The organism is Streptomyces hygroscopicus subsp. hygroscopicus (assembly GCF_001553455.1).
Lineage (GTDB): Bacteria > Actinomycetota > Actinomycetes > Streptomycetales > Streptomycetaceae > Streptomyces > Streptomyces hygroscopicus.
In genome coordinates this window covers 1-48,036 of record NZ_BBOX01000203.1, presented here as the reverse complement: position 1 = coordinate 48,036, position 48,036 = coordinate 1, and the positions used below count along the sequence as shown (strand labels likewise).

At 71.3% G+C, this 48,036-nt stretch carries 43 protein-coding genes and 2 pseudogenes; 22 read left to right on the top strand and 23 right to left on the bottom strand.

Going from position 1 to position 48,036, the window contains the following annotated elements:
- On the bottom strand, positions 1-934 hold a 934-nt coding region (locus tag AXW62_RS21600), incomplete at its 3' end, for an AfsR/SARP family transcriptional regulator (RefSeq protein ID WP_252368673.1).
- A 284-nt stretch (positions 935-1,218) separates the two neighbouring features.
- Here AXW62_RS21600 and AXW62_RS21595 point away from each other — a divergent pair.
- Positions 1,219-1,413: a hypothetical protein gene (locus tag AXW62_RS21595; RefSeq protein ID WP_030823767.1), complete on the top strand. Its 195-nt coding sequence runs from the start codon at positions 1,219-1,221 to the stop codon at positions 1,411-1,413.
- Between the two features lie 324 nt (positions 1,414-1,737).
- Here AXW62_RS21595 and AXW62_RS21590 read toward each other — a convergent pair whose 3' ends face one another.
- A complete protein-coding gene (locus AXW62_RS21590; RefSeq protein ID WP_060945987.1) occupies positions 1,738-3,177 on the bottom strand; it encodes a cation:dicarboxylate symporter family transporter in 1,440 nt (479 codons plus the stop codon).
- 163 nt (positions 3,178-3,340) lie between these two features.
- Here AXW62_RS21590 and AXW62_RS21585 point away from each other — a divergent pair, with 163 nt between their 5' ends.
- Positions 3,341-4,963, top strand: coding sequence for a sensor histidine kinase (locus AXW62_RS21585; RefSeq protein WP_060945986.1), 1,623 nt, complete (start codon positions 3,341-3,343; stop codon positions 4,961-4,963).
- Between the two features lie 428 nt (positions 4,964-5,391).
- Positions 5,392-6,096, top strand: a complete 705-nt coding sequence (locus AXW62_RS21580) for a response regulator (protein WP_030823773.1) — start codon at positions 5,392-5,394, stop codon at positions 6,094-6,096.
- Here AXW62_RS21580 and dctA read toward each other — a convergent pair.
- Both dctA and AXW62_RS21570 read right to left on the bottom strand, forming a co-directional pair.
- Positions 6,093-7,526 (bottom strand): C4-dicarboxylate transporter DctA, encoded by a 1,434-nt coding sequence (dctA, locus tag AXW62_RS21575; RefSeq protein ID WP_252368672.1) that lies wholly within the window; start codon positions 7,524-7,526, stop codon positions 6,093-6,095. The two genes, AXW62_RS21580 and dctA, sit on opposite strands and share 4 nt — an antisense overlap.
- Positions 7,527-7,708: 182 nt before the next feature.
- Positions 7,709-8,083, bottom strand: a pseudogene (locus AXW62_RS21570) (isocitrate/isopropylmalate family dehydrogenase); the annotation flags it as partial.
- A 568-nt stretch (positions 8,084-8,651) separates the two neighbouring features.
- On the opposite strand from AXW62_RS21570, the gene AXW62_RS21565 reads away from it, so the two are divergent.
- The 3 genes from AXW62_RS21565 to AXW62_RS21555 all read left to right on the top strand — a co-directional run bounded on the left by AXW62_RS21565 (position 8,652) and on the right by AXW62_RS21555 (position 12,607).
- Positions 8,652-10,025: an ABC transporter substrate-binding protein gene (locus AXW62_RS21565; protein ID WP_060945985.1), complete on the top strand. Its 1,374-nt coding sequence runs from the start codon at positions 8,652-8,654 to the stop codon at positions 10,023-10,025.
- Between the two features lie 13 nt (positions 10,026-10,038).
- Positions 10,039-10,956 (top strand): carbohydrate ABC transporter permease, encoded by a 918-nt coding sequence (locus tag AXW62_RS21560; protein ID WP_030823780.1) that lies wholly within the window; start codon positions 10,039-10,041, stop codon positions 10,954-10,956.
- A 190-nt stretch (positions 10,957-11,146) separates the two neighbouring features.
- Complete coding sequence (locus AXW62_RS21555) at positions 11,147-12,607, top strand: FG-GAP and VCBS repeat-containing protein (RefSeq protein WP_060945984.1); 1,461 nt, start codon at positions 11,147-11,149, stop codon at positions 12,605-12,607.
- 83 nt (positions 12,608-12,690) lie between these two features.
- On the opposite strand, the gene AXW62_RS21550 is transcribed toward AXW62_RS21555, so the two are convergent.
- Genes AXW62_RS21550 through AXW62_RS21540 form a run of 3 tightly spaced genes read right to left on the bottom strand, consistent with a single transcriptional unit; the run spans position 12,691 to position 13,950 of the window.
- Positions 12,691-12,879 carry a DUF397 domain-containing protein gene (locus tag AXW62_RS21550; RefSeq protein ID WP_107406324.1) on the bottom strand — a complete coding sequence of 63 codons (189 nt, stop codon included), beginning with the start codon at positions 12,877-12,879 and terminating at the stop codon, positions 12,691-12,693.
- A gap of 3 nt (positions 12,880-12,882) precedes the next feature.
- A complete protein-coding gene (locus AXW62_RS21545; protein WP_060945983.1) occupies positions 12,883-13,065 on the bottom strand; it encodes a DUF397 domain-containing protein in 183 nt (60 codons plus the stop codon).
- 3 nt (positions 13,066-13,068) lie between these two features.
- A complete protein-coding gene (locus tag AXW62_RS21540; protein WP_060945982.1) occupies positions 13,069-13,950 on the bottom strand; it encodes a helix-turn-helix domain-containing protein in 882 nt (293 codons plus the stop codon).
- A gap of 183 nt (positions 13,951-14,133) precedes the next feature.
- On the opposite strand from AXW62_RS21540, the gene AXW62_RS21535 reads away from it, so the two are divergent.
- The 4 genes from AXW62_RS21535 (at position 14,134) to AXW62_RS21515 (ending at position 18,412) form a co-directional block, all read left to right on the top strand.
- Positions 14,134-14,586: an ATP-binding protein gene (locus tag AXW62_RS21535; RefSeq protein ID WP_060945981.1), complete on the top strand. Its 453-nt coding sequence runs from the start codon at positions 14,134-14,136 to the stop codon at positions 14,584-14,586.
- Between the two features lie 65 nt (positions 14,587-14,651).
- Entirely contained in the window at positions 14,652-15,257 is a 606-nt protein-coding gene (locus tag AXW62_RS21530) for an acyl-CoA-like ligand-binding transcription factor (protein ID WP_060945980.1), read from the top strand.
- A gap of 121 nt (positions 15,258-15,378) precedes the next feature.
- Positions 15,379-16,857, top strand: a complete 1,479-nt coding sequence (locus AXW62_RS21525) for an FAD-dependent monooxygenase (protein WP_060945979.1) — start codon at positions 15,379-15,381, stop codon at positions 16,855-16,857.
- A 655-nt stretch (positions 16,858-17,512) separates the two neighbouring features.
- The gene (locus AXW62_RS21515) at positions 17,513-18,412 is read left to right on the top strand and encodes a carbohydrate ABC transporter permease (RefSeq protein ID WP_370682927.1); all 900 of its coding nucleotides are present in this window, start codon (positions 17,513-17,515) and stop codon (positions 18,410-18,412) included.
- 302 nt (positions 18,413-18,714) lie between these two features.
- Here the strand turns inward: AXW62_RS21515 and AXW62_RS21510 are convergent, their stop codons facing one another.
- Positions 18,715-19,740 (bottom strand): ATP-dependent 6-phosphofructokinase, encoded by a 1,026-nt coding sequence (locus AXW62_RS21510; protein WP_060945977.1) that lies wholly within the window; start codon positions 19,738-19,740, stop codon positions 18,715-18,717.
- 210 nt (positions 19,741-19,950) lie between these two features.
- Here AXW62_RS21510 and pta point away from each other — a divergent pair, with 210 nt between their 5' ends.
- The 3 genes from pta to pyk all read left to right on the top strand — a co-directional run bounded on the left by pta (position 19,951) and on the right by pyk (position 24,728).
- Positions 19,951-22,086, top strand: a complete 2,136-nt coding sequence (gene pta / locus AXW62_RS21505) for a phosphate acetyltransferase (protein ID WP_060945976.1) — start codon at positions 19,951-19,953, stop codon at positions 22,084-22,086.
- On the top strand, positions 22,083-23,228 hold the full coding sequence (locus AXW62_RS21500) for an acetate kinase (protein WP_060945975.1): 1,146 nt from the start codon (positions 22,083-22,085) through the stop codon (positions 23,226-23,228). Before pta ends, AXW62_RS21500 begins: the two co-directional genes overlap by 4 nt.
- Positions 23,229-23,300: 72 nt before the next feature.
- Entirely contained in the window at positions 23,301-24,728 is a 1,428-nt protein-coding gene (pyk, locus tag AXW62_RS21495) for a pyruvate kinase (protein WP_030823822.1), read from the top strand.
- A 117-nt stretch (positions 24,729-24,845) separates the two neighbouring features.
- On the opposite strand, the gene AXW62_RS21490 is transcribed toward pyk, so the two are convergent.
- The 4 genes from AXW62_RS21490 to AXW62_RS21475 form a co-directional block, all read right to left on the bottom strand.
- Positions 24,846-26,225: a hydrogenase expression protein HypF gene (locus tag AXW62_RS21490; RefSeq protein WP_422398415.1), complete on the bottom strand. Its 1,380-nt coding sequence runs from the start codon at positions 26,223-26,225 to the stop codon at positions 24,846-24,848.
- Positions 26,226-26,304: 79 nt separating this feature from the next.
- On the bottom strand, positions 26,305-26,835 hold the full coding sequence (locus tag AXW62_RS21485; protein ID WP_060945973.1) for a DUF6114 domain-containing protein: 531 nt from the start codon (positions 26,833-26,835) through the stop codon (positions 26,305-26,307).
- Positions 26,836-26,972: 137 nt separating this feature from the next.
- Complete coding sequence (locus AXW62_RS21480) at positions 26,973-27,590, bottom strand: DUF6230 family protein (protein ID WP_030823827.1); 618 nt, start codon at positions 27,588-27,590, stop codon at positions 26,973-26,975.
- Positions 27,591-28,152: 562 nt separating this feature from the next.
- Positions 28,153-29,115, bottom strand: a complete 963-nt coding sequence (locus AXW62_RS21475) for a tetratricopeptide repeat protein (RefSeq protein WP_060945972.1) — start codon at positions 29,113-29,115, stop codon at positions 28,153-28,155.
- Between the two features lie 137 nt (positions 29,116-29,252).
- Between AXW62_RS21475 and AXW62_RS21470 the strand changes: the two are divergent.
- Positions 29,253-29,870, top strand: a pseudogene (locus tag AXW62_RS21470) (TetR/AcrR family transcriptional regulator); the annotation flags it as partial.
- Between the two features lie 125 nt (positions 29,871-29,995).
- On the opposite strand, the gene icmA reads toward AXW62_RS21470, so the two are convergent.
- From icmA to AXW62_RS21450, 4 genes are all read right to left on the bottom strand, one after another.
- Positions 29,996-31,732 carry a coenzyme B12-dependent isobutyryl-CoA mutase large subunit gene (gene icmA, locus AXW62_RS21465; RefSeq protein WP_060945971.1) on the bottom strand — a complete coding sequence of 579 codons (1,737 nt, stop codon included), beginning with the start codon at positions 31,730-31,732 and terminating at the stop codon, positions 29,996-29,998.
- Positions 31,733-31,870: 138 nt separating this feature from the next.
- The gene (locus AXW62_RS21460) at positions 31,871-32,203 is read right to left on the bottom strand and encodes a DUF3817 domain-containing protein (RefSeq protein ID WP_030823838.1); all 333 of its coding nucleotides are present in this window, start codon (positions 32,201-32,203) and stop codon (positions 31,871-31,873) included.
- Positions 32,204-32,257: 54 nt separating this feature from the next.
- The gene (locus AXW62_RS21455; protein WP_030823841.1) at positions 32,258-32,767 is read right to left on the bottom strand and encodes a MarR family winged helix-turn-helix transcriptional regulator; all 510 of its coding nucleotides are present in this window, start codon (positions 32,765-32,767) and stop codon (positions 32,258-32,260) included.
- Between the two features lie 43 nt (positions 32,768-32,810).
- On the bottom strand, positions 32,811-34,166 hold the full coding sequence (locus AXW62_RS21450; RefSeq protein ID WP_060945970.1) for an MFS transporter: 1,356 nt from the start codon (positions 34,164-34,166) through the stop codon (positions 32,811-32,813).
- A gap of 81 nt (positions 34,167-34,247) precedes the next feature.
- Here AXW62_RS21450 and AXW62_RS21445 point away from each other — a divergent pair, with 81 nt between their 5' ends.
- On the top strand, positions 34,248-35,240 hold the full coding sequence (locus AXW62_RS21445; protein WP_060945969.1) for an ArsR/SmtB family transcription factor: 993 nt from the start codon (positions 34,248-34,250) through the stop codon (positions 35,238-35,240).
- Between the two features lie 348 nt (positions 35,241-35,588).
- Here the strand turns inward: AXW62_RS21445 and AXW62_RS21440 are convergent, their stop codons facing one another.
- On the bottom strand, positions 35,589-35,882 hold the full coding sequence (locus tag AXW62_RS21440; protein ID WP_030823850.1) for an MTH1187 family thiamine-binding protein: 294 nt from the start codon (positions 35,880-35,882) through the stop codon (positions 35,589-35,591).
- Positions 35,879-36,223: a DUF3817 domain-containing protein gene (locus AXW62_RS21435; RefSeq protein ID WP_030823853.1), complete on the bottom strand. Its 345-nt coding sequence runs from the start codon at positions 36,221-36,223 to the stop codon at positions 35,879-35,881. Before AXW62_RS21435 ends, AXW62_RS21440 begins: the two co-directional genes overlap by 4 nt.
- Positions 36,224-36,386: 163 nt before the next feature.
- Between AXW62_RS21435 and AXW62_RS21430 the strand changes: the two genes are divergently transcribed.
- On the top strand, positions 36,387-37,025 hold the full coding sequence (locus AXW62_RS21430; protein WP_079105851.1) for an AIM24 family protein: 639 nt from the start codon (positions 36,387-36,389) through the stop codon (positions 37,023-37,025).
- Between the two features lie 187 nt (positions 37,026-37,212).
- Positions 37,213-37,863, top strand: a complete 651-nt coding sequence (locus tag AXW62_RS21425) for an AIM24 family protein (RefSeq protein ID WP_030823859.1) — start codon at positions 37,213-37,215, stop codon at positions 37,861-37,863.
- Between the two features lie 35 nt (positions 37,864-37,898).
- Here the strand turns inward: AXW62_RS21425 and AXW62_RS21420 are convergent, their stop codons facing one another.
- Complete coding sequence (locus AXW62_RS21420) at positions 37,899-39,146, bottom strand: RNA-guided endonuclease InsQ/TnpB family protein (RefSeq protein ID WP_060945967.1); 1,248 nt, start codon at positions 39,144-39,146, stop codon at positions 37,899-37,901.
- A gap of 137 nt (positions 39,147-39,283) precedes the next feature.
- On the opposite strand from AXW62_RS21420, the gene AXW62_RS21415 reads away from it, so the two are divergent.
- Both AXW62_RS21415 and AXW62_RS21410 read left to right on the top strand, forming a co-directional pair.
- Positions 39,284-39,964, top strand: a complete 681-nt coding sequence (locus AXW62_RS21415) for an AIM24 family protein (protein ID WP_060945966.1) — start codon at positions 39,284-39,286, stop codon at positions 39,962-39,964.
- 94 nt (positions 39,965-40,058) lie between these two features.
- Positions 40,059-40,535 carry a MarR family winged helix-turn-helix transcriptional regulator gene (locus AXW62_RS21410; RefSeq protein ID WP_030823863.1) on the top strand — a complete coding sequence of 159 codons (477 nt, stop codon included), beginning with the start codon at positions 40,059-40,061 and terminating at the stop codon, positions 40,533-40,535.
- A 625-nt stretch (positions 40,536-41,160) separates the two neighbouring features.
- Here the strand turns inward: AXW62_RS21410 and AXW62_RS21405 are convergent.
- Both AXW62_RS21405 and AXW62_RS21400 read right to left on the bottom strand, forming a co-directional pair.
- Positions 41,161-42,591, bottom strand: coding sequence for a sensor histidine kinase (locus AXW62_RS21405; RefSeq protein ID WP_060945965.1), 1,431 nt, complete (start codon positions 42,589-42,591; stop codon positions 41,161-41,163).
- A complete protein-coding gene (locus tag AXW62_RS21400) occupies positions 42,584-43,240 on the bottom strand; it encodes a response regulator transcription factor (RefSeq protein ID WP_060945964.1) in 657 nt (218 codons plus the stop codon). Before AXW62_RS21400 ends, AXW62_RS21405 begins: the two co-directional genes overlap by 8 nt.
- Before the next feature lie 124 nt (positions 43,241-43,364).
- On the opposite strand from AXW62_RS21400, the gene AXW62_RS21395 reads away from it, so the two are divergent.
- Complete coding sequence (locus AXW62_RS21395) at positions 43,365-43,985, top strand: PepSY domain-containing protein (protein ID WP_060945963.1); 621 nt, start codon at positions 43,365-43,367, stop codon at positions 43,983-43,985.
- 418 nt (positions 43,986-44,403) lie between these two features.
- Here the strand turns inward: AXW62_RS21395 and meaB are convergent, their stop codons facing one another.
- Together meaB and AXW62_RS21385 are read right to left on the bottom strand one after the other, a co-directional pair.
- Positions 44,404-45,363 carry a methylmalonyl Co-A mutase-associated GTPase MeaB gene (gene meaB, locus AXW62_RS21390; protein WP_060945962.1) on the bottom strand — a complete coding sequence of 320 codons (960 nt, stop codon included), beginning with the start codon at positions 45,361-45,363 and terminating at the stop codon, positions 44,404-44,406.
- 2 nt (positions 45,364-45,365) lie between these two features.
- Positions 45,366-46,541, bottom strand: a complete 1,176-nt coding sequence (locus AXW62_RS21385) for an acetyl-CoA C-acetyltransferase (RefSeq protein WP_060945961.1) — start codon at positions 46,539-46,541, stop codon at positions 45,366-45,368.
- A 156-nt stretch (positions 46,542-46,697) separates the two neighbouring features.
- Between AXW62_RS21385 and mce the strand changes: the two genes are divergently transcribed.
- Complete coding sequence (gene mce, locus AXW62_RS21380) at positions 46,698-47,150, top strand: methylmalonyl-CoA epimerase (RefSeq protein WP_060945960.1); 453 nt, start codon at positions 46,698-46,700, stop codon at positions 47,148-47,150.
- A gap of 276 nt (positions 47,151-47,426) precedes the next feature.
- A partial coding sequence (locus AXW62_RS21375) for a polarized growth protein Scy-related protein (protein WP_502688780.1) occupies positions 47,427-48,036 on the top strand: 610 nt, incomplete at its 3' end.

Sequence of the window (48,036 nt, the reverse complement as noted above, 5' to 3'; positions counted from 1 at the left end):
GCGGTGCGGAGGACGGTGCGGGGGAAGGTGGGGGCGGCGGTGCGGACGCCCGCGCCGCCGCGGGAGCGCTCCCGCTCGCCCCGGAAGGCCCCGGCTGATCCGTGGACCGGCCGTCCCGGCTGTCGCGCCCGTCCTGGCCGTCCTGGTTGTTCCGACCGTCCCGACTGTCCCAGCTGTCGCGGCTGTCCCGGCTGTCACGGCCGTCGCGGCCGTCACGGCTGTCCTCGAGTGCCTGCCGGTGGAGCCGCTGCAACTCGTCGCCGGGTTCGATGCCCAGCTCCTCCACGTACCTCCGGCGGGTGGAGCGGAACAGCGCGAGGGCGTCGGTCCGCCTCCCGCAGCACCGTAAGGCCTCCATCAGCAGCGCCACCGTGCGCTCCCGCAGGGGGTGTTCGGCCACCAGCAGGGACAGCTCCGCGGCGGCCTCGTGATGCCGTCCGGAGCGCATGTCGATCGCGGCGCACTCCTCGACCGCCGTACGCCGCTCCTCCTCCAGACCGGCGCCCAGGGTATCGGAGAGCCAGCCTCCCGCGACGTCCGCCAGCGCGGGCCCGCGCCACAGCTGCAGCGCGGCGCGCAGCAGTTCACCGGCCCGGTCCTCGGCCCCCTCGGCGTCCTTCGGGACCTCCCGCGCGGCCCGCACCAGATCGCGGAACCGGTGCAGGTCGACCTGGTCACGCGCGACGGTCAGCGCGTAGCCCTTCGCCGACGTCGTCAGCTCGGCGCCGGGCAGCGCGGACAGGATCCGCCGCAGCTTGGATATCTGCACCTGCACGGCATTTCGCGCGGACCCCGGAGGGTCCTCGCCCCACACCGCCATGACCAGCCGGTCGACGGACACCACCCGGCCGGACGCCATCAGCAGCATCGCCAGCACGGACCGCTGCTGCGCGGCGGTCGGCCCGAGCAGCCGCTCGCCCTGCCATATGCCCACCGGTCCCAACAGGCGAAACTCGGTCCCGTCCACGCACTGCCCCCGTCGGTACCAGAGATTTCATGTGCCCGCCTCGAAGCCTACCCACGGGTTCGGGTCAGCGAGGCATCAGCGGGACATCAGCGGCTCGTAGCACCCTACGAGTCATCGAGGGTCCCACGGGCACCAGATGCCGTCCCGGTCCACCGCGGTGGCGGCGACCGGCCCGGACGTTCCGGTCCCGGGATCCTCCTCCAACCATGAACGGGGGACGGTATGACAGTGAGGTGCCGAGGAGGCGGCTCATGACCACCACTGGAGGGACACGCAGTACACCCCGGATCGGCGAACTCGTCTACGACCTCGAACGGGAGACCATGGGCCGCGTCGCCTACGTCGACACCGGCGGCAACATCGCCTGGGTCAAACCCCTGCACGAGGGCCCCGAGTGGACGGCCCTCCCGGAACAGCTGCGCCGCGCGGCGGACGGCGAGCGCTGAGGCGACGCTTTCCGTCGCCGTCAAGAACCATCGAGAACCAGCGGGAACGATCGAGGACCGACCGAGACCGACCGGGACCGACCGAGACCGACCACGGTCCGGCGGGGGGCCATGGGCGGCGTCTCGCGTCTTCCAACGGGGGGAGGACGCGAGGCGCCATTCGTCGCGTACGTGGCGTACGCGGCGCACGCGGCGCACGCGGCCTGCGTGGCGCACGTCGCCTGCGTGGCGCACGTGGCGCACCTCGTGTGCGTCGCATACATCCCGTGACACGCCCGCGGCCCTGCCCCGATTCAGGAGGGCAGGGCCGCGGGCGCGTGGGCGTCAGGCGGGGACGTGCTCCTTCGCCGTGTCACCGTCACGCCGCTCGGGGAGGGCCTTGGCCTCGTCCTCGTCGGACTCGGACTCGGCCGGGGCCGGGCCGTGGCCGCCGCCGTTCTGGGCGAACGCGGCGGCGTCGAACGGCAGTTGTCCGGAGAGGACCTGCTGCATCCGCTCCTTGTCGATCTCCTTGGTCCAGGTGCCGACCAGGACGGTCGCCACCGCGTTGCCCGCGAAGTTGGTGAGGGCGCGGGCCTCGCTCATGAAGCGGTCGATGCCGACGATGAGGCCGACGCCGTCCACCAGCTCGGGCCGGTGCGACTGGAGGCCGCCCGCCAGCGTCGCCATGCCCGCGCCGGTCACCCCGGCGGCGCCCTTCGAGGCGACGATCATGAAGACGAGCAGGGATATCTGCTGGCCTATGGAGAGCGGCTCGCCCATGGCCTCGGCGATGAACAGCGAGGACATGGTCAGGTAGATGGCGGTGCCGTCCAGGTTGAAGGAGTAGCCGGTGGGGACGGTGATGCCGACGACCGGCTTGCTGACGCCCGCGTGCTCCATCTTCCCGATGAGCAGCGGCAGCGCCGACTCGGAGGACGAGGTCGACAGGATCAGCAGGAACTCCCGCGCCAGGTACTTCAGCAGCAGGAAGATGTTCACGCCCGCGACCAGCCGGAGGATCGTCCCGAGGACGAGGAACACGAACAGCGCACAGGTCACATAGAAGCCGATCATGATGACCGCGAGCGCCTTGAGCGCGTCCAGACCGGTCTCGCCGACCACGGCGGCCATCGCGCCGAAGGCACCGACCGGAGCGGCCCACATGACCATCGACAGCAGCTTGAAGACCAGCTGCTGTATGTGACCTATGCCGCGCAGCACCGGCTCGCCCGCCTTGCCCATCGCCTGCAGGGCGAAGCCGGTGAGCAGGGCCACGAACAGGGTCTGCAGCACCGAGTCGCCGGTGAAGGCGGAGACCAGGGTGGTCGGGATGATCCCGAGCAGGAAGTCCGCCGTGGACTCGTGGGCACCCTCGGCCTGGCTCTGCCCGGCCTGGGCCGCCTCATGGCTCATGTGCAGGCCGCTGCCCGGGTCGAGGAAGTTGCCGACCACCAGACCGATCGCGAGGGCGACGGTCGACATCAGCATGAAGTAAACGAGGGCGAGACCGCCCACCGCACCGACCTTCGCGGCCTTCCGCACCGAACCGATGCCGAGCACGATCGTGCAGAAGATGATCGGCGAGATCAACATCTTGATCAGATTCACAAAGCCGGTGCCGATGGGCTTGAGCTCCACCGCCACACCGGGAGCCGCGAAGCCCACGATGATGCCGAGCACCACCGCGCCGATCACGGCGAGGTAGAGGTAGTGAATCCTTTCCTTCTTCGCCCGCTCAGGCTCGTTACGTCCCGCCTCGGGCGTCGAGGTCCGCGCAGCCACGGTGCTGCCTCCTTCTGTTCTGCCGTCCAACTGTCCCGGCGCTGTACCGTGTGCGGCTCGCACACCGCCTTGAACGGTCCCGGCGACTATGCCCCACCCTGTGACGGGGGTCACCCTTCCGTTCATTTCGTTCACACAAAGATGCGTGTGCAGACTGATGGCCATGCGCATCCCCCACCCGCGGAGCCTGGCGGGCCAGCTGTTCGCCATGCAGGTCGTGCTGGTCGCCGCCCTGGTGGCCGGATGCGCCGTCTTCGCCTACGCCACCGGCCGCAAGCAGGCGGAGGCCGCCGCGCGGCAGCGGGCCACGGCCGTCGCGGTCGCCGTCGCCGACTCGCCATCGGTCGCCGAGGCCGTGCGGACCGGCAACCCCTCCGCCCGGCTCCAGCCGTACGCGGAGAAGGTGCGCCGGGACACCGGCGTCACCTTCGTCACGATCATGAACACCCGCGGTGTCCGCTGGACCCACCCCGATCCGGACCAGATCGGCGCCACCTACCTCGGCCACATCGGGCCCGCGCTGCGCGGCCGGGTCTTCCCCGAGACCTACACCGGCACGCTCGGCCGCTCCGTGCGGGTGGTCGCCCCGGTGCGCGACGACCGCGCCGGCGGCCGGATCACCGCGCTGGTCAGCGCGGGCATCACCGTGGACACCATCAGCGCCCAAGTGCGCCGCCAGCTGCTCGCGCTGCTCGGCGTGGCGGCCGCCGCGCTCGCCGTCGGCGGCCTGTGCGCGTACGTCATCAACGCCCGGCTGCGCCGTCACACCCACGGGATGAACGCGGACGAGCTGAGCCGGATGCACGACTACCACGAGGCCGCGCTGCACGCCGTGCGCGAGGGGCTGCTGATGCTCGACGGCCGGCGGCGGATCGCGCTGATCAACGACGGCGGCCGGGAGCTGCTCGGACTGCCCCCGGACTCCGTCGGCCGCTACGTCTCCGACCTGGGCCTGCCGCCCGCGCTGACCGGCGCGCTGCTGTCCACCGAGCCGCGCGTGGACGAACTGCACCTGACCGCGGAACGGGTCGTGGTCGTCAACACCTCACCGGTGAGCAGCGGTGAGCAGCGCGGCACGGTCGTCACCCTGCGCGACCACACCGAACTCCAGGCGCTCTCCGGCGAGCTGGACTCGGTGCGCGGTTTCGCCGAGGCGCTGCGCTCCCAGGCCCATGAGGCGGCCAACCGGCTGCACGCCGTCGTCTCGCTGATCGAGCTGGGCCGGGAGGACGAGGCCGTCGACTTCGCCACCGCCGAGCTGGAGCTGGCCCAGGCGCTGACCGACCAGGTGGTGGGGGCGGTGGCCGAGCCGGTGCTGGCCGCGCTGCTGCTGGGGAAGGCGGCCCAGGCCAACGAGCGCGGTGTCGAGCTGGTCCTCGCCCCCGACAGCCGGATCGACGACGGCGTCCTCCCGCCCGGTCTGCCCGCCCGCGACCTGGTGACCATCCTCGGCAACCTCATCGACAACGCCACGGACGCCGCCGCCGAGGGCGTCGGCACCGGCACGGCTCCCCGCAGCGCGCGGGTCACCGTCACCGCCCGCGCCGACGCCGGAGAGCTCACGCTGCGCGTCGCGGACACCGGGGCCGGGCTCGACCCGGCGGCGGCCGAGGAGGTCTTCCGCCGCGGCTGGAGCACCAAGTCGGCGGGGCGCGGCCTGGGCCTGGCCCTGGTCCAGCAGGCCGCGCGCCGGAACGCGGGCACGGTGGAGGTGGCGGGCTCGGCGGACGGCGGCGCGGAGTTCACCGTCCGCCTCCCCCTCACGGCCCCGGCCGTCACCTCGTGACGGCCCATCGTGACGCCCTGCGCACCGCCATCGACCACACCGACGACGGCGCCCGACCGCCACGCCCCGCGCCACCACCATCCATCACACCGGCACCGGCGCCCGACCGCACACCCCTCGGTGCCACGCCCCGCGCCCGGCCGCACCGCCCGGTGCGGTCCGCCAGGCCGGGACCCCGCGTGCGATCCGCCCCTACCGGCCGCGCCGCACCGATCCCGCCGCACCGGGCAGCGAGCCCCGGCGGGGCGGGGACGCACACGGCCCGCACGGCACGGCTGGACGCAGCCCGCACAGGCGGCAGCCCCGCACGACGGGGGGTGGTCGGATCGTCACCGCAGGGATCTGGCCCCCTGCGGTTACCCTCCGTAAATTGGAGCCCTGAGCTTTCCGCGCGCCCGGCGCGCACCGCATCCGAGAGGAACTCGTCCATGAGCCCGCAGGCGAAACCGGGGGATCCGGCGCCGATCCGGGTTCTCGTCGTCGAGGACGACCCGGTCGCGGCGGACGCGCACCGGATGTACGTCGAGCGCGTCCCCGGCTTCGCCGTGGTCGGGACCGCGCGCAGCGGCGCGGACGCCCAGCGGCTGCTGGAGCGGACGCCCGTCGATCTGCTGCTGCTCGACCTCTACCTCCCCGACGGACACGGCCTGCAGCTCGTAAGGGCGCTGCGCGCGGCCGGGAACGCGGCTGACGTGATCACGGTCACCTCGGCCCGGGATCTGGCGATGGTCCGCGACGGGGTCTCCCTCGGGGTCGTGCAGTACGTGCTGAAACCGTTCACCTTCTCCACCCTCCGGGACCGCCTCCTCCGGTACGCCGAGTTCCGGGCGACCGCGGGCGAGGCCAGCGGGCAGGACGAGGTGGACCGGGCGCTGGCCGCGCTGCGGGCGCCGCAGCCCGCGGCGATGCCGAAGGGGCTGACCCAGGCGACCCTGCACGCGGTCACCGAGGCGCTGCGCGGCGCCGAGGAGGGGATCTCGGCCGCGGCGACCGCCGAGACCGTGGGGATCTCCCGGATCACCGCCCGCCGCTACCTGGAGCATCTGGTGGAGGCGGGGCGGGCCGCCCGCGCCCCGCACTACGGGCAGATCGGACGGCCCGAGCTGCTGTACCGCTGGCTCAGCGAGCACTAGGTGTTCTGTCCACGGAGGTTGGTGAGGGACGGCACGGCTTGGTGGTCCTGACCGAGTGAGGGCCTTCCGGCCTCGGTGTGGGTTTCCGTGTCGGTTTCGGCCTCGGGCCGTGGCGTGGGGTCGGGGGCGGGGGTCCCGGTGCGCAGCACGCGGTTGACGCATGCGGTGTCGAGAGCGCCTTCCCACCGGGCGACGACAAGGGTGGCGACGCTGTTGCCGGCGAGGTTGGTCAGGGCGCGGCATTCGGACATGAACTTGTCGATGCCGAAGATCAGCATGATGCCCGCCACCGGCACGGTGCCGACCGAGGAGAGGGTGGCGGCCAGGGCGATGAATCCGGCGCCGGTGACGCCTCCGGACCCCTTGGAGGTGAGGATCATCAGGGCGAGCAGGCCCAGTTGCTCGCCGATGCCGAGGGGCGTGTCCGTGGCCTGGGCGATGTAGACGGCGGCCAGGGAAAGGTAGATGGAGCTGCCGTCGAGGTTGAAGGAGTAGCCGGTGGGCACGGTCAGCCCGACGATGTCACGGCGGATACCGAGCCCTTCGAGCTTGGTCATGAGCCGGGGCAGGGCGCTTTCGGACGAGGAGGTGCCCAGCACCAGGAGGAATTCCCCGCCCAGGTAGCGCAGCAGCCGGAAGATGTTGACTCTGAGCAGGGCGGTGACGGCGCCGAGGATGACGACGACGAAGAACAGCGAGGTGCCGTAGAAGAGGGCGATCAGCCGGCCGAGGCTGGTGAGGGTCGAGATGCCGTACTTGCCGATGGTGAAGGCCATGGCGCCGAACGCGCCGATGGGTGCGGCCAGCATGACGTAGTGCAGGATCTTGAAGACCACGCTGCTCAGCCGGTTCACGCCGGCCACGATCGGCTCGGCGACCGGCCCGACGGCCTTGAGGGCGATGCCGAACAGCACCGAGAGGAAGATGACCTGGAGGATGTTCCCGTCGGCGAAGGCGCCGACGGCGCTGGTGGGCACGATGTCGGTGAGGAAGTGCCACCAGCTCCGTCCCTCGCCCTGCTCGACGTACTGGGCGGCGTCGCCCGTCAGGTGGAGGTCGCCGGGATGGGCGTGCACTCCGGCGCCGGGCTGGAAGACATTGACGGCGACCAGGCCCACCGCGAGGGCGGCCAGGGTGCCCGCCTGGAAGTAGGCGAGTGACTTCAGCCCCACCCGGCCGACCCGCCCCAGGCTGTCGACGCTGCCGATACCGGCCACGATCGTGAGGAAGACGATCGGGGTGATGAGCATCTTGATGGCGGACACGAAGGTGGTGCCGACCGGTTCCAGGGCGACCCCGGCCGAGGGCCACAGCCAGCCGGTCAGGATGCCCGAGGCGATGGCGGTCAGGACCCAGAAGTACAGCTGTTTGTACCAGGGAGTGGAGGCGGTCCGGGCGGGGGGCGAGATCGGGGACGCGGATGCTGCCATGACGTTTCTCCTCATTGAGGAACAGGGCGCAGCCGGGACGCGAATGGCCTTCTGGGAGGGGCCGGGAGGGGCGCGGCTCGGAAGCGAACAGACAGGTCGCCCGTGAAGGGCGGAAGGCCGGGGCGGTGAGGTGGTGTCCCTGCCGCTCGCGCTCCGGCCGTGCGGGGCTCAGAGGGGTTCGCTCAGAGCAGGTCGAGGAGTTTGCCGGTGAACTCCTCCGGGGAGGCGGTGCCGCCCGGGCCGGGGTGCGCGGGTCGGTCCTGGCCAGGACCGCCGCGACGGCATCGGCGACATCCTTGGACGCCTCCGGGTGCCCCGGGGTGGTCGCGCAGCATGGCGGCCGGCCAGACCGCGCCCAGCGGGTTGGCGGCGCCGCGCCCGGCGATGTCGGGAGCGGAGCCGTGCACCGGCTCGACCATCGATGGGCAGGCGCGCTCGGAGTCGAGGGTGGCTGCCGGGGCGATGCCGGTGGAGCCGACGACGGCGGCGGCCGGATCGCTGAGGATGTCGCCGAAGAGGTGGGAGGCGACCACCACGTCGAAGCGGGCCGGGTCGAGATCGAGGACCCGCTGTGCCGGGGGCAGGACCTCGGCGCCGATGCCGTCGCCGGGGATCAGGGCAATGCGGTGGTTGGACATGCCGTCGATTGCAGCAATCAGCCTGTTCGACCGTCCAAGTCCCAGTTGCGATCTGCCTTATAAGCATGCCTTATCAGGCGGCTCCGTCCGGCCGCTCTCACCAGGTTCCGGGGCCGGGGTCGGCGAGGGCGGTGGTCACGAAGGCCCTGGCCGCCGGCGACAGCCCGGTGCGGCGGCTGACGACGTCACCAAGGCGCTCGCGGCGTACACCGGCCGGACCCGGACCACCGCCCGAACCACGACACCCCCGGGCCCGAACCACCGCCCGAACCACGACACCCCCGGACCCGGACCACCACCCGAACCACGACACCCCCGAACCGCGACACCGCCCGGCCCCCGCCCGTACCGTCCGAGGGCGCGGCGCCCGATCACGGCGCGGGTCCGGCGATCAAGTGACCATCCAGGTCACGGGGATTGACCTTCCGTTGAAGCCGACCTTACGGTCAGCCCGCAGCCCACAGAGGCCAGCAAGGAGGTCGTGCCCGTGCGCCCCACCGCCCCACTGATCCTCGCCGCCACCCTCACCGCCGCCGTTGGGCTCACTGCCTGCGGCGGCGGTTCGGGCAGCGACCCGGACACCGTCAAGGTCGCCTACAACCGCTCCACCGACAACAAGATCCGCTTCAAGGACAACCACCTGGCCGAGGTGAAGAAGCAGTTCGAGAAGGCCCACCCCGGCAAGAAGGTCAAGCTGATCCCGATCCAGGCGCAGGACAACGACTACGCCACCAAGGTCCAGCAGATGATGCGGTCCCCCAAGACCGCCCCCGACCTGGTCTACGAGGACACCTTCCGGATCAACTCCGACATCAAGGCGGGCTATCTGCGCCCCCTCGACGACTATCTGGCCACGTGGAAGAGCTGGGACCAGTTCGTCGACACCGCGAAGGCCGCGGCCAAGGCCGAGGACGGCAAGACGTACGGGGTGCCGGACGGCACCGACACCCGCGGTCTGTGGTTCAACAAGGAGATCTTCGCGAAGGCCGGACTGCCCGCCGACTGGGCGCCCAAGAACTGGGACGACGTCCTGGACGCGGCGCGCACGATCAAGAAGAAGGTCCCCGGCGTCATCCCGCTCAACGTCTACACCGGCAAGGCTCCGGGCGAGACCTCCGTGATGCAGGGCTTCGAGATGCTGCTGTACGGCACGGGGGACGCGGGCGCGCACCCGCTCTACGATCCGAAGGCCAAGAAGTGGGTCACCGGCGGCAAGGGCTTCCAGGACGCCCTGACATTCCTCAGGACCGTCTACTCCGAGAAGCTCGGCCCGGACATCTCCGACGCGCTCGACCCCAACGTGGGCACCACCGTCTACAGCGAATGGCTGCCGGAGGGCAAGCTCGCCATCGCCCTCGACGGTTCCTGGCTGGGCCAGAACTGGCTGAAGACCGGCGGCAAGCCCTGGCCCGAGTGGTCCAGGACGCTCGGCCTGGCCGCGATGCCCACCCAGCACGGCCAGGCGCCCGGCAAGGTCAGCATGTCCGGCGGGTGGACGTGGGCGATCAGCGCGAAGTCCAAGAACCCCGATCTGGCCTGGAAGTTCATCGAGCAGCTCCAGACCAAGGACAACGCGGTCACCTGGGACGTCGTGGACGCCCAGATCGCGGTCCGCAAGGACGTCGCCCGGGACCCGGAGTACACCTCCTCGATGCCCGGGATCACCTTCTTCACCAGCCTGGTGACGTACACCCACTACCGCCCGACCACCCCCGTCTACCCGCAGGTGTCCACGGCGATCGGCGAGGCCACGGAGGCGGCGACCACGGGCGACTCCTCACCGGAGAAGGCCGCGGCGTCCTACGACGACCAGCTGAAGTCCATCGCCGACGGCGCCACGGTGGCGGCGGGCCGGGGCTGAGGGCCGATCGCCGATGACAACCGCGACCAAGGTGGCGGCGGCCCCGACGGTCACCCCGGCACCGCCGGGCCCCCGTCGCGGCCGCCTCCTGCGCTGGCTTCCGCTCGCCCCCGCCACCGCCATGCTGCTGCTCTTCCTCGGTGGCCCCATCGTCTACTGCGTCTACATCGCCTTCACCGATATGCAGCTGACGGGCGCGTCCACCACGGACTTCGTGGGCCTGGACAACTTCCGGCGCGCCTTCGGGGACGAGGACTTCCGCAACGCCGTCGTTCTCACCCTCGTCTTCACCCTCCTCTCCTCCCTCGTCGGCCAGAACACCCTGGGCCTGGGCCTGGCCGCGCTGATGCAGCGCGCCTCCGCCCCGGTGCGGACGCTGACGGGCTCGATCGTCATCGCGGCCTGGGTCGTCCCCGAGATCGTGGCGGGCTTCCTGCTGTACGCGTTCTTCCGCCGCGAGGGCACGCTCAACGCGCTGCTGGACTGGCTGGGCCTGCCGTCCCAGAACTGGCTCTACACCCTGCCCATCCTCGCCGTCTCCTTCGCCAACGTCTGGCGCGGCACGGCCTTCTCGATGCTCATCTACTCCGCCGCCCTGTCCGAGATCCCCAAGGAGATCACCGAGGCGGCTCAGGTCGACGGCGCCGGCGGCCTCCGCCGCTTCTGGCACATCACCCTGCCGATGATCCGCCGCTCCATCGGCACCAATCTGATGCTGAACACCCTGCAGACGCTGTCGGTGTTCGGCCTCATCTGGGCGATGACCCGGGGCGGTCCGGGAAACCGCAGCCAGACGCTTCCGGTCTTCATGTACGACCAGGCGTTCAACAAGTCCCTCATCGGTTACGGCACGGCGGTGGCGCTGCTGTTGCTGCTGGTGGGCGCGTTGTTCTCGGTGGTCTACCTGCGGCTGATGCGTGAGGAGGTCTGACCCGTCAGTCCGCCCGCCCGGCCGCCCCCGGATTCCGCTTCTGTCCCGCCGGGGCATGTTTTTACCTTGCGTCGTGCAACCGTTCAGCCTCCCAACACCTCTAATTCCACGACCCGTTCGGTTCCGGCTGGGGGGACGCAGTTGACAGCCGGGCCGAAAGGCGACCGATGCGCTACCAGATGGAGGATTTGTGCGCAACAGGACCAGAGGTGTGATCGGCGTGGCGGTGGGTGCCGCCGTGACCGCCGCCGTGGCCGCCGGAGCCAGTGCCGTGACGTCGAACGGCGACGGCGACCAGAACCAGCCCTCCCCCACGGCTGCCGCGGGTAAGACCACACCGAGCGACATCGACGGCGACGGCTACGCCGACCTCGGCATCGGCGCACCCGACGGCACCGTCTCCGGGAAGTCCAAGGCGGGCTACGTGGCCGTGACCTACGGAGCCGCGAAGGGCGTGGACACCGCCCGGCACAGCACGCTGACGCAGGCCAGCCCGGGAGTGCCCGGCACCCCCGAGGCCGGGGACCACTTCGGCTCGGCCGTGGTGGTCGGCGACGTGGACGGTGACGGCTACAGCGACCTGATCGTCGCCGCGAACAACGAGTCCATCGGCACCACCAAGCAGGCCGGTTCGGTCACGGTCGTCTTCGGCGCCAAGGGCGGCCTCTCCAGCGACGCCATCGCCTTCCACGCGCCGACCGCCACCGCCTACAAGCACTTCGGCGACAAGCTGGCGGTGGGCGACTACAACCACGACGGCCGCGACGACATCGCCATCTCCGACGGCGAGACGGTCCGGATCGTGAGCGGCGCGGCGAACCTGCGCGACACGGCCACCCCGAAGATGACCAGCGTCACCCCGCCCGGCGGCGGTGCGGGTATCACGCACCTGTCCTCCGGCGACATCAACGGGGACGGCTTCGCCGACCTGGTCACCGTCGCCTACCAGGACGACCCCGCCGACGAGGGCACCCTCGGCGTGCTGCCCGGTTCGTCCAGCGGGCTGAAGAAGACGCCGCTCGGCGAGAAGGTGTCGCTGTGGTTCGCCTCGTACCGGGCCGTGGTGGGTGACATCAACGGCGACGGCAAGGACGACGTCGTCATCGACACCGGCTTCGCGGACGGCCCGGACGACGCGCGCCTGCGCACCTACCCGGGTACCGCCTCGGGGCTCGACACCGCCAACCCGGTGACCTGGAAGGGCACGGCGCCCAGCGGCGAAGCCGCCCGGCTCACCGACATCAACGGTGACGGCCATGACGACCTCGTCGTCAGCGACACCTCCGCCGAGGCCCCCGGTGGCTACAACAACGCCGGCGCCATCACCGTGTTCAAGGGCACGAAGAACTGGCTGACCGACGAGGGTGCGCAGACCTTCTCCCTCGACACCGAGGGCGTTCCCGGCGACATGGCGGGCAACGACCACTTCGGCGAGGCCATCGCCCCGGCCGACTACAACGGCGACGGCAAGCCCGACCTGGCCGTCGGCGTCCCGAAGCGGACCGAGGGCGCGGGCGCGGTGGCCCTGCTGTACGCGGGCACCGACGGGCTCACCGCCAAGGGCTCGGCCCTCATCGGCCCGAGCGACCTGGGCGCCCCGGCGGCCCGCGCCGCCTTCGGCACGGAGCTGTCCGGCCCCGCGACGAAGTAGGGCACCAAGCAGGACACCCCTTGGGGTCGGTGGCCCCGGTCCGGCTCTGCCGGACCGGGGCCACCGGTGTTCTCACGACATTCTCAGGACTCGGGCGCCGAGGTGAGGGCCCGCCGGAAGTCCGCCCAGGCGGCGGGCGTGAACCGGAGTACCGGCCCCTCGGGGTTCTTGGAGTCGCGTATCGCCACGGTGTCGGGGACGTTCACGGCCACCTCGACGCACTCTTCCTCTCCACCGCTGTAGCTCGACTTGCGGTACATCAAGTCGTCCACGGCTCAGCCCTCCTCAACTATCGCGTCGCGGAAAGCCGCCCAAGCGGCGGGCGTGAACCGGAGTATCGGCCCATCTGGGTTCTTGGAGTCGCGTATCGCCACGGCGTCGGGGACGTTCACCGCCACCTCGACGCATTCGTCAAAAGGGTTGCTGTAGCTCGACTTGCGGAAAGTGAAAGCGCTCATTGCTCATAGATCCTTGATCAGCACCTCGATGAACGCCCGCGTCTCGGGCTCGGATAGGGCGCGCCGCGCGGTCTCCTCGAAGATTGTCGCGTGTTGGGCCGCCCCATCACCACCCTCGACCCAGACGTGGCTGTGCGATGACTCCACGTACACGACGTCCATGGCACCCGGCTCGGCAAACGAGAGGACGTTGAAGGAACCGGTCAGCCCCTTGGCGAATCCCGCGCTGAAGGGAAGCACCTGCAAGGTGATATTGGGCCGCTCTCCCCAGTCGAGAAGGCTCTCCAACTGCTCCCTGAGCATCTCGGAATGGACCATGGGAATGCGCAGAGCGGCTTCGGGTATGACAGCCCGCAGCAGGAGCGGTGATTCCTCGAAGAGTCTCTGCTGCCGCGCCAACCTGGAAGCCGTGAACTTTTCGGCCTCCTCCGGAGATTCATCGGGCAACCAGACGCCACGCAGGGCCCGCACGTATGCGGCGGTCTGGAGCAGGCCCGGGATGAACGACACCTGCCATGCCTTGATCTCGGTCGCGACGGCCTCCAGTGGGGCGTACTGCTGCATGGCGCTGCTGAGGGTGACGTCGTTCCACCACCCCTTGGCCTTACGACGCTCACGGTCGATGCGCGCCAACTCCAACAGCGGGCCAACGATCTCAGGGTCACTGGCACCGTAGAGCTCACAGAGCGCCCGGATGTCCGGCTCACGCATGGGCACCCAACCGCTCTCCATCTTGGCGACCTTCCCTGTGGACGCGGTGATGGCGCTCGCAGCCTGACCTTGCGTCAAACCGGCTGCGGTCCGCAGCCGCAGAAGCTCCCCACCCAGCTTGCGCCCCAGAACCGTTGAGACGCGGTTCCCTTGCGCGGATTGCTCCTCTGCCACCTTGGCACCCTCCCTGCCTTACGCCCAGTGTGCGGTCAGGCACAGTCCGCACGCAAGATCGGATACAAATTTCCCCGAGCCGATTGCCTCGCGAGCCGAAACAAGACTACCTTCCGTGATGAACCGCTCGCACAGGGACGTCAGTTGGCGGATGCGCTCCGCCCTGCCCACTGGAGGTACGCGATGGCATTCGCGCCCCAAGACCCTCGGATCCCGGACCCCAACGACCCCGTCGTCCAGGAGGGCCGCGTCGACCACGTCCCGACACCGATAAGCGTGACCAGGGCCCGTCAGTACGCCGTGCGGCTGCTCTCCGACTGGGGCCATCCCACCCTCGCGGACGATGCCGCGCTCATCGTGTCCGAGCTGGCCACCAACGCCGTGCGGTACGGCAGCGTCCCCGGGCGGCTCTTCCGCGTACAGCTCACCCTCACCAAGACCCGGCTGCGGATCACCGTGTCCGACCCCAGGGGCGAGCGCATGCCGCGCCCCCGCCGCCCGTCGCCGCGCGACAAGCACGGCCGGGGCCTGCTCATCGTCCGGGCCCTCGCGGCCCGTTGGGGGGTGCGGGAGCGGACCGTCGGCAAGGAGATCTGGGCCGAGCTGGACCTGACCGCCTCCCCGACCGAACCCTGACCGACCAAGAAACATGCGCGCCCCGCATCTTTGCGGGGCACGCAACTTTCGCGTAGGCTCACCTCATGGGACTGCGAGAGCGGAAGAAGGCCGAGACCCGCGCGGCGCTCAGCTGGGCGGCGGTCCGGCTGACCGTCGAGCGCGGGCTGGACAACGTCAAGGTGGAGGACATCGCCGACGCCGTCGGCGTCTCGCCGCGCACGTTCAACAACTACTTCTCCAGCAAGGCCGAGGCGATCGTCTTCCGCCACCTCGACCGCTGCATGGGGGTCGCGGAGGCGTTGCGCGAGCGGTCGGCCGAGCCGCTGTGGGACGCGATCACCCACGCGGTGCTGACGCGGTTCGGGCCGGACGCGCAGTCGGCCGCCCATCCCGTTGCCGACGCGGCGCAGTGGACGGCGGGCGTGCGGGTGATGGTCGCCGAACCGGCCCTGCGGGGCGAGATGCTGCGGGCCGGAGCCATCGCCGAGGCGGAGATCGCCGCGGCCGTGGCCGAGCGCACCGGCGGCGACCTCGATCACGACCTGTATCCGCACCTCGTCGCGTCCGCGGTGATGGCCGCCGTCAACACCGCCATCGCGCACCACCTCCGCACCGACCCACCGGTGCCGGTGGACCGTCTGCTCACGGACGCCCTCGCCCACATCGCCGCGGGGCTGTCCACCCCGTAGCAACACCATCCGTAGCAACACCATCCATAGAACACCCCCATACCACACCACTCACCTGTGGACGGACAGCCCGGCCGGGCCGCCGGGCCGATGTCCCCTGCTCGGAAAGGGAGTTCCCCGAATGATCGAGGTTGTCATCGCAGGCGCGGGACCCAACGGCCTGATGCTCGCCTGCGAACTCGCCCTGGCCGGTGTGCGCCCGGTCGTCCTGGAACGTCTCGCCGAACCGGACGACAAGCAGCGCGCCAACGGCCTGGTGGGCCAGGTCGTTCGCATGCTCGACCGGCGCGGACTGTACGAGCGGCTGGCCACGTCCGGCGCCGCACCCACCACACCCGAACCGACGCCCCGTTACACCTTCGGCGCGTTCCCGCTCGAACTGAGCGATCTGCCGGACAACCCGCTCTACACGCTGATGGTGCCGCAGCGCAGGATCGAGCGCGTGCTCGAGGAGCGCGCGGCCGAGCTGGGTGTCGAGATCCGTCGTGGCCACGAGGTCGTCGGGCTGACGCAGAACGGAAAGTCGGTGACCGTCGAGCTGCGCGGACAGGCGCCGATCGAGGCGGAGTTCCTGGTCGGGGCCGATGGCGGGCACAGCACGGTCCGCAAGCTCGCCGGGATCGAGTTCCCCGGTGTGTCCAGGGACGACTCGGTGTCGCGCTCCGGACATGTGAGCGTGCCGCCGGAGCTGATCGATGCCGATGGTGGCCTGGTCGTGCCCGGTTTCGGCGTCATCCCTCCGTTCCGGCATCTGCGGACCGAGCACGGCCTGATCACCTGGGGGCCGTTCCCGGAGAGCGGTCCGGTGCTGAACACGGTGGAGTGGGGGCAGCCCGCCGAGGGCGAGGCCACGCTGGAGGAACTGCGCGCCAGCGCCCGCCGGGTGCTCGGCGCGGACCTGCCGCTCGGCCCGCCGGCCGTGCCGGGACCGCATCTGATGCGGCGGCTGTTCGGCGGCAACACCCGGATCGCCGCCCGCTACCGCGCGGGCCGGATACTCCTGCTCGGCGACGCCGCGCATGTGCACGCGGCGATCGGCGGCCCGGGGCTCAACATGGGGCTGCAGGACGCGGTGAACCTCGGCTGGAAGCTGGCCGCGGAGGTGCGCGGCCACGCGCCGGAGGGGCTGCTGGACACCTATGAGACGGAACGGCAGCCGGCGGCGCGCCGGGTCGCCATGCACACCCAGGCACAGTCGCTGCTGACCCGGCCGGGCGACGATGTGACGGCGCTGCGCGAGCTGTTCGGCGAACTGCTCGAGCAGCCGACGACACGGTCCCATATCGCGCGGCTGCTCTCCGGCGCGGACCTCACCTACGACATGGGACCGGCGGCCGGGCCGCTCGTCGGCCATTGGGCACCGGACCTGCCGGGCCTGCCGCACCTGCGCGAACTCACCCGCACCGGGCGCCCGCTCCTGCTGGACCCCACCGGTGGACTCGACGCGGGCCCCTGGGCGGCGCGTGTCGAGACCGTGACCGTCCCCGGACTCGACACCGCGCTGCTGCTCCGGCCCGACTGCTACATCGCCTGGCAGGACACCACGGGCGACGGCGACGGTCTGCACGAGGCGCTGGGCACCTGGTTCAGGGCCGTCTGAGACTGCCCGAAGCCCGAGACGGTCTGAAGCCTAGGCAGCCAGTCCGGGTGCTGGACAAGCACTACCTTCGGTAGTGTGCGGGCGGGTGGCCGAGCTAGGGGACAATCATGATGGGAAGTCGAAGCCGTTTCGATGCGGCGGACATCGCTGCGGCTGCCTGCGGCTGGATCATCATCGTCGCGATCGCAGCAACTCCCGGATTCCTCTTCCACGATGACCAACTGACCACGCTCCTGGTGGCCGTCGGGACCGTTGTCGGCGGGGGCTGGGCTTGGCTCAGATTGCGTTAGCGGTTGAGCGTCATCGGATGCGAGCGGTTTCCGCGCTTGAGCTGCATGCCCAGGTAACGACGTGCATCCGCCCCTTGTCGTCACGTCCGGCGTCGCTCGCGGCGAGCCGGGTGAGGTAGTCGGCGGATGCCGGTTTGGTCGTCTCGAAAACGGAGGAAGCGGAAGAGGTCATACGCCTCAGTCAAACTGAACGGGCCGCCCCCGGTGCGCGTTACGGGCCGCCCCCGGTGCGCGCGTTGCCGGACACGGCGGGAGGCGAATCCGGGCGCGTGGCCGCGCACATGTCTTCCCCCGGGCGCGTGGCAACCGGTTTCATGGACCAACGCTGATCGACTGCGCTCGCAAGCGCGCGAGGAGGTCCGAGGTTGTCCGCGCTCTCCGCCCCCACCGCCCGCCCCCGGCCCCGCCCGCACCACCCGCCGCACACCTCCCGCCGCCTGTGGTCCCCGCGGTTGCGCCGCCGACTGGCCGCCGACGCCGCGCTGCTGGTGGTCGCGGCGGCCTTCGTGCTTCCGCTCGCCTGGCTGGTGCTGGCCTCCGTCGACGGCGAGGCCACCCTGCGGCTCTCGGCGCCCGGCTCGCCCACGCTGGACAACTTCTCGGCGGTGTGGACGGACGAGATCACCTTCACGCCCATGCTCAACAGCCTGCTCCTGTGCGGCGGCGCCACCGTCCTGACCGTCGCGTGCGCGGCCCTCGCCGCCTATCCCCTCTCCCGCTTCCGCTCCCGCGTGGTCCGCCCGTATCTGCTGACGGTGCTGTTCACCACCTGTCTGCCGATCACCGCGATCATGGTTCCGGTCTACGGACTGTTCGTCCAGGTGGACCTCGTCGACACCATGTCCGGCACGGCCCTCTTCCTCGCCGCCTCCCAACTCCCCTTCGCCATCTGGCTGATGAAGAACTTCATGGACGGCGTCCCGGTGATCCTGGAGGAGGCGGCGTGGACCGACGGCGCGTCCTGGCTGCAGAGCCTGACCCGGGTGATCCTGCCGCTGATGGGTCCCGGCATCACGGTGGTGATGATCTACAGCTTCATCATGATGTGGGGCAACTTCTTCGTCCCCTTCATGCTGCTGCTCTCCCCCGAACAACTCCCCGCGTCCGTCTCGATCTTCACCTTCTTCGGCAACTACGGCCAGGTCGTCTACGGCCAGCTGGCCGCCTTCTCGATCCTCTACTCGACCCCCGTGATCCTGCTCTACGTCCTGATCTCCCGCCGCCTGGGCGGCGGCTTCGCCCTGGGCGGCGCCGTCAAGGGCTGACGGGGGGTGACGAGGGATGACGGATCACAAGGAAGCGCGCCCCCGGCCGCGGACCCTGGCCGCGGACCCCGCCCGTGGCCCCCGGCCGCGCTGATCACCCCGCACCCGTCCGGCCGCCCCTCCGCGCGGGCCTCCCTCCGCGGCCCCTCGCGGTCCTCCCCCACCAGCACACCGGCCGCCGCGGTCCCGATCGCCCACGGGGGGATCGAGACCGCGGCGGCCGGTACGGCGTCCAACGGGCGGAAGCCGAGGGGGAAGCCGGGGGGAGCAGCCGGTGTCGGAAGGGGCGCGGGCGCGGCGGCTCAGAAGACCGACTCGGCCTCGTCCATCCGGTCGGCCGGGACGGTCTTCAGCTCGGTGACCGCCTCGGCGATCGGCACCATCGTGATGTCGGTGCCGCGCAGCGCGGTCATCATGCCGAAGTCGCCACGGTGCGCGGCCTCCACGGCGTGCCAGCCGAAGCGGGTGGCCAGCACCCGGTCGTACGCGGTGGGCGTGCCACCGCGCTGCACATGGCCCAGGATGACCGGGCGGGCCTCCTTGCCCAGCCGCCGCTCCAGCTCGGCCGCGAGACGGTTGCCGATACCGGTGAACCGCTCATGGCCGTACTGGTCGATCTCGCCCTTCTGGTAGTCCATGGAGCCCTCGGCGGGGTGCGCGCCCTCGGCGACGCAGATGACCGCGAACTTCTTGCCGCGGGCGAAGCGCTCCTCGACCATCTTCACCAGCGCGTCGACCTCGAAGGGCCGCTCCGGCAGGCAGATGCCGTGGGCGCCGCCCGCCATTCCGGACTCCAGCGCGATCCAGCCCGCGTGGCGCCCCATGACCTCGACGACCATGACCCGCTGATGCGATTCGGCGGTGGTCTTCAGCCGGTCCATCGCCTCGGTGGCGACGCCGACGGCGGTGTCGAAGCCGAAGGTGCGGTCGGTGGAGGAGATGTCGTTGTCGATCGTCTTCGGGACGCCGACGATCGGCAGCCCCGCCTCGGAGAGCATCCGGGCGGCGGTGAGGGTGCCCTCGCCGCCGATCGGGATCAGCACGTCTATGCCGTAGTCGCGGGCGTGGTCCTTCGAGGTCTCGCACGCCTCGCGCAGCCGGGCCCGCTCCAGCCGGGAGGAGCCGAGGATGGTGCCGCCGCGGGCGAGGATGCCGCTGACGTCGTCGAGGTCCAGCTTGCGGTGACGGCCGTCGAGGAGCCCCTTGAAACCGTCCTCGAAGCCGATCACCTCGTCTCCGTGGCCGGCGACCGCGCGGTGCACCACCGACCGGATCACAGCGTTGAGGCCGGGGCAGTCGCCGCCTGCGGTGAGAACTCCGATGCGCATCGTGCTGTGTCTCCTGCTCCCTACGGGTAGATGTGAGCCAGTCTGATTGTTTCATGGGCGGGGTGGTGCTGTATCCCCCAAGTTGACAAGCGCCCTAATCACGGCCACAGGTATTGTCAAGAGGACCGGGCCGTTCAATGTGGCCGTTTTGTGTCCGACGGGCGCACAGAAGGAAAACACCGAGGAACGCCAGAGGAACGGAGAGCACGCGTGACGCGCAGCGTGTACGTGACCGGGGTCGAGCGTGGCGACGGACGCCAGGTCGTCGAGCTGGGAGTCATGGAGCTCCTGACCCGCCATGTCGACCGGGTCGGTGTCTTCCGCCCCCTGGTGCACGACGGCCCCGACCGCCTCTTCGACCTGCTGCGGGCCCGCTACCGGCTCAGCCAGGCGCCGGAGTCGGTGTTCGGCATGACGTACCAGGAGGCGGCCGGCCTCCAGGCCGAACGGGGCACCGACGAGCTGGTGTCGCAGCTGGTCGGCCGGTTCCACGAGGTCGCCGACGCGTATGACCACGTCCTGGTGCTGGGCAGCGACTACGCGGCCACCAGCCTCCCCGACGAGCTGGGGCTGAACGCACGGCTCGCCAACGAGTTCGGCGCCTCGGTGATCACCGTCGTCGGCGGCCAGGGCCAGACCGCCGAGTCGGCCGGCGCCGAGGCCCACAACGCCTACCGCGCCTACCAGGCGCAGGGCTGCGACGTCGTCGCCGTGATCGTCAACCGGGTGGCGCCGGAGGACCGCGGGGTCATCGCCGAGCGGCTGGCCGCCCGGCTCCCGGTGCCCAGCGCCGTGCTGCCCGAGGACGGGTCCCTCTCGGCGCCCACCGTCTCCCAGATCGTCAGCACCCTGGGCGCCGAGGTGCTGCTCGGCGATCACACCGGACTCTCCCGGGACGTACGCGACTTCGTCTTCGGCGGCGCGATGCTGCCGACCTTCCTGCCCGCGCTGACCGAGGGCTGCCTGGTGGTGACGCCCGGGGACCGCGCGGACCTGATCGTCGGCGCGCTGGCCGCGCACAGCGCGGGCGCCCCGCCGATCGCCGGGGTGCTGCTCACCCTGGACGAGCGGCCCGGCCCGGACATCCTGGCGCTGGCCTCACGGCTGGCCCCGGGGACCCCGGTGGCGTCGGTGGCGGGCGGCTCCTTCCCGACCGCGGGCGAGCTGTTCGCCATCGAGGGCAAGCTCACCGCCGGCTCGCCGCGCAAGGCGGAGACCGCGCTGGGCCTCTTCGAGCGGCACGTGGACACCGCCGCGCTGACCGAGCGCATCTCGGTGGGCCGCTCCAGCCGGGTCACCCCGATGATGTTCGAGCGCGAGCTGATCGAGCGGTCCCGGTCCCACCGCCGCCGGGTGGTGCTGCCCGAGGGCACCGAGGAGCGGGTGCTGCGCGCCGCCGACGTCCTGCTCCGCCGCGATGTGTGCGATCTCACACTGCTGGGCGAGGAGGACGCGATCCGCAAGCGCGCCGCCGAGCTCGGCATCCAGCTGGCCGAGGCGCGGATCGTCGATCCCCGGACCTCCCCGCTGCGGGAGCGCTTCGCCGAGCAGTACGCCCGGCTGCGCGCCCACAAGGGCGTCTCCTACGAGCTGGCGTACGACGTGGTGGCCGATGTCTCCTACTTCGGCACGCTGATGGTCCAGGAGGGCCTGGCCGACGGCATGGTGTCGGGCGCGGTGCACTCCACCGCCGCCACCATCCGGCCCGCCTTCGAGATCATCAAGACCGCGCCGGGCGCCCAGATCGTCTCCTCGGTCTTCTTCATGTGCCTGGCCGACCGGGTGCTGGTGTACGGCGACTGCGCGGTCAACCCCGACCCGGACGCCGAGCAGCTCGCGGACATCGCCATCCAGTCGGCGACCACCGCCGCCCGGTTCGGGGTGGAGCCGAGGATCGCGATGCTCTCGTACTCCACCGGCACCTCCGGCTCCGGCGCGGACGTGGACAAGGTCCGCAAGGCGACCGAGCTGGTCCGCGAGCGCCGCCCCGATCTGCTGGTCGAGGGCCCGATCCAGTACGACGCGGCGGTGGACGCCGCGGTGGCGGCCACCAAGCTGCCCGGCTCCGAGGTGGCGGGCAGGGCCACTGTGCTGATCTTCCCGGACCTGAACACCGGGAACAACACCTACAAGGCCGTGCAGCGCTCGGCGGGCGCCGTCGCGGTCGGCCCGGTGCTCCAGGGCCTGCGCAAGCCGGTGAACGACCTGTCCCGCGGGGCACTCGTCCAGGACATCGTCAACACCGTCTCGATCACCGCGGTCCAGGCCCAGTCCCCGGTCCAGACCCAGCCCCCGGCATCCCCGGCATCCCCGACGACCCCGACACAGAAGGCGCAGTCCGCGTGAACGGCTCCCGAGTCCTCGTCCTCAACTCCGGCTCCTCGTCCGTGAAGTACCAGCTGCTGGACATGGCCGACGGGTCCCGGCCCGCCTCCGGCATCGTGGAGCGGATCGGTGAGGGGCCCGTCACCGACCACGCCGCGGCGCTCAAGCAGGTCGCCGACGAACTGGCCGCGCGGGGCCTGGGCCTGGACTCGCCCGAGCTGGCGGCGGTCGGCCACCGGGTGGTGCACGGCGGCACCCGGTTCACCGAGCCGACCCTGATCACCGATGAGGTGGTCGAGGAGATCGAGAAGCTGATCCCGCTGGCCCCGCTGCACAACCCGGCCAACGTCACCGGGATCAAGGTGGCCCGCTCACTGCGCCCGGACCTGCCGCAGGTCGCGGTCTTCGACACGGCGTTCCACTCCACCGTCCCGGAGGCGGCCGCGCGCTACGCGATCGACGTGGAGACCGCCGACCGCTGGGGGGTGCGGCGCTACGGCTTCCACGGCACCTCGCACGCGTACGTCTCCCGGGCCACCGCCGCGCTGCTGGGCAAGGAGCCCGCGGAGGTCAACACGATCGTGCTGCACCTGGGCAACGGGGCCAGCGCCTCGGCGGTGCGCGGCGGCCGTTGCGTGGAGACCTCGATGGGGCTGACCCCGTTGGAGGGGCTGGTGATGGGTACCCGTTCGGGGGACATCGACCCGGCGGCGGTCTTCCACCTGTCCCGGGTGGGCGGTATGTCGACCGACGAGATCGACACGCTGCTCAACAAGCGCAGCGGGCTGGCCGGGCTGTGCGGGGACAACGACATGCGCGAGATCGGCCGCCGGATGGCCGAGGGCGATCCGGCCGCGCAGCTCGCCTTCGACATCTACATCCACCGACTGCGGAAGTATGTGGGCGCGTACACCGCGGTGCTCGGGCGGGTGGACGCGATCGCGTTCACCGCCGGCGTGGGGGAGAACTCCGCGGCGGTCCGGGAGGCGGCGATGCGCGGCCTCACCGCGTTCGGCATCGAGCTGGACACCGTCCGCAACGCGCTGCGCTCCGCCACGGCGCGGCTGATCTCCGCGCAGAGCAGCCGGGTCGCGGTGGCCGTGGTGCCCACCGATGAGGAGCTGGAGATCGCCAGCCAGACGTTTGCCCTGGTCAGCGCCTGATTCCCGGCGCCGGCTCCGTTGTGCCCATGCCGAGAAAATTCCGCTACGAAACAAACCGATAGGATCTGCCCCATGCGCCGTTCCAAAATCGTCTGCACTCTGGGTCCCGCCGTCGACTCCTACGACCAGCTGAAGTCCCTCATCGAGGCCGGGATGAACGTGGCCCGGTTCAACATGAGCCACGGAAGCCACCCGGAGCACGAGGAGCGGTACCACCGCGTCCGCAAGGCATCGGAGGAGACCGGGCACGCCGTCGGGGTGCTCGCCGACCTCCAGGGCCCCAAGATCCGCCTGGAGACCTTCAAGGACGGCCCGGTGGAGCTGGTCCGCGGCGACGAGTTCATCATCACCACCGAGGACGTGGAGGGCGACCGGACCATCTGCGGCACCACCTACAAGGGGCTGCCGGGCGATGTGTCCAAGGGCGACCAGGTCCTGATCAACGACGGCAATGTGGAGCTGCGGGTCACCTCGGTCGAGGGCGCCCGGGTGCGGACCATCGTCATCGAGGGCGGGGTGATCTCCGACCACAAGGGGATCAACCTGCCGGGTGCGGCGGTCAATGTGCCCGCGCTGTCCGAGAAGGACATCGAGGACCTGAAGTTCGCCCTGCGGATGGGCTGCGACATGGTCGCCCTGTCCTTCGTCCGGGACGCGGCCGACGTCCGGGACGTCCACCGGGTCATGGACGAGGTGGGCCGCCGGGTGCCGGTGATCGCCAAGGTGGAGAAGCCGCAGGCGGTCGCCAACATGACCGAGGTCGTCGCGGCCTTCGACGGGGTGATGGTGGCCCGTGGTGACCTCGCGGTGGAGTACCCGCTGGAGAAGGTCCCGATGGTGCAGAAGCGGCTGGTCGAGCTGTGCCGCCGGAACGCCAAGCCGGTGATCGTCGCGACCCAGATGATGGAGTCCATGATCACCAACTCGCGGCCGACCCGCGCCGAGGCGTCCGACGTCGCCAACGCGATCCTGGACGGCGCCGACGCGGTGATGCTCTCCGCCGAGTCCTCGGTCGGCTCCTACCCGATCGAGACGGTCAAGACCATGTCCCGGATCGTCCAGGCCGCCGAGCAGGAGCTGCTCTCGCGCGGTCTGCAGCCGCTGGTGCCCGGCAAGAAGCCGCGCACCCAGGGCGGTTCGGTGGCCCGCGCGGCCGCCGAGATCGCCGACTTCCTGGGCGCCAAGTCGCTGGTGGCCTTCACCAAGTCCGGGGACACCGCGCGCCGGCTCTCCCGCTACCGCGCCCAGCAGCCGATCCTGGCCTTCACCACCGATGTGGCCACCCGCAACCAGCTCACGCTGAGCTGGGGCGTGGAGTCCTTCGTGGTGCCCTATGTGGAGCACACCGACGCGATGGTCGACCTGGTGGACGCCGAGCTGTCGAAGCTGGGCCGCTACACCGAGGGCGACACCATGATCATCACCGCCGGTTCGCCCCCCGGCGTCCCCGGCACCACCAACATGGTCCGGGTCCACCACCTGGGCGAGGCGAGCGCGTAGCTCCCCCTCGCCGAACGCGTCCGTGGGCACCGCCTGGTGAGTGAGGCGGTGCCCACGGGCGTTTCCCTCCCGGAGGAGGGGTGTGCGGCTCCCGAACAGGTCCGTGCCGGCGCGGGGTCACTCCCCGGTCTTGAACAGGTGCATACCCGGTATGGTCAGATCCCCGCCGAACTGACCGGCCTGCTTGACGGTGACCCCGGTGAAGAACACCTCGGGGATGTTGACCGGCGGCGGGCTCTTGGGACTGAAGGTGATCGGGATCAGCCCCAGGAGGTTGCCCGACAGCTCCTCGGTGTACATGGTCACCGTGCCGTTGCGGATGGTCGAGGTGGACCCCTCGCGCGCCTGGACGTGGGTGGTGGTCCCGGCCGGGCCCACCACCAGCTGGTGCAGGTCCTTGATGTCCACGCCCGAGGCGGTGAACTTCAGTACCTTCTTCAACTGGCCGCCCTGCGTCCTGACCTCCACGATGCCCTTGTAGTCCAGGCCGTGCAGGGTCAGCAGCGTGCTCTTGAGGGTCCAGGGGTCCTCGGGCAGCAGGTTCGCGGCCGGATCGGTCTCGGCGTTCTCATACGCGTCGGCGTCGAACTCCGGGCAGGGGAACGCCTCCTTGCCGCCGTCGGCGTCCTTGGAGGCGGACGAGGACGGTGAGGGGGACGCCTCGTCGGTCTTGTCCTCGCCCTTGGCGGCGTCCTTGGCGTCCTTGGCGGTCTTCCCCGCCTTGTCGACGGTGTCCTCGACGCCCTTGCCCACCTTGTCCACTGTGTCCTTGACCGGATCGGCGGACGTGCCGGACGTCTTGGACGGAGTGGGCGACGCGCTGGGCCCGGCACTCGACGAGGGGCTCGGCGAGGCGCTCGGCTCCGCCGACGCGTCCTTGTCCGTGCTGTCGGGGTCGTCGGAGGCGTCGGGGTCGTCGGGCGTGAGGATGTCGTGGAGCGCGTCCCCGAGCCCCAGCGGGTCCAGGGGGTTCTTGGACGGGGAGGGGCTCGGCGAGGCCGAGGGCTCCTCCGTCCGCTTCTCGTCGCCACCGGACGACGGAGCGTGCGAGCCCGACGGGGACGGCGTGGGGGTGGGCTTGGTGTCCGACGCTCCCCCGGAGCCGTCCCCGGAGTCCTTCCCGGACGAACCCTTCGAGCCGTCGGTGTCCTTGGCGTCCTCGGCGTCCTCGGTGTCCTTGCCGCCCTTGGCGTCCGTGTTCTGCCCGTCGCCCTTGGCGTCCTCGTCCCGGCCGCCGGAGTCCGAGGCGTCCTTACCACCCTTGGCGTCCTTACCGCCCTTGGCGTCCTTACCGCCCTTGGCGCCCTCGTCGCCCTTGGCGTCGTCCTGGTCGGCCCCGTCCGGCTGGGACACACACGGTCCGGCCTTGTAGCGGTCCTCGGGCCGGGGGTTGGCCGAGGCGAGCTGCGGAGTGAGCCCCATGCCCATCAGCACGGCCGAGGGCATGGCGGCCAGCGCTATGGCCTTCCCGGCGGGCATCTGAAGACGAGTGAGCACCGACTTCTTCGGCGCCGCGTGCCGCGGGCCCGTTCTGACCCGGCGTGGGCTCGCGCCCACCGACTGCTCGGGTCGGTCTTCACCCCGCACGGTGCCTCCCATTCCTGGCTTCCTCATCCGGTGCGGACCCGGCCCCGGCCGGTTCCGGCACGCTTCCACCGTTCCCGTCGTCCTCGGGCGCGGCCCCCGGCTTCCCGGCCGGCTGCGCGGAGGGGGTCTCACCGGGCGCCCAGGCGATGCTCATACCGCCGCCGAACAGCGCGAGCAGGAATCCCATGAGGAAGCCGCCGAAGTTCGAGACGGGGATCGACACCAGCCCGAGCAGGATCGTGGCGACTCCGGCGAACACCCGGACCATCGGCTGGAACCACATGGTCAGGCCCAGGACCACCAACAGCACACCGATGATCAGCGAGGCCGATCCGGCGGTGGTGGACATGTTGATGGTGAATCCGCCCGCGTTGAGGTTGTTGTACGGGAAGTACATGATCGGCACCCCCGCCAGCAGGCTCAACAGGCCCGCCCAGAACGGGCGCTGCCAGCGCCACGCCCGGAAGGACCCCCGCAGGCGGCTGATACGGTCACTCGCCCCCGGCGACTCGGCACTCATTGAAAACAGCTCCCTGGGGCCGGCGATCGGTGTGATCGCGGATGTTCTACAGCGGTACTCATGCCGGCGCATGCGCGCTGCCGGGCGATGCCCGGGTGAGGGGCAGCGCCGCGGCCCCCCACCCTCTGCTCAACGCGTCAGAAGCACTCGTTCTTGCCCTTGCTGACCTTCATCGAAAGGCCAGAGAGCTTGAACGTGCCCGCGCTGGTCGCCCAGGCGGTCTGCTTCACACCGGTCAGCGTCGCGGTATCGGCCTGCTGGGCGAACGAGCCGGGAAGGGCCTTGTCGCCGTCCTTGATGCCGGGACCCTTGTTGATGTCACCCGCCGCCACACCGATGTCGATCCCACGGAACGTCGCGTCCGCGTCCAGCTGATCGAGATCGATGAAGAGGTTCTTGGCCTCGACCCGCTTGGCTCCGTTACCGGCGGACAGCTTCAGCGACACATCGCCGAAGAGCGGAACCGGAATCACCACGGACTGGCACAGGCCCTTGAGCTTCGCGCTCTTGAACGCCGACACCGCGACGGGGACGTTCTTGCCCCCGTGCTGGGTGTCGAGCGCCCCGTACTGGGCGAACCCGGTGCCGTCGAGCCGGTCGACCGAAACCTTGAACTGCTGACCGGACACATTGAACGAGGCCGCGAGCGCACCCTGGGACAGGGCGACGCCGATCGCGGCCGTGGCAGCAACGCTCGGCACCATGACAACGGCGAACCGCTTCCATCTGGTGCCGCCACGAGCCACGGACTCCATGACTTTCCTCCTTCTCGGACGTACATCTCCGGTCGGGGCGAGGCCCCGGACCTGGGATGGGAGAAGTGCTACGTCCTCGGGAAGGAGAGCGCCCACGTCTCACAGGCGCACACCGCACCCGCGACACCGGCGATCACCCCCGAGCGACAACCACTGGCCACGCAATCTCGCGCAACCTCCTGGACAGGCCCTGCCCGTTGGGCAGAGACCCCCCTGTCCACGGCCGGCGCCACTGCCGCCGGCCGGCCCGGTGGGGACCCGACCACCCCGACGCGCCGACCGGATGCCGGGCTACGGAGGGTTGGACCGAGCTTGGCCGATCGTGGTCCATTCACGGCGCGGGCACAAGGGGTTCGTTACTAGCGAGTAACGGACGGATAACCGAAGTGCGGCAGGACGGTCGAGACCGGGCACGCAAGGTTGCCGGAGGGTGACCGGAAAGAGAGGGAGATTTACTCCAGGACCGGACAAAGCCCAAGTCCCTATGTACTGGCAGTAACAGCGACCGCGTTTACCAAGTTTTGGTAAAGAGCGGTCGCTGTGCCGTTTGAGGACTCCGAGGTCAGAACAGCACGCGCGCCAACGCGCCGCGCGCCGCCACCACCCGGGGGTCCTCGCCGCCGATCACCTCGAACAGACTCAGGAGATGAACGCGGGCGGCGTCCCGGTCCTCCCCCGCCGTACGGCGCACCGTGTCCACCAACCGGCCGAAGGCGTCCTCCACATGACCGCCCACCAGGTCCAGGTCGGCTGCCGCGATCTGGGCCTTGACGTCCGCGGGGTTCTCCGCGGCCGCCTTGCGCACCTGCGTCGCGTCCACGCCCTGAACGCGCCGCATCAACTCGGCCTGGGCCAGGCCCAGTTTCGCCTCGGCGTTGCCGGGGGCGTCGGCGAGCACGTTCTGGTACGCCCGCACCGCACCGTCCAGGTCATTGGCGTCCAGCGCCTGGTGGGCCGCGGCGAGCGCGATGTCCTCCGGCGACTCGGGGGCCGCCGGGGCGCCCTGCTCGGCCTGGGCGCCGGGTTCAACCGGTGTACCCACGATGCCGAACTGCTGCTCCGCCGCCTGGATCAGCTGATCCAGCACCTGCCGGACCTGCGCCTCCGGCGCGGCACCCTGGAAGAGCGGCACCGGCTGGCCGGCGATCACCGCGAAGACGGCGGGGATGCCCTGGACGCCGAACTGCTGGAAGAGCATCTGGTTGGCGTCGACGTCGATCTTCGCGAGGACGAACCGCCCCGCGTACTCCGTGGCCAGCCGCTCCAGGACGGGGCCGAGCTGCTTGCACGGCTCGCACCACTCGGCCCAGAAGTCGATCACGACAGGCACTTCGGTGGAGCGCTGCAGGACGTCCTGCTGGAAACCCGCTTCGTCGACATCGAAGATCAGCGGGCCGGGTGCGGGCGCGCCCCCGGTGCGGGCGGCCTCGGCCCGCGCCTTCTCCGCCTTCTGCTTCGCTTCTCCGGCCGCCTTCACCGCGGCGAGGTCGACCACTCCACTCATGGACATGTTCCGTGGCTGCATGGTCCTATCCTCCCCTCTTCCCGCGGTGAAGGGAAAAGCGCACCGGCCGGTGGACCGGCCGGGCACCCCCCTTACGCTACGAGTCGTAGCGTAACTCACCCGGGACGCCCTCGGTACTGGCCGGTAGGGTTTTGGACATGAGCCCGTCCGCACGCCGCACCGGACGCCCACGCAGCGCCGAGGCCGACCGCGCCATCCTGGGGGCCACGCGTGCCGCCCTGGTGGAGCTGGGCTGGGCGAAGCTGACACTGAGCGATGTGGCGGCCCGCGCCGGGGTCGCCAAGACCACTCTCTACCGCCGCTGGGCGAGCAAGTGCGAACTGGTGGTGGACGCGGTCGCGGCGGTCTTCGACGAGCATCTGGAAATGGCCGACCACGGCAGTCTGCGGGCCGACGCGGAGGCCGCGGTGATCCAGCTGGGCACGCTGCTGGAGCGCCCCGAGACGGGCACCGCCCTGATGGCCGTCATCGCGGAGGCGGTGCACGACGACGCGCTACGCGCCCGGGTGCGCTCGGCGATCGTGGACCGGCAGAAGCACCTGGTCGCGATCGGCCGGGAGCGCGCCCGGCTGCGCGGGGAGCTGCCGCGCGAGGAGGACCCGCGCGAGGCGGCCCGCACCGCGGACCTGATCTTCGACGTGATCGCCGGAACGGTACTGCACCGGCTGATGGTCACCGCGGAACCGGTGGACCCGCGGTGGGCCCGGGACTTCACCGAGCTGCTGCTGTACGGGATGACCGGGGCGGCCCCCGGCGGCACACCGGCCGTATCCGACGCCGCGAAGGCCGTATCCGCGGCGAAGGCCGTGCCCGCCGCGAAGGCCGTGCCCGCGCCGGAGCCCCGGTGCGCCCCGCGGGCCGGGTCCGCCGCGGACCAGGCTCAGAAACCGGCCGGCTCCGTATAGACCCCCCACTCGTCCCGGAGGGCGTCGCAGATCTCGCCGAGCGTCGCCTCGGCGCGCACCGCCTCCAGCATCGGCTCGATCATGTCGGAGCCTTCGCGGGCGGCGGCGACCATCCCCCCGAGCCCTTCGGCGACCTTCGCCTCGTCCCGGCCGGCCTTGCGGGCGCCCAGCGCCCGCACCTGCTCGCGCTCCACCTCGTGGCCGACCCGCAGGATCTCCAGGTCGCCGGTGACCGAGCCCTGGTGGCAGTTGACGCCGACGACCTTCTTGTCCCCCTTCTCCAGCGCCCGCTGGTACCGGAAGGCGGATTCGGCGATCTCGCCGGTGAACCAGCCGTCCTCGATGCCCCGCAGGATGCCGGCGGTGATCGGCCAGGCCGGCTGCCGCCCGTCCGGCACCGTGCGGCGGCCGCGCTCCTTGATCTGCTCGAAGATCTTCTCGGCGTCGGCCTCGATCCGGTCGGTCAGCGCCTCGACGTACCAGGAGCCGCCCAGCGGATCGGCCACATGGGCCACCCCGGTCTCCTCCATGAGCACCTGCTGGGTGCGCAGGGCGATCTCGGCGGCCTGCTCGCTGGGCAGCGCGAGGGTCTCGTCCAGGGCGTTGGTGTGCAGTGAGTTCGTGCCGCCGAGAACCGCGGAGAGGGCCTCCACCGCGGTCCGTACGACGTTGTTGTACGGCTGCTGGGCGGTGAGCGAGACCCCGGCGGTCTGGGTGTGGAACCGCAGCCACTGCGCCTTCTCGGTGGTGGCCCCGTAGACATCGCGCATCCAGCGGGCCCAGATCCGGCGGGCGGCGCGGAACTTGGCGATCTCCTCGAAGAAGTCGATGTGCGCGTCGAAGAAGAAGGACAGGCCGGGCGCGAAGGTGTCCACGTCCAGCCCCCGGGAGAGCCCCAGCTCCACGTAGCCGAAGCCGTCCGCGAGGGTGTACGCCAGCTCCTGCGCGGCCGTCGCCCCGGCCTCGCGGATGTGGTAGCCGGAGACGGACAGCGGCTTGTACGCCGGGATGTCCCGAGAGCAGTGCTCCATCAGGTCGCCGATCAGCTTCAGGTGCGGCTCGGGCGGGAAGAGCCACTCCTTCTGCGCGATGTACTCCTTGAAGATGTCCGTCTGGAGCGTGCCGTTGAGCCGTGAGACATCGGCGCCCTGGCGCTCGGCGGCGACCAGGTACATGCAGAAGACGGGGACGGCCGGACCGCTGATGGTCATCGAGGTGGTGACGTCGCCGAGCGGGATGTCCTTGAAGAGGACCTCCATGTCGGCGGCGGAGTCGATGGCGACACCACAGTGGCCGACCTCGCCGAGCGAGCGCGGGTCGTCGGAGTCCCGGCCCATCAGGGTCGGCATGTCGAAGGCGACCGAGAGCCCGCCGCCGCCCGCCCCCAGGATCATCTTGTAGCGCTCGTTGGTCTGCTGGGCGGTGCCGAACCCCGCGAACTGGCGGATGGTCCAGGACCGGCCCCGGTAGCCGGTGGCGTACAGGCCACGGGTGTACGGGAACTCGCCGGGCCAGCCGATCCGCTCGAACCCCCGCACGGTGTCGCCCGGGGCGGGGCCGTAGACCGGCTCAAGGGGATCTCCGGACAGCGTGGTGCGCGTCCAGTCCCCCAGGGGCTTCGCCCCCGGGCCCCCGGCCGCGCCGCGCTTGCGTGCCGCGTCGTACCGGGCCTGCCAGCGTCGGCGGCCCGCCTCAATGCCTTCCGCGTCCATGGGTCAAATTTACTAGGACGTCCTAGTAAAGGCGACGGGAGACGCGCCGGGCCCGGCCGACGGGGTGACGCCCCGCGCGTCCGTCCCGCGCCCCGTCCGGATGCGGACGGGGCGCGCGGCATGCCGCGAAGCCGCGGGTCAGACCCGCGCGGGCGCCGGCTCGGCGCCGCTGATCAGCGGTTCCACCTCGCGGACGACCTTGCGCTCGACGAAGAACGCGGCCGTCGGGATGGTGCCCGCGATCAGCACCCACAGCAGCTTGCCGAACGGCCACTTGGCCTTGGAGCCGAGGTCGAAGGCGAAGACCAGGTAGATGATGTAGAGCACGCCGTGGATCTGGGAGACCACGAGCGTGAGGTCCTCGCCCGTGTCGAAGCCGTACTTGAACACCATGCAGGTGCAGAGCACGAGCAGCATCACTGCGGTGACGTAAGCCATGACCCGGTAGCGGGTCAGCACGCTGCGTTTCATGCCCTGAGCGTAACCGCCCGTTCCGGGGCGATCTTCGCCGCCCCCGCCGCTTCGTCAGTCGTCCTCGAAGTCCCCCGCGGCGACCCGCAGCGGGCGCAGCATCGCGAAGAGCCGGCCGCACTCCTCGGCGTCGTAGGCACCGAGCCCGAAGTCCATCGCCATCAGATCGCGGGTGGCCGATTCGACCACCTCACGGCCCTGGTCGGTGATGGAGGCCAGGGTGCCGCGGCCGTCGTTGGGGTTCGGCCGCTTGTCCACCAGACCGGACCTGACCAGGCGGTCCACCGTATTGGTGACCGAGGTCGGGTGGACCATCAGCCGCTCGCCGATCTTCGACATGGGCAGCTCACCGGATTGGGAGAAGGTGAGCAGCACCAGCGCCTCATAGCGGGCGAAGGTCAGTCCGTAGGGCTTGACGACCGCGTCGACCTGGCTGAGCAGGATCTGGTGGGCCCGCATGATCGAGGTGATCGCGGCCATGGAGGGCACGGACCCCCACCGCTGCTTCCAGAGTTCATCGGCGCGGGCAATGGGATCGAACGGCAGACTGAGCGGCTTCGGCACACCACCGACCCTACCGGCCGGTCATATCGTGGTCAGCCCTATCTCACACTTCGGGCCGGGCCGGCCGGGCGACGGTGCGCCGCACCTCCAGGGCCACCAGCAGCGAGCAGAGCGCACCGCAGCCACCCGCCGCCGCGGCCACGGCATGGACCGGCGCGAACTCGGCCACCGCGCCCGCCACCGCCATGCCCAGCCCCTGCGCGGTCATCAGCCCGGCCGTCAGCACCGTCATCGCCCGGCCGCGCAGCTCGTCGGGGACGGCGGCGAAGAACCACTGGTCGAGGCCGAGGCTGTAGGCGATACCGCAGCCGGTCAGCACCTGGAGGGCCAGCGCCCAGCCGAACGACGGACGGCAGGCGTACCCCAGGGCGGGCAGCATCGCCGCGACGCCGACCGGCAGCGTCAGCCGGGCCCGGGCGCGCGGTCCGAGCAGCGAACCCACCAGCGCCTCACCGGCGACCGCGCCGACCGGCATGCCGCACATCAGCAGCCCGAGCCCGGCCGAGCCGAGCCCCAGCCCATCGGAGTACGGCGTCAGCAGAACCTCCGGCATCACCACGAACATCGGCGGCACCCACGACAGCAGCATCAGCGCCCGGATCCGGCGGTCCGCGAACAGCCGCCGCACCCCGCTCAGCGAGTCCCCGAGCAGGGGGCACCTCCCAGCGGTAGCTGGGGGAGCCCCGCCCCCGGTCGGCTGCCGCGCGGGGCGGCGGCGGGTGCCGAAGCGGAGCACCAGCGCCGAGCCGACGAGCGCCGCCGCCGTGAGCGCCAGCGCGGCCCGTGGCGAGACGGCGGCCAGCAGCAGCCCGCCGACCCCGAACCCGGCGAGCTGCGCGGTCTGCGAGGTGATCCGGATGACCGAGCGGCCCAGCACGAAGGCGTCGCCCTCACCGAGGATGTCGCCGAGCGTCGCCGACCGGGTCCCGCTGAACACCGGCGAGATCGCGGCGGGCACACAGCGCAGCGCGAGCAGCGCGGCCACCGGCATCCCCGGCACCACCATGGCCGCCACGCATCCGGCGTGCACCAGATCGCAGACCACCAGCACCCGGCGGGCCGGGAAGCGGTCGGCCACGGAGGACAGCAGGGTGCCGCCGATCACATAGGGCAGCATCGAGGTGGCGAACGTCAGGGCGCTCAGCAGCGGCGACCCGGTGAGCCGGTACACCAGCACGGACAGCGCGATCTGGCCGACCACCTCGCCGAGCATGGAGACCAGATGGGCGGCGAACACCGCCCGGAACTCCCGAACCGCGAACACGGCGCGGTAGCCGACGCTCCCCGGGCCCCGCACCGGCTCCCGCGCACCGCCGGGCGCGAGCTCGGGTCGGGAGGCGTGCGCGCCGGGGCGCGACTCGAGGGGGCCCGGGGTACCGGGCCCGGAGGGCGTGGACATGCCGGAAGCGTGCCCGTACGGGCGGGGCCTGCTCTAGTGTTTCGGCCCGAACCGAATCTTCCAGGGGAGAGGGGGACGCGGATGCCCCTGCACATGCTCTTCGGCGCCGATGACCTGCTGCGCTGCCGGTTCGCCATCTCTCCCCTGTGCCAGACCCACGAGGCCGTGCGCACCCTGCGCCGCCGGGAGCGGCACGGCTACCACCTGCCGTGGCTGCGGCGGGTGCGGGCGGCGGTGGCCGGGCTCGACCTGTCGGATCTGTGGCTGCTGATGCCGGAGCGGCACGGCTACACCCCGGACTTCCTGGGGCCGCCGCCAGAGGTGCCGTACGCGCCGTTCGAGGAAGAGCTGGCGCGGCTGCGGGCCACGGACCCCGCCGCTGCCCGCCGCGAGCTGGCCCTGTCGCTGGAGTCCACCCCGGGGGCCGTCGAGTCCCCGCGGGGGCGGGCGATGCTGGCCGATCCGGCATGGGCGGTCCAGCGGCTGGCCGAGGTGACCGAACGGGCCTGGCACGCCCTGGTGGCCCCGGACTGGCCCCGGCTGCGGGCCCTGCTGGAGGCCGATATCGCCTATCGGTCACGGCAGTTGGCCGACGGCGGCCTGGAGCGGCTGTTCGCGGATCTGCGGCCCGCCCTGCGCTGGGCCGACGGCACGCTCACGATCCGTACGCCCGTGGTCCCGGCCCGGACCCAGGACCTGGCCGGGCGGGGGGTGCTGCTGATGCCCAGCGCCTTCGTCTGGCCGGATGTGGTCAGCGGTTTCGTCCCGCCGTGGCAGCCGACGGTGATCTATCCGGCGCGCGGGGTCGGCGGGCTGTGGCGGGAACCGGACGCGGTGGGGAGGGAGGCCCTCGTACGGCTCCTGGGCGCCAGCCGCGCCGCGATCCTCTCCGGTCTGGAGGAACCCGCCTCCACCACGGCCCTGGCCGCCCGCCACCGCCTGGCGCCCTCGTCGGTCTCGGCCCATCTGACCGTGCTGCGCGACGCCGGGCTGCTCAGCTCGCGGCGCCAGGGGCACCAGGTGCTGTACGAGCGGACCCCGCTGGGCATGGCGCTGGTGGGCGGAGGCCGATGACCCCCGGACTCCGCCCCGGCTCCGGCCCCCGCCGTTTCGCCGCCGGATGGGCGCATGGGCGCATGGGCGTATGGGCGCATGGGCGCGTGGGCGCGTGGGCGCCGCCGCCGTCGTCGTTCCGCGCCGCATGGGCACCGCCCCCGTCGTTCCGCCGTCGTCCCCGCCGCGTGGGCACCGCCCCCGCCGCATGGGCGCCGCGCGGAGCCGGGGCGGGGAGGCGGGGACGGGGGGAGCCGAGGCGGGGGCGCGGAGGCGGAGCCCGGTACGGGTGCGGGGACGGGCAGCCGGGGCGGGGCCGGGCGCGGGGCCGGGGAGCCGGGGGATCACCTCCGGCCCCGGTCGGCCCCGCTACGCGGACAGGTGCCGCTCGACCGTCTCGACCTTGGACGTCAGACCGTCCGTGACACCCGGGCGGATATCGGCCTTGAGGACCACCGAGACCCGGGGCGCCCGCGCCTCCACCACGGCGACGGCACGCTTGACGACGTCCATGACCTCGTCCCACTCGCCCTCGATCGACGTGAACATCGCGTCCGTACGGTTCGGCAGCCCGGATTCCCGGACCACCCGCACCGCGTCCGCGACGTACTCCCCCACGTCCTCGCCGACCCCGAGCGGCGTCACCGAAAAGGCGACGATCATGCGTTGACCACGCCCTCCTTGCGGGCACGGGCCGCGATCACCCCGGCCTCGGCCTCCCGCTTGAGCTTGCGCTCGGCGAAGAAGCCGCCGGTGGGCAGGACGGAGAGGACGAAGTACAGGGCCGCGGTCTGCCACTTCCACTTGGCGCGGTTCCAGGCGTCCGCCCAGAAGACCAGGTAGAGGATGAAGAGCACGCCGTGCACCATGCCCATCACCGGCACCGCGTTGAAGTCCGTGGTGCGCTTGAGCACCGAACAGATGAGCAGCAGCAGGAAGGACACAGCCTCGGGCGCGGAGACCAGGCGGAGCCGGCGCAGCGCGGTGGCGGTCTTGAAGTCCACGAGAGCACCTTCGCGTGAAGAGAGGACACGGGAGTGGCTTGTGAAGGAATGCACAAGCCTTGGCCCATTGTCGCAGCCGCGCGGGCGATCGCCGCCCCGGGGGCACCCGCGCCGCCAGGTGCTCCCTGTCCGGCGACGTCACCGGACCGATACCGTCGGGTCCGTGGCTCAGTTTCGGCTCCAGGAAAGCAAGGTGCTCGCGGTCGACCTGACCGGCGACTCCGTGAAGGCCAAGAACGGCGCGATGGTCGCGTACGAGGGGGAGATGACCTTCAAGAAGAGGACGGGCGGCGGGGAGGGGCTGCGCGGCATGGTGACCCGGCGGCTCACCGGTGAGCAGATGGAGGTCATGGAGGTGAAGGGGCACGGAACGTGCTACTTCGCCGACCGGGCGAGCGAGATCAACCTGGTGTCGCTGCACGGCGAGAAGCTGTACGTGGAGTCCAGCAATCTGCTGTGCACGGACGCCGCGCTGCGCACCGGCACCTCCTTCACCGGGCTGCGCGGCTCGTCACAGGGCAACGGACTGTTCACCACCACCGTCGAGGGCACCGGCCAGGCGGCGATCCTCTCCGACGGCACGGCGGTGGTGCTGCGCGTCACCCCGCAGACACCGCTCCAGGTCGACCCGGGCGCGTACATCGCCCACACCGGCGGTCTCAAGCAGCACTTCCAGTCGGGGGCGAACTTCCGGGCGCTGCTGGGCGAGAGCGGCGGGGAGTCCTTCCAGATCCGCTTCGAGGGCGACGGCCTGGTGTACGTCCAGCCCAGTGAGCGCAACACGATCGGGGGTGACGTGTGAGCGACGCACACGCGGCCACCGGGCGGCAGACGACGACGAAACCCGCACCCCCACGCCGCGCGAGCACAGAAGCGAACCAGACAACAGGCGCGAGCGACCCACACGCGGCCACCGGGCGGCAGACGACGACGAAACCCGCACCCCCACGCCGCGCGGGCACAGAAGCGAACCGGACAGGGGGCTCATGATGCCGTTCACGACTCTCACCTCACGGATGGTCGAGGCCCAGGTGATGCCCGGGCAGACCCTGTTCAGCCAGCGCGGCGCGATGCTCGCGTACCGCGGGGACGTACGGTTCACCCCCAGCATCACCGGCGGCCAGCGCGGAGTGATGGGGATGATCGGGCGGCGGGTCGCGGGCGAGGCCACCCCGCTGATGACCGTCGAGGGCCAGGGCACGGTGATGTTCGGGCACGGCGGCCACCACGTCCAGGTGATCGACCTGGTCGGCGACACGCTCTACGTGGAGTCGGACCGGCTGCTGGCCTTCGACGGCTCGCTGCGCCAGGGCACCATGTTCATGGGCTCCCAGGGCGGGGTGATGGGCATGGTGCGCGGCCAGGTCACCGGGCAGGGGCTGTTCACCACCACGCTGGAGGGGCACGGCTCGGCCGCGGTCATGGCGCACGGCGGGGTGATCGAACTGCCGATCAGCCCGGGGCGTCCGGTCCATGTCGATCCGCAAGCCTATGTCGCCCACCGGGGTGATGTTCGCAATAAGCTCTCGACGGCGATCGGCTGGCGCGAAATGGTGGGCCGCGGCTCGGGGGAGGCGTTCCAACTGGAGCTGTCCGGCACCGGCATGGTCTACGTCCAGGCATCGGAGGAGAAGCTTTGACTGCTCTTCCGCTTTGCAGGCGGGAGATTCCTGGCTCAGGCCGCCTTCCGGACCGGCGGCCCGGGAGGTCTTACGCCCTCGACACCAGCCGGGTTCAGACCAGCCCGGACGAGCATCACGTGGGCGGAGTTCTTGTCCCTGGGGGACGCGCCTCCGCACGCGGTGCAGGTGTAGGTACGTTCCGAGAGAGGTAGTGCGTGCTTGGTTCTCGCTCCGCACCGCGCACAGTCCATGGTGGTGTGCGCAGGGTGCACCAGCCGGATGTCCCGCTGGTGCTTGCGGCCCATCTCGATCAGGGCCGCCTTCGTGGCGCCGATGGCGGCGTCAGCAGCCTTGCGCGCCATCGACGTTCTGGCCAGGAACTTCGGGCGGAAGTCCTCCACCGCCACCGCGTCATGGTCACGGACCACCTTCTTGGCCCACTTGCGAGCGGCGTCCTGCCGCTGCCGGGCGATCTTCCGGTGCACCTTCGCCGCCTGCCGCTTTGCGATGCGGTAGCCGTTCGACTGCGCCTTGTCCTTCGCCGTACTGCGGCGGGCCATCATCCGCTGGTAGCGGCCCAGCTTCGCCATGGCCTTCCTGCCATGTCCAGCATGGGGAAGGTCGTGGGCATCGGATGTGGTGGTGGCGGTCTCACGCACCCCCCAGTCCACGCCCAGCACCAGGCCGGTTCCGGGAAGCGGTTCGACCTGGGCGGGAACGACGAACGACGCATACCAATGGCCGAGGCCGTCCTGGTAGACGCGCACGCTGGACGGGTCAGCTGGAAGCTCTCGCGACCACACGACCGTCACCACAATGCCGCCCGCGAGGTGCAGACGCCCGTCTTTCAAACGGAAGCCGCGCCGGGTGTAGTTCAAGGTCGGGGCGGCATCCCGCTTCCTCTTCCAGCGGGGCAACCCCGCCCGCCGACGCACGGGGAGCCGGTCTGTGATGTCCTTCAGCGACTTCGTGCGGGATGTGCCGAAGTCGCGGATGACCTGCTGCTGAGGAACCGAAGAGCCCTCTCGGAGCCAGGGGGTGATGCGGCGGGCTTCGGTCAGCATCTTGTCGAGCATGGCCGGTCCGCACTTCTCCCCGTCCTGGTGGGCCTTCTTCGAACGGGCAACGCACTCGTTCCACACCCACCGGCACCGACCCCACTCCGCCTCAAGCGCCGCGCGAGCGCCAGCGGACACGCGAAGCCGGTAGGTCCACCGGGCATACCCGGTGCCCTCGCCAGTCCTCGCTTCCGCCGCCACAATCACCAATCTAACCGGAAGGTACGACAGTTGAGAGTTCATGGCCCGTATGACTTGCCCGGGCACCGCACGGGATGGACGCCGAGCGACTCTGCCAGCGATTCGCCTCGCGCTGTTCTCCTTCGCGAGAGTCCGGTTCCTCCCCCTGACGAATGCCTGGGCATTCTCGGAGGAACCAGGTGAACGGCCCCGTCATCCACGACGCCTGGACGCTGCCGGTCGACGACAACGTCAATGCGTACGCCTTCAGCGTGGACCTGAACGGCCAGTGGTTCCTGCAGAAGGGGAAGATGGTCGCCTACTACGGGCAGATCGACTTCCAGGGCGTCGGGTACGGCCACCTCGACCACCTCGTCGCGCACAGCTTCCACTCCCCGCTGCACGCCGCGGACTGGGTGGTGGCCGAGGGCCGGGGCAAGATGGTGCTCGCGGACCGCGCCTTCGACGTCAACTCCTACGACCTGGAGGACGGCAACCTCTCCATCCGGTCCGGCAATCTGCTCGCCTTCCAGCCCTCGCTGTCCCTGAAGCAGTCGATCGTGCCGGGGTTCCTCACCCTCATCGGCACCGGGAAGTTCGTGGCCGCCTCCAACGGGCCCGTGGTCTTCGTGGAGCCGCCGATCCGGGTGGATCCGCAGGCGCTGGTGGGCTGGGCGGACTGCCCCACACCGTGCCACCACTACGACCACGAGTATCTGCGCGGCTTCCTCGGGGGCATCAGGGCGCACACCGGCATCGGGGGCGCCTCGGGCGAGGAGCACCAGTTCGAGTTCACGGGCGCGGGGACCGTACTGCTGCAGTCCACGGAGCAGGTCATCGCCGAGATAGCGGTTGGCGAGACAGGGGGTACCGGTTCGTGAGCACGAGCGTGCGGAGTGTAACGTCGAACAGGTGACCTCTAGCCCGAGACATCCATTGGTTCGGAATTCAACTTCTATAGGTAGAATAGATTCCATGGAGACCGAGAACGGCACGCGCTGGCTCAGCGACGAGGAACAGCGCGCGTGGCGCACCCACCTGGACGTCAGCCGGCTGCTGACCTACCAGCTCGAAAAGGACCTGCAGCCGTTCGGCCTGACCATGAACGACTACGAGATCCTGGTCAACCTCTCGGAGTCGGAGGACCACCGGATGCGGATGAGCGACCTCGCGTCCGCGACCCTGCAGTCCAAGAGCCGACTGTCCCATCAGATCACCCGGATGGAGAACGCCGGCCTGGTCCGCCGCGAGAACTGCGAATCCGACCGGCGGGGGCTCTACGCCGTGCTGACCGAGCAGGGCTGGGACACCATGCGCAAGGTCGCCCCCCACCACGTGGCGTCCGTGCGCAAGCACTTCATCGACCTGCTCGCACCGGAGGACCGCGAGGCGCTGTACGGATCGCTGGTGCCCGTCGCGGAGCATCTGCGCGCCCAGCGGGGGCGGGTCTAGCCCCAGCCCCCCGGTCGGGGCTGGGGCTAGACCCAGCCCCCGGTCGGGGCGCGGACCCCGGGGCCCGGCCCGAAAGCCTGCCCGGGGGCCCGGCAGGGGGTGTGCCCCGGGGCCCCGCAGGGGGTCTGCCCTGGGGCGGGCACGGGGTTGTCGCGGGGCCCGGCACGGGGCTGTCGTGCGCCCGGCAGGGGTCTGTCCCGGGCTCGGCACGGATCTGGCGCAGGCCCGGTACGGGTCCCTGGCCCGGTACGGGTCTGTTTCCGGCCGGGCAGGGTCTGGCGCCTACGGCCGTAGCGGCATCCCGCCAAGGATCTGTCCCCGGCCAGGCAGGGGACTGTCCCGGGCCCGGCACGAGTCCGGCGCAGGCCCGGCACGGGTCTGGCGCCTACGGGCCGTAGCGGCATCCCGCCCGGGAGTCTGTTCCCGGCCCGGCAGGGGACTGTTCCGGGCCCGGCGCGGGTCCCCGGCCCGGTACGGGTCTGTCTCCGGCCGGACACGGGCCTGTCCCCGGCCCGGCACGGGTCCGTCCCCTGCCCGGTCGAGAGCCTGTCCCGGGGGGACCGCGGGGCCCGGGCTCGGGCCCCGGGAACGAATTCCGGGGCCCGGCACGGAACCGGTCCCGGGGCTAGCCGGACGGCAGCCGCATCTCGAACAGGGCGCCGCCCTCGGGCGCGGCCGAGACCGTCAGGGTGCCGCCGTGGCGCACCACCACGTCCCGCGCGATGGCGAGGCCCAGCCCGGCCCCGCCGTCGTCGCGGCTGCGGGCGTCGTCGAGCCGTACGAACCGCTCGAAGATCCGCTCCCGCTCGCCCTCGGGCACCCCCTCGCCGTCGTCCGCGACCTGCAGCACGGCCCACCGGCCCTCCTCGCGGACCGCCACCCGCACCCCGCCCCGGGCGTGCCGCTGCGCGTTGTCGACCAGGTTGCCCAGTACCCGGGACAGCTGACCGCGCGACCCCCGCACCGCGACCGGCGCCACCTCCGTGCGCACCGGCACCCGGTCCCCCGTCCGCTGGGCCAGCTCCTCGCGCACCAGGGCGTCCAGCGCGACCGGGGACCCGCCGTGCGGCCGCTCCCCCGCGTCCAGCCGCGCCAGCAGCAGCAGATCGGCCGCGAGCCGCTGCAACCGCACCACGTCCTCCACCGCACCGTCCACGTCCAGCAGCTCCGGATGGGCGGCGCCCACCTCCAGCTGGGTGCGGAGCGAGGCCACCGGGGAGCGCAGCTCGTGGGAGGCGTCGGCCACGAAGGCCCGCTGCCGCGCCACCGACGCCTCCAGCGCCGCGAGCGTCTCATTGGTGGTCCGGGCCAGCCGGGCCACCTCGTCGTGCGTCCCCGGCTCGGGCACCCGCCGGGACAGATCCGTGCTCGCCGTGATGGCGGCCATCTCCCGCCGGATGCCCTCCACGGGCCGCAGCGCGCGCCGGGTCACCAGCCAGGTCACGGCGGCCACGACCAGCAGCAGCAGCGGCAGCCCGATCAGCATCGCGTCCCGCGCCGTGGAGACCGCGTCGCGCTCGGTGGCCAGCGGGGCGCCCGCGTAGACGGTGACCTCCGTGCCGCCCCGGTCGGTGACCTCCACGGCGGCCCAGACGTAGTCCCCGGTCTCCCCGTCGATCCGGGCGGAGCCGTGGCCGTACTCCTCCTCGGAGGACACCTGTCCCGCGTCGTCGTCATCATCGCCATCGCCATCGTCATCGGCGTCACCGCCGTCGTCCGGCCCCGGCCCCGATCCCGGTCCGACGGGCGTCACGGACGCGCTCCCGGTGCCCGTCACGGCCTCCAGGTCCTCGCTGACCGCCCGCACCCGGCCGTCCTCGTCCACGACCTGCACCGGGACGTCCTCGTCCAGCTCCAGCGCCCGGTAACCCGTCCCGGCGGCTATCCTCGACGCGACCTCCCGGGCGTCCGTCCGGGCCTTCAGCCTCGCCTGGTCCACCAGGTCGGCGCGCAGCACCTGAAGCACCGCGAGCCCCGCCGCCACCAGCGCCACCGCGACCACCACGGTCGCCCCCAGCGCGGCCCGCGCCCGCACCGAGCCGAACACCCTACGCACGGAGCCGGTACCCCGCTCCCCGCACGGTCTCGATGAGCCCCGCGCCCAGTTTGCGGCGCAGGGCACTCACGTACACCTCGACGATGTTGGGGTCGCCGTCGTAGGCGAAGTCCCACACGTGCTCCAGGATCTCCGGCTTGGAGACGACGTCCCCCGCCCGCGTCGCCAACTGCTCCAGCACGGAGTACTCCTTGGCGGTCAGCGCCACCGCCCGGCCGTCCCGCTCCACCCGGCGCGCGCCCCGGTCCACCGTCAGCGCCCCCACCCGCACCACGGGCGAGGCGCCGGACCCGCGCCGCCGCAGCAGCGCCCGTACCCGCGCCACCAGCACCACGTACGAGAACGGCTTGGTCAGGTAGTCGTCGGCCCCGGTGTCGAGCCCCTCCGCCTCGTCGTACTCCCCGTCCTTGGCGGTGAGCATCAGGATCGGCACCTCGCTGCCCGCGGCCCGCAGGGCGGCGCAGACCCGGTAGCCGTTCAGCCCCGGGAGCATGATGTCGAGGACGACGAGGTCGTAGGTGCCTTCCTGCGCGCGGTGCAGCCCCTCCCGGCCGTCGTGCACCACATCGACGGCGAACCCCTCCGCCCGCAGCCCCTTGGCCAGCGACAGGGCCAGCCGCCGCTCGTCCTCCACGATCAGCAAACGCATGGGGACAGCCTCCCAGAGCCAACCTGAAGAACTCTTCAGGCGGCTTCAGGTGGCCTTCAGCATCGCTGAGGCAAGGTGGTTGCCGTCCGAACACGAATGGACACGAATGGGGAGGAACCCACACATGAAGCGCCACATCGTCATCGCCTCCGTCGCCGCGGCCGCCCTGCTCACCGGCGGTACGGCCGTCGCGATCGCGGGAAGCGGCAACGGCAGCACGGACCGTGCCCGGTCCTCGTCCACCGCTCCCGAGGCCCTGACCTCCCAGGCGTCCGGGACGGCTTCCGGGACCACCGCCCGCGCGTCCTTCTCCGACGCCGCCGAGGCCGCCCTGAAGGCGGTCCCCGGTACGCTCGCCTCCCTCGACCTGGACCACGGCGCCCGGCCCACCTGGGACGCGGACGTCCTCGGCGACGACGGCACGTGGCACGAGATCACCCTGGACGCCTCCGACGCCAGGGTCCTGAGCCAGCGGGTGGACCGGGACGACAACGACCCCGAGGACGCCGCGGAGGACGCCGCCGAAGCCGCCGCCCTGAAGAAGGCCACGGTGACCGCCACCGAGGCGGCGCGCAAGGCCGCGCCCCGGTCCACGGTGACCTCCGTGGAGTTCGATGACGACGGCACCCCGGCGTGGGAGGTCGAGGTCGTCCGGGGCCACACCGAGCACGAGCTGTACGTAGACGCCCAGTCTGGCAAGGTGACCCAGGCCCCCGCCGACGACGACCACGACAACGACGACTAGGGAGAGCCGCCGACGAGACGGGAGGGGACGGGGTCGGAGGGGTGGGGTTCTGGACGCTTACGTGTATTTGTGGCGCCAATCTCCGACCAGCCCCACGCTTATCGGCCGTCGGCGCCGTAAATATACGGTCCAGGACCCCTCCCCGGAGGCCCCGGCCCCGCACCCCGAAACGCGCCCCGGCGCACCCCGAGCGCACCCGCGCTACGCACCCATGCCGAGCACACCCCGGCGCACCCCGAACGCACCCGCCCCAAACAAACCCCGGCGCACCCGGAACGCACCCACGCCGAGCACACCCCGCCCCACCCCGAACGCACCCATGCCGAGCACACCCCAGCCCACCCGGAACGAAGCCTCCGCGCCCCTGTCACCCCCGCTCCGTCACCGCCGTCACCCCTGCCCGGTCACCCCCGCTCCGTCACCCCTGCCCGGTCACCCCCGCCACCAGTTCGTCCGCCGCCGCGTACGGATCCAGTTCGCCCGCGACGACCCGCTCCGCGAGCGCGCCCAGCCGGCGGTCACCGTGCAGATCGCCGATCCGCGCCCGCAGCGCGGTCACCGCGATCGTCTCGACCTCGCCCGCCGCGCGCCGCTTCCGGCGCTCGGCGAGCACACCGCGCTCCTCCATCCAGGCGCGGTGCTTCTCCAGGGCCTCGACAACCTCGTCGACGCCCTCGCCGCGCGCCGCCACGGTCTTCACGATCGGGGGCCGCCAGTCCCCCGGGGCCCGCGCCTCGCCCAGGCCCAGCATGTGGCCCAGCTCGCGGGCCGTGGCGTCGGCCCCCTCCCGGTCGGCCTTGTTGACCACGTACACGTCGCCGATCTCCAGGATCCCGGCCTTGGCGGCCTGGATCCCGTCCCCCATCCCCGGCGCGAGGAGCAGCACGCTGGTGTCGGCCTGGGCGGCGATCTCGACCTCGGACTGGCCGACGCCCACCGTCTCCACCAGCACCACGTCGCAGCCGGCCGCGTCCAGCACCCGGATGGCCTGCGGGGCGGCCCAGGCGAGCCCGCCGAGGTGGCCGCGCGAGGCCATGGAGCGGATGTAGACGCCGGGGTCGGAGGCGTGCTCGGACATCCGTACCCGGTCGCCGAGGAGCGCCCCGCCGGAGAAGGGCGAGGAGGGGTCGACGGCGAGGACGCCCACCCGCTTCCCCGCCCGCCGGTAGGCGGTGACGAGCGCGGAGGTGGAGGTGGACTTGCCGACCCCCGGTGCGCCGGTCACCCCGACCACGTACGCGCCGCCGACCAGGGGCGCGAGCGCGGCCATCACCTCGCGCAGCTGCGGCGAGTCGCCCTCGATCAGCGAAATGAGCCGGGCGACCGCACGCGGCCGCCCCTGCCGCGCCTGCTCCACGAGGCTGGCCACGTCCGCCATGGTTACTTCCCCGGCACCCGGAGGATCAGCGCGTCGCCCTGCCCGCCGCCGCCGCACAGCGCCGCCGCGCCCGTGCCGCCGCCGCGCCGCCGCAGTTCGAGCGCGAGATGGAGCGCGATCCGCGCGCCGGACATCCCGATGGGGTGGCCCAGCGCGATCGCGCCCCCGTTCACATTCACCTTTTCGGGGGAAACCCCCAGGTCCTTCATTGACTGCACGGCGACCGCGGCGAACGCCTCGTTGATCTCGATGAGATCGAGGTCGTCCACCGTCAGCCCCTCCTTGCCCAGGGCGTGCGCGATCGCGTTGGACGGCTGGGACTGGAGGGAGTTGTCGGGTCCCGCCACATTCCCGTGGGCGCCGATCTCGGCGATCCACTCCAGGCCCAGCTCCTCGGCCTTGGCCCTGCTCATCACCACGACCGCGGCGGCACCGTCCGAGATCTGCGACGACGTGCCCGCCGTGATCGTCCCGTCCTTGGCGAACGCGGGCCGCAGCTTGGCCAGCAGCTCCGCGGTGGTCTCGCCGCGGATGCCCTCGTCCTTGTCGAAAACCACCGGATCGCCCTTGCGCTGCGGAATCTCCACCGGGGTGATCTCGGCGTCGAACAGGCCGTTCTTCTGGGCGGCGGCGGCCCGCTGGTGGGAGAGGGCGGCGAACTCGTCCTGCTCGGGGCGCTGGATGCCCAGCCGGGTGTTGTGCTTCTCGGTGGACTCGCCCATGGCGATGGACTCGAAGGCGTCGGTGAGCCCGTCGTGGGCCATCGCGTCGAGCATCTCCACCGCGCCGTACTTGTAGCCCTCGCGGGACCCCGGCAGCAGATGGGGGGCGTTGGTCATGGACTCCTGGCCGCCGGCGACCACGATGTCGAACTCACCCGCGCGGATCAGCTGGTCGGCCAGGGCGATCGCGTCCAGACCGGAGAGGCAGACCTTGTTGATCGTGAGGGCGGGCACGCTCATCGGGATACCGGCCTTGACCGCCGCCTGGCGGGCCGGGATCTGCCCGGCACCCGCCTGGAGCACCTGCCCCATGATCACGTACTGCACCTGCTCGGCGCCGACCCCGGCCCGCTCCAGCGCGGCCTTGATCGCGATCCCGCCCAGGTCGGCACCGGAGAACGAGCGCAGGCTGCCGAGCAGCCGTCCCATGGGCGTACGGGCGCCCGCCACCATCACAGAGGTCGTACGAGTCATTGGTGCGTCCCTTCACCAGAAGAAGGAAGTTAACGAGGGTTATCGTCAATGTACTGACGAGTACCCGCGCGGTCACCGGCCGATCGGTGTGATCGCGCGCACGTTGCGTAACCGGCTGTGCGGCGGTGCACTGTTCCCATGCTGACGAGAATCGACCACATCGGGATCGCCTGTTTCGACCTCGACAAGACCGTCGAGTTCTACCGTGCCACGTACGGCTTCGAGGTGTTCCACTCCGAGATCAACGAGGAGCAGGGCGTCCGCGAGGCCATGCTCAAGATCAATGAGACCTCCGACGGCGGGGCCTCCTACCTCCAGCTCCTGGAGCCGATCCGGGAGGACTCCGCGGTCGGCAAGTGGATGGCCAAGAACGGTGAGGGCGTGCACCACATCGCCTTCGGCACCGCCGATGTCGACACCGACTCCGAGGCCATCCGCGACAAGGGCGTCCGGGTCCTGTACGAACAGCCCCGCCGCGGCTCGATGGACTCCCGGATCACCTTCCTCCACCCCAAGGACTGCCACGGTGTGCTGACCGAGCTCGTCACCGCCGCGAACCCCGCCGCGCACCCGGGCGGAGAGGATCACTGAAGCGGACCACTGACCTACCCCTTCCCCGGCCGGTAGAGTGCAGCATCGGCCGGGGTACGGAATCGGAAAGGGATCGGGGTCCGGCCCGGGCTACGCCGATGATCTGACACCATTTCTTCGGAAGGGCCAGCTCCGGTCCGACCCGGCACGCACCTCGCCTGGTCGGTACCGCAAGGGAACCCTCGAGGAACCCCGGGACACCGCAAGGGACCACGGGGGCCGCGAGGGCGACGGAGCAGGCCGCCAACGCGACCAGGGGACGGATGGGACCGCGCAGTGCGGGGCTACGACCGCTACGAGCCTGACGATCAGCTCTCGAAGTTCGAGGCCGAGATGGAGCGGCTGAAGACCGAGCGGGAGAAGGCCGTCCAGCACGCCGACGACCTCGGCTACCAAGTCGAGGTGCTGCGCGCCAAGCTGCATGAGGCGCGCCGTAATCTGGCGGCCCGCCCCGCCTACGACAGCGCCAACATCGGCTACCAGGCAGAGCAGTTGCTGCGCGACGCGCAGATCCAGGCGGACCAGCTGCGCGCCAACGCCGAACGGGAGCTGCGCGAGACCCGGGCCCAGACCCAGCGGCTGCTCCAGGAGCAGGCCGAGCGGCAGGCCCGGCTCGAGGCCGAACTGCACGCCGAGGCCGTGGCCCGGCGTCAGCGGCTGGACCAGGAGCTGGCCGAGCGCCGCGCCACCGTCGAGTCGCACGTCAACGAGAACGTGGCCTGGGCCGAGCAGCTGCGGGCCCGTACCGAGGCGCAGGCCCGCCGGCTGATGGACGAGTCCCGGGCGGAGGCCGAGCAGGCCCTGGCCGAGGCCCGCGCCGAGGCGCAGCGGCTGACCGAACAGGCCCGCCAGCGGCTGGGCTCGGAGGCGGAGGCCGCCCGCGCCG

Excerpts from the sequence above, each read along its gene's own strand:
- pyk (WP_030823822.1), top strand. The coding sequence starts at position 23,301 with ATGCGCCGTTCCAAAATCGTCTGCACTCTGGGTCCCGCCGTCGACTCC.
- icmA (WP_060945971.1), bottom strand. The coding sequence starts at position 31,732 with ATGGACGCGGAAGGCATTGAGGCGGGCCGCCGACGCTGGCAGGCCCGG.
- AXW62_RS21445 (WP_060945969.1), top strand. The coding sequence starts at position 34,248 with ATGCCCCTGCACATGCTCTTCGGCGCCGATGACCTGCTGCGCTGCCGG.
- AXW62_RS21425 (WP_030823859.1), top strand. The coding sequence starts at position 37,213 with ATGCCGTTCACGACTCTCACCTCACGGATGGTCGAGGCCCAGGTGATG.
- AXW62_RS21535 (WP_060945981.1), top strand. The coding sequence starts at position 14,134 with ATGGCATTCGCGCCCCAAGACCCTCGGATCCCGGACCCCAACGACCCC.
- AXW62_RS21475 (WP_060945972.1), bottom strand. The coding sequence starts at position 29,115 with ATGCAGCCACGGAACATGTCCATGAGTGGAGTGGTCGACCTCGCCGCG.
- AXW62_RS21560 (WP_030823780.1), top strand. The coding sequence starts at position 10,039 with ATGACAACCGCGACCAAGGTGGCGGCGGCCCCGACGGTCACCCCGGCA.
- AXW62_RS21440 (WP_030823850.1), bottom strand. The coding sequence starts at position 35,882 with ATGATCGTCGCCTTTTCGGTGACGCCGCTCGGGGTCGGCGAGGACGTG.
- AXW62_RS21400 (WP_060945964.1), bottom strand. The coding sequence starts at position 43,240 with ATGCGTTTGCTGATCGTGGAGGACGAGCGGCGGCTGGCCCTGTCGCTG.
- AXW62_RS21510 (WP_060945977.1), bottom strand. The coding sequence starts at position 19,740 with ATGCGCATCGGAGTTCTCACCGCAGGCGGCGACTGCCCCGGCCTCAAC.
- AXW62_RS21595 (WP_030823767.1), top strand. The coding sequence starts at position 1,219 with ATGACCACCACTGGAGGGACACGCAGTACACCCCGGATCGGCGAACTC.
- mce (WP_060945960.1), top strand. The coding sequence starts at position 46,698 with ATGCTGACGAGAATCGACCACATCGGGATCGCCTGTTTCGACCTCGAC.
- AXW62_RS21580 (WP_030823773.1), top strand. The coding sequence starts at position 5,392 with ATGAGCCCGCAGGCGAAACCGGGGGATCCGGCGCCGATCCGGGTTCTC.
- AXW62_RS21410 (WP_030823863.1), top strand. The coding sequence starts at position 40,059 with ATGGAGACCGAGAACGGCACGCGCTGGCTCAGCGACGAGGAACAGCGC.
- meaB (WP_060945962.1), bottom strand. The coding sequence starts at position 45,363 with ATGGCGGACGTGGCCAGCCTCGTGGAGCAGGCGCGGCAGGGGCGGCCG.
- dctA (WP_252368672.1), bottom strand. The coding sequence starts at position 7,526 with ATGGCAGCATCCGCGTCCCCGATCTCGCCCCCCGCCCGGACCGCCTCC.
- AXW62_RS21420 (WP_060945967.1), bottom strand. The coding sequence starts at position 39,146 with ATGAACTCTCAACTGTCGTACCTTCCGGTTAGATTGGTGATTGTGGCG.
- AXW62_RS21545 (WP_060945983.1), bottom strand. The coding sequence starts at position 13,065 with ATGAGCGCTTTCACTTTCCGCAAGTCGAGCTACAGCAACCCTTTTGAC.
- AXW62_RS21460 (WP_030823838.1), bottom strand. The coding sequence starts at position 32,203 with ATGAAACGCAGCGTGCTGACCCGCTACCGGGTCATGGCTTACGTCACC.
- AXW62_RS21530 (WP_060945980.1), top strand. The coding sequence starts at position 14,652 with ATGGGACTGCGAGAGCGGAAGAAGGCCGAGACCCGCGCGGCGCTCAGC.
- AXW62_RS21480 (WP_030823827.1), bottom strand. The coding sequence starts at position 27,590 with ATGGAGTCCGTGGCTCGTGGCGGCACCAGATGGAAGCGGTTCGCCGTT.
- AXW62_RS21485 (WP_060945973.1), bottom strand. The coding sequence starts at position 26,835 with ATGAGTGCCGAGTCGCCGGGGGCGAGTGACCGTATCAGCCGCCTGCGG.
- AXW62_RS21585 (WP_060945986.1), top strand. The coding sequence starts at position 3,341 with ATGCGCATCCCCCACCCGCGGAGCCTGGCGGGCCAGCTGTTCGCCATG.
- AXW62_RS21525 (WP_060945979.1), top strand. The coding sequence starts at position 15,379 with ATGATCGAGGTTGTCATCGCAGGCGCGGGACCCAACGGCCTGATGCTC.
- AXW62_RS21395 (WP_060945963.1), top strand. The coding sequence starts at position 43,365 with ATGAAGCGCCACATCGTCATCGCCTCCGTCGCCGCGGCCGCCCTGCTC.
- AXW62_RS21450 (WP_060945970.1), bottom strand. The coding sequence starts at position 34,166 with ATGTCCACGCCCTCCGGGCCCGGTACCCCGGGCCCCCTCGAGTCGCGC.